The 54370-nt window shown below is 58.8% G+C and carries 63 protein-coding genes and 2 pseudogenes (1 of these 65 running past the window's edge); 47 read left to right on the top strand and 18 right to left on the bottom strand.

Annotated features, from left to right (window positions below; all coding sequences use genetic code 11):
• Nucleotides 1-400: pseudogene (locus BN1129_RS01005) on the top strand (IS4 family transposase); it begins 902 nt to the left of the window's first position.
• Between the two features lie 58 nt (nt 401-458).
• Here BN1129_RS01005 and add read toward each other — a convergent pair.
• The 5 genes from add to glnA form a co-directional block, all read right to left on the bottom strand.
• Nucleotides 459-1460 (bottom strand): adenosine deaminase, encoded by a 1002-nt coding sequence (gene add / locus BN1129_RS01000; protein WP_042033914.1) that lies wholly within the window; start codon nt 1458-1460, stop codon nt 459-461.
• A 141-nt stretch (nt 1461-1601) separates the two neighbouring features.
• On the bottom strand, nt 1602-3020 hold the full coding sequence (gene glnG / locus BN1129_RS00995) for a nitrogen regulation protein NR(I) (RefSeq protein WP_042033913.1): 1419 nt from the start codon (nt 3018-3020) through the stop codon (nt 1602-1604).
• A 9-nt stretch (nt 3021-3029) separates the two neighbouring features.
• Nucleotides 3030-4085: a nitrogen regulation protein NR(II) gene (gene glnL, locus BN1129_RS00990; protein ID WP_042033912.1), complete on the bottom strand. Its 1056-nt coding sequence runs from the start codon at nt 4083-4085 to the stop codon at nt 3030-3032.
• 80 nt (nt 4086-4165) lie between these two features.
• A complete protein-coding gene (locus tag BN1129_RS00985) occupies nt 4166-4747 on the bottom strand; it encodes a DUF4124 domain-containing protein (protein WP_042033911.1) in 582 nt (193 codons plus the stop codon).
• Between the two features lie 115 nt (nt 4748-4862).
• Nucleotides 4863-6272, bottom strand: a complete 1410-nt coding sequence (glnA, locus tag BN1129_RS00980; protein ID WP_042033910.1) for a glutamate--ammonia ligase — start codon at nt 6270-6272, stop codon at nt 4863-4865.
• Nucleotides 6273-6623: 351 nt separating this feature from the next.
• Between glnA and typA the strand changes: the two genes are divergently transcribed.
• The 3 genes from typA (at nt 6624) to dtd (ending at nt 10153) form a co-directional block, all read left to right on the top strand.
• Complete coding sequence (typA, locus tag BN1129_RS00975) at nt 6624-8435, top strand: translational GTPase TypA (protein WP_042033909.1); 1812 nt, start codon at nt 6624-6626, stop codon at nt 8433-8435.
• Nucleotides 8436-8608: 173 nt separating this feature from the next.
• Nucleotides 8609-9481, top strand: coding sequence for a virulence factor BrkB family protein (locus BN1129_RS00970; protein ID WP_042033908.1), 873 nt, complete (start codon nt 8609-8611; stop codon nt 9479-9481).
• Nucleotides 9482-9715: 234 nt separating this feature from the next.
• Nucleotides 9716-10153 (top strand): D-aminoacyl-tRNA deacylase, encoded by a 438-nt coding sequence (dtd, locus tag BN1129_RS00960; RefSeq protein WP_042033906.1) that lies wholly within the window; start codon nt 9716-9718, stop codon nt 10151-10153.
• 37 nt (nt 10154-10190) lie between these two features.
• Here the strand turns inward: dtd and BN1129_RS00955 are convergent, their stop codons facing one another.
• Complete coding sequence (locus tag BN1129_RS00955; protein ID WP_042033989.1) at nt 10191-10859, bottom strand: spermidine synthase; 669 nt, start codon at nt 10857-10859, stop codon at nt 10191-10193.
• Nucleotides 10860-11032: 173 nt separating this feature from the next.
• On the opposite strand from BN1129_RS00955, the pseudogene BN1129_RS22980 reads away from it, so the two are divergent.
• Nucleotides 11033-11137, top strand: a pseudogene (locus tag BN1129_RS22980) (GNAT family N-acetyltransferase); the annotation flags it as partial.
• A gap of 139 nt (nt 11138-11276) precedes the next feature.
• Nucleotides 11277-12191: a bifunctional GNAT family N-acetyltransferase/hotdog fold thioesterase gene (locus BN1129_RS00935; protein WP_042033902.1), complete on the top strand. Its 915-nt coding sequence runs from the start codon at nt 11277-11279 to the stop codon at nt 12189-12191.
• Nucleotides 12192-12245: 54 nt separating this feature from the next.
• Here BN1129_RS00935 and BN1129_RS00930 read toward each other — a convergent pair whose 3' ends face one another.
• The 4 genes from BN1129_RS00930 to gntU form a co-directional block, all read right to left on the bottom strand.
• A complete protein-coding gene (locus BN1129_RS00930; RefSeq protein WP_042033901.1) occupies nt 12246-14315 on the bottom strand; it encodes an AsmA family protein in 2070 nt (689 codons plus the stop codon).
• Between the two features lie 254 nt (nt 14316-14569).
• Nucleotides 14570-16639: an ATP-dependent DNA helicase RecG gene (gene recG / locus BN1129_RS00925; protein ID WP_042033900.1), complete on the bottom strand. Its 2070-nt coding sequence runs from the start codon at nt 16637-16639 to the stop codon at nt 14570-14572.
• Between the two features lie 190 nt (nt 16640-16829).
• Entirely contained in the window at nt 16830-18179 is a 1350-nt protein-coding gene (gene pssA / locus BN1129_RS00920; protein WP_042033899.1) for a CDP-diacylglycerol--serine O-phosphatidyltransferase, read from the bottom strand.
• A gap of 146 nt (nt 18180-18325) precedes the next feature.
• Nucleotides 18326-19666: a gluconate transporter gene (gene gntU / locus BN1129_RS00915; RefSeq protein ID WP_042033897.1), complete on the bottom strand. Its 1341-nt coding sequence runs from the start codon at nt 19664-19666 to the stop codon at nt 18326-18328.
• A 245-nt stretch (nt 19667-19911) separates the two neighbouring features.
• On the opposite strand from gntU, the gene BN1129_RS00910 reads away from it, so the two are divergent.
• From BN1129_RS00910 to BN1129_RS00900, 3 genes are read left to right on the top strand one after another with little or no spacing between them, the layout of a single operon-like run.
• Nucleotides 19912-20421, top strand: a complete 510-nt coding sequence (locus tag BN1129_RS00910) for a gluconokinase (RefSeq protein ID WP_042033894.1) — start codon at nt 19912-19914, stop codon at nt 20419-20421.
• Complete coding sequence (gene edd / locus BN1129_RS00905; protein ID WP_042033893.1) at nt 20418-22214, top strand: phosphogluconate dehydratase; 1797 nt, start codon at nt 20418-20420, stop codon at nt 22212-22214. Before BN1129_RS00910 ends, edd begins: the two co-directional genes overlap by 4 nt.
• 9 nt (nt 22215-22223) lie before the next feature.
• Nucleotides 22224-22865, top strand: coding sequence for a bifunctional 4-hydroxy-2-oxoglutarate aldolase/2-dehydro-3-deoxy-phosphogluconate aldolase (locus tag BN1129_RS00900; protein ID WP_042033891.1), 642 nt, complete (start codon nt 22224-22226; stop codon nt 22863-22865).
• Between the two features lie 141 nt (nt 22866-23006).
• Here BN1129_RS00900 and BN1129_RS00895 read toward each other — a convergent pair whose 3' ends face one another.
• Complete coding sequence (locus BN1129_RS00895) at nt 23007-24014, bottom strand: substrate-binding domain-containing protein (RefSeq protein WP_042033889.1); 1008 nt, start codon at nt 24012-24014, stop codon at nt 23007-23009.
• An 89-nt stretch (nt 24015-24103) separates the two neighbouring features.
• Here BN1129_RS00895 and BN1129_RS00890 point away from each other — a divergent pair, with 89 nt between their 5' ends.
• Nucleotides 24104-24754 carry a Qnr family pentapeptide repeat protein gene (locus tag BN1129_RS00890; protein ID WP_042033888.1) on the top strand — a complete coding sequence of 217 codons (651 nt, stop codon included), beginning with the start codon at nt 24104-24106 and terminating at the stop codon, nt 24752-24754.
• 114 nt (nt 24755-24868) lie between these two features.
• On the opposite strand, the gene BN1129_RS00885 is transcribed toward BN1129_RS00890, so the two are convergent.
• On the bottom strand, nt 24869-26269 hold the full coding sequence (locus BN1129_RS00885; RefSeq protein ID WP_042033887.1) for a peptidoglycan DD-metalloendopeptidase family protein: 1401 nt from the start codon (nt 26267-26269) through the stop codon (nt 24869-24871).
• Between the two features lie 9 nt (nt 26270-26278).
• On the bottom strand, nt 26279-27808 hold the full coding sequence (gene gpmM / locus BN1129_RS00880; protein ID WP_042033886.1) for a 2,3-bisphosphoglycerate-independent phosphoglycerate mutase: 1530 nt from the start codon (nt 27806-27808) through the stop codon (nt 26279-26281).
• Nucleotides 27809-28132: 324 nt separating this feature from the next.
• Here gpmM and BN1129_RS00875 point away from each other — a divergent pair, with 324 nt between their 5' ends.
• From BN1129_RS00875 to gpsA, 3 genes are read left to right on the top strand one after another with little or no spacing between them, the layout of a single operon-like run.
• The gene (locus BN1129_RS00875) at nt 28133-28564 is read left to right on the top strand and encodes a rhodanese-like domain-containing protein (protein WP_042033885.1); all 432 of its coding nucleotides are present in this window, start codon (nt 28133-28135) and stop codon (nt 28562-28564) included.
• Between the two features lie 46 nt (nt 28565-28610).
• On the top strand, nt 28611-29081 hold the full coding sequence (secB, locus tag BN1129_RS00870) for a protein-export chaperone SecB (protein WP_005319808.1): 471 nt from the start codon (nt 28611-28613) through the stop codon (nt 29079-29081).
• A gap of 2 nt (nt 29082-29083) precedes the next feature.
• Nucleotides 29084-30088 carry an NAD(P)H-dependent glycerol-3-phosphate dehydrogenase gene (gpsA, locus tag BN1129_RS00865; protein ID WP_042033883.1) on the top strand — a complete coding sequence of 335 codons (1005 nt, stop codon included), beginning with the start codon at nt 29084-29086 and terminating at the stop codon, nt 30086-30088.
• A gap of 107 nt (nt 30089-30195) precedes the next feature.
• On the opposite strand, the gene nfuA is transcribed toward gpsA, so the two are convergent.
• Both nfuA and BN1129_RS00855 read right to left on the bottom strand, forming a co-directional pair.
• Nucleotides 30196-30774 (bottom strand): Fe-S biogenesis protein NfuA, encoded by a 579-nt coding sequence (nfuA, locus tag BN1129_RS00860; RefSeq protein WP_042033882.1) that lies wholly within the window; start codon nt 30772-30774, stop codon nt 30196-30198.
• A gap of 149 nt (nt 30775-30923) precedes the next feature.
• Complete coding sequence (locus tag BN1129_RS00855) at nt 30924-31652, bottom strand: ComF family protein (RefSeq protein WP_042033881.1); 729 nt, start codon at nt 31650-31652, stop codon at nt 30924-30926.
• 38 nt (nt 31653-31690) lie between these two features.
• On the opposite strand from BN1129_RS00855, the gene bioH reads away from it, so the two are divergent.
• From bioH to BN1129_RS00835, 4 genes are all read left to right on the top strand, one after another.
• Nucleotides 31691-32455 carry a pimeloyl-ACP methyl ester esterase BioH gene (bioH, locus tag BN1129_RS00850; RefSeq protein ID WP_042033878.1) on the top strand — a complete coding sequence of 255 codons (765 nt, stop codon included), beginning with the start codon at nt 31691-31693 and terminating at the stop codon, nt 32453-32455.
• Nucleotides 32456-32526: 71 nt separating this feature from the next.
• Complete coding sequence (locus BN1129_RS00845) at nt 32527-32760, top strand: hypothetical protein (RefSeq protein ID WP_042033877.1); 234 nt, start codon at nt 32527-32529, stop codon at nt 32758-32760.
• A 1-nt stretch (nt 32761) separates the two neighbouring features.
• Nucleotides 32762-33562: a putative metalloprotease CJM1_0395 family protein gene (locus BN1129_RS00840; RefSeq protein ID WP_042033876.1), complete on the top strand. Its 801-nt coding sequence runs from the start codon at nt 32762-32764 to the stop codon at nt 33560-33562.
• A 95-nt stretch (nt 33563-33657) separates the two neighbouring features.
• Nucleotides 33658-33936, top strand: a complete 279-nt coding sequence (locus BN1129_RS00835) for a hypothetical protein (protein ID WP_042033875.1) — start codon at nt 33658-33660, stop codon at nt 33934-33936.
• A 56-nt stretch (nt 33937-33992) separates the two neighbouring features.
• Here BN1129_RS00835 and BN1129_RS00830 read toward each other — a convergent pair whose 3' ends face one another.
• Nucleotides 33993-36305, bottom strand: coding sequence for a Tex family protein (locus tag BN1129_RS00830; protein ID WP_042033873.1), 2313 nt, complete (start codon nt 36303-36305; stop codon nt 33993-33995).
• A gap of 331 nt (nt 36306-36636) precedes the next feature.
• The gene (gene greB, locus BN1129_RS00825; protein ID WP_042033872.1) at nt 36637-37110 is read right to left on the bottom strand and encodes a transcription elongation factor GreB; all 474 of its coding nucleotides are present in this window, start codon (nt 37108-37110) and stop codon (nt 36637-36639) included.
• Between the two features lie 237 nt (nt 37111-37347).
• Between greB and ompR the strand changes: the two genes are divergently transcribed.
• Both ompR and envZ read left to right on the top strand, forming a co-directional pair.
• A complete protein-coding gene (gene ompR, locus BN1129_RS00820; RefSeq protein ID WP_042033870.1) occupies nt 37348-38067 on the top strand; it encodes an osmolarity response regulator transcription factor OmpR in 720 nt (239 codons plus the stop codon).
• A complete protein-coding gene (envZ, locus tag BN1129_RS00815) occupies nt 38064-39374 on the top strand; it encodes a two-component system sensor histidine kinase EnvZ (protein WP_042033869.1) in 1311 nt (436 codons plus the stop codon). Before ompR ends, envZ begins: the two co-directional genes overlap by 4 nt.
• Before the next feature lie 37 nt (nt 39375-39411).
• On the opposite strand, the gene BN1129_RS00810 is transcribed toward envZ, so the two are convergent.
• Nucleotides 39412-40326, bottom strand: a complete 915-nt coding sequence (locus BN1129_RS00810; protein ID WP_042033867.1) for a DMT family transporter — start codon at nt 40324-40326, stop codon at nt 39412-39414.
• A 355-nt stretch (nt 40327-40681) separates the two neighbouring features.
• Here BN1129_RS00810 and rpsJ point away from each other — a divergent pair, with 355 nt between their 5' ends.
• The 28 genes from rpsJ to rplQ all read left to right on the top strand — a co-directional run bounded on the left by rpsJ (nt 40682) and on the right by rplQ (nt 54300).
• Nucleotides 40682-40993, top strand: a complete 312-nt coding sequence (rpsJ, locus tag BN1129_RS00805) for a 30S ribosomal protein S10 (RefSeq protein ID WP_005307944.1) — start codon at nt 40682-40684, stop codon at nt 40991-40993.
• A gap of 22 nt (nt 40994-41015) precedes the next feature.
• Nucleotides 41016-41648, top strand: a complete 633-nt coding sequence (rplC, locus tag BN1129_RS00800; RefSeq protein WP_042033865.1) for a 50S ribosomal protein L3 — start codon at nt 41016-41018, stop codon at nt 41646-41648.
• Between the two features lie 17 nt (nt 41649-41665).
• Complete coding sequence (gene rplD / locus BN1129_RS00795) at nt 41666-42271, top strand: 50S ribosomal protein L4 (RefSeq protein WP_005340616.1); 606 nt, start codon at nt 41666-41668, stop codon at nt 42269-42271.
• The gene (gene rplW, locus BN1129_RS00790; RefSeq protein WP_042019359.1) at nt 42268-42570 is read left to right on the top strand and encodes a 50S ribosomal protein L23; all 303 of its coding nucleotides are present in this window, start codon (nt 42268-42270) and stop codon (nt 42568-42570) included. Before rplD ends, rplW begins: the two co-directional genes overlap by 4 nt.
• 15 nt (nt 42571-42585) lie before the next feature.
• Nucleotides 42586-43407, top strand: coding sequence for a 50S ribosomal protein L2 (gene rplB, locus BN1129_RS00785; RefSeq protein ID WP_005340614.1), 822 nt, complete (start codon nt 42586-42588; stop codon nt 43405-43407).
• A gap of 22 nt (nt 43408-43429) precedes the next feature.
• The gene (rpsS, locus tag BN1129_RS00780; RefSeq protein WP_005307960.1) at nt 43430-43708 is read left to right on the top strand and encodes a 30S ribosomal protein S19; all 279 of its coding nucleotides are present in this window, start codon (nt 43430-43432) and stop codon (nt 43706-43708) included.
• A gap of 10 nt (nt 43709-43718) precedes the next feature.
• A complete protein-coding gene (gene rplV, locus BN1129_RS00775) occupies nt 43719-44063 on the top strand; it encodes a 50S ribosomal protein L22 (RefSeq protein WP_033130007.1) in 345 nt (114 codons plus the stop codon).
• A 3-nt stretch (nt 44064-44066) separates the two neighbouring features.
• Complete coding sequence (gene rpsC / locus BN1129_RS00770; protein WP_005890900.1) at nt 44067-44777, top strand: 30S ribosomal protein S3; 711 nt, start codon at nt 44067-44069, stop codon at nt 44775-44777.
• Between the two features lie 13 nt (nt 44778-44790).
• Nucleotides 44791-45204 (top strand): 50S ribosomal protein L16, encoded by a 414-nt coding sequence (gene rplP / locus BN1129_RS00765; RefSeq protein ID WP_005340612.1) that lies wholly within the window; start codon nt 44791-44793, stop codon nt 45202-45204.
• Nucleotides 45204-45395, top strand: coding sequence for a 50S ribosomal protein L29 (rpmC, locus tag BN1129_RS00760; RefSeq protein WP_005319733.1), 192 nt, complete (start codon nt 45204-45206; stop codon nt 45393-45395). The genes rplP and rpmC overlap by 1 nt, the downstream gene beginning before the upstream one ends.
• The gene (rpsQ, locus tag BN1129_RS00755) at nt 45395-45643 is read left to right on the top strand and encodes a 30S ribosomal protein S17 (protein ID WP_005319730.1); all 249 of its coding nucleotides are present in this window, start codon (nt 45395-45397) and stop codon (nt 45641-45643) included. Before rpmC ends, rpsQ begins: the two co-directional genes overlap by 1 nt.
• Nucleotides 45644-45790: 147 nt before the next feature.
• Nucleotides 45791-46159, top strand: a complete 369-nt coding sequence (rplN, locus tag BN1129_RS00750; RefSeq protein WP_005890908.1) for a 50S ribosomal protein L14 — start codon at nt 45791-45793, stop codon at nt 46157-46159.
• Between the two features lie 11 nt (nt 46160-46170).
• Nucleotides 46171-46488 carry a 50S ribosomal protein L24 gene (rplX, locus tag BN1129_RS00745; RefSeq protein ID WP_042033862.1) on the top strand — a complete coding sequence of 106 codons (318 nt, stop codon included), beginning with the start codon at nt 46171-46173 and terminating at the stop codon, nt 46486-46488.
• Nucleotides 46489-46501: 13 nt separating this feature from the next.
• Nucleotides 46502-47041, top strand: a complete 540-nt coding sequence (gene rplE, locus BN1129_RS00740; protein WP_005319725.1) for a 50S ribosomal protein L5 — start codon at nt 46502-46504, stop codon at nt 47039-47041.
• Nucleotides 47042-47051: 10 nt separating this feature from the next.
• A complete protein-coding gene (gene rpsN, locus BN1129_RS00735) occupies nt 47052-47357 on the top strand; it encodes a 30S ribosomal protein S14 (protein ID WP_042033860.1) in 306 nt (101 codons plus the stop codon).
• Between the two features lie 19 nt (nt 47358-47376).
• Entirely contained in the window at nt 47377-47769 is a 393-nt protein-coding gene (gene rpsH / locus BN1129_RS00730) for a 30S ribosomal protein S8 (protein WP_005307980.1), read from the top strand.
• Nucleotides 47770-47782: 13 nt separating this feature from the next.
• A complete protein-coding gene (rplF, locus tag BN1129_RS00725) occupies nt 47783-48316 on the top strand; it encodes a 50S ribosomal protein L6 (protein ID WP_005319720.1) in 534 nt (177 codons plus the stop codon).
• Nucleotides 48317-48325: 9 nt separating this feature from the next.
• Nucleotides 48326-48679 (top strand): 50S ribosomal protein L18, encoded by a 354-nt coding sequence (gene rplR / locus BN1129_RS00720; RefSeq protein ID WP_042033858.1) that lies wholly within the window; start codon nt 48326-48328, stop codon nt 48677-48679.
• Between the two features lie 14 nt (nt 48680-48693).
• On the top strand, nt 48694-49194 hold the full coding sequence (rpsE, locus tag BN1129_RS00715) for a 30S ribosomal protein S5 (protein WP_005319713.1): 501 nt from the start codon (nt 48694-48696) through the stop codon (nt 49192-49194).
• A gap of 6 nt (nt 49195-49200) precedes the next feature.
• A complete protein-coding gene (rpmD, locus tag BN1129_RS00710) occupies nt 49201-49380 on the top strand; it encodes a 50S ribosomal protein L30 (RefSeq protein WP_005307985.1) in 180 nt (59 codons plus the stop codon).
• 2 nt (nt 49381-49382) lie between these two features.
• Complete coding sequence (gene rplO / locus BN1129_RS00705; RefSeq protein ID WP_005319708.1) at nt 49383-49820, top strand: 50S ribosomal protein L15; 438 nt, start codon at nt 49383-49385, stop codon at nt 49818-49820.
• Nucleotides 49821-49828: 8 nt separating this feature from the next.
• Nucleotides 49829-51157 (top strand): preprotein translocase subunit SecY, encoded by a 1329-nt coding sequence (secY, locus tag BN1129_RS00700; protein WP_042033856.1) that lies wholly within the window; start codon nt 49829-49831, stop codon nt 51155-51157.
• A 27-nt stretch (nt 51158-51184) separates the two neighbouring features.
• Nucleotides 51185-51298 (top strand): 50S ribosomal protein L36, encoded by a 114-nt coding sequence (gene rpmJ, locus BN1129_RS21975; RefSeq protein ID WP_005319705.1) that lies wholly within the window; start codon nt 51185-51187, stop codon nt 51296-51298.
• 139 nt (nt 51299-51437) lie between these two features.
• Nucleotides 51438-51794: a 30S ribosomal protein S13 gene (gene rpsM, locus BN1129_RS00695; RefSeq protein WP_005307991.1), complete on the top strand. Its 357-nt coding sequence runs from the start codon at nt 51438-51440 to the stop codon at nt 51792-51794.
• A gap of 14 nt (nt 51795-51808) precedes the next feature.
• Nucleotides 51809-52198 carry a 30S ribosomal protein S11 gene (gene rpsK, locus BN1129_RS00690; RefSeq protein ID WP_005319702.1) on the top strand — a complete coding sequence of 130 codons (390 nt, stop codon included), beginning with the start codon at nt 51809-51811 and terminating at the stop codon, nt 52196-52198.
• Nucleotides 52199-52237: 39 nt separating this feature from the next.
• Nucleotides 52238-52858, top strand: coding sequence for a 30S ribosomal protein S4 (gene rpsD / locus BN1129_RS00685; protein WP_042033855.1), 621 nt, complete (start codon nt 52238-52240; stop codon nt 52856-52858).
• 25 nt (nt 52859-52883) lie between these two features.
• Complete coding sequence (locus BN1129_RS00680; RefSeq protein WP_005307997.1) at nt 52884-53873, top strand: DNA-directed RNA polymerase subunit alpha; 990 nt, start codon at nt 52884-52886, stop codon at nt 53871-53873.
• Nucleotides 53874-53916: 43 nt separating this feature from the next.
• Nucleotides 53917-54300: a 50S ribosomal protein L17 gene (rplQ, locus tag BN1129_RS00675; protein WP_005307999.1), complete on the top strand. Its 384-nt coding sequence runs from the start codon at nt 53917-53919 to the stop codon at nt 54298-54300.
• The last annotated feature ends 70 nt before the right edge of the window (nt 54301-54370 follow it).

Genomic DNA, 54370 nt, shown 5'->3' with positions numbered 1-54370 from the left:
AAATCGAGTTGGGCTATCGGGAGATGAAGCACAGCCTGCAACAGCACCGGCTGACCCTGCGCAGCAAGAAGGCGGCGGGGATACGGCAAGAGCTGTGGGGTGTGTTGCTGGCGTACAACCTGCTGCGCAGCCAGATGGTGAAGATGGCGGCGAGCCTGAAGGGATACACGGCGAGTCAGCTGAGTTTTCACATGGCATCGGTCTACCTCATCCATGAGCTGAGCTGCATGCCGTATGTGTCGCCGGGGAATATCCCGGGACGCGTTGCGGAGCTGGAGAAACAGGCGGGCCAGTTTGTGTTGCCGGCCCGAAGGGAGCGAAGTTATCCCCGCTGCGTGAAGCCAAGGCCACAGAAGTATGGAGTTAAAAAACCAATAAAAACAATGCCAGTCAGGCTTAACTGACTGGCATTACCGTTTCAGGCGGTTTTTTTATGGGGTAAGCAAACGGTTCAAGGTTTAGCGACTGGCGGCGCGGGCGCTCAGCTCGGCTTTCTCGCTATCACTCAGGAAGGCGAGGGTCAGGCCGTTTTGCTGGGCGGTGCGGATCTCGCTGGCCGTCATGCCAGCGGCCGGGGCAGCCATTTCATATTCGTGGGGCAGGTCTATGCCTTCGACCGCCGGATCGTCGGTGTTGAGGCAGGCCAGCACACCGGCTGCCAGGAACTGGCGGATCGGGTGTTCGGTCAGGCTGGCGACCGTGGTGGTCTGGATATTGGAGGTGAGGCAGGATTCGATGCCGATACGGTGCTCCGCCAGGTAGACCATCAGGGCCGGATCCGCAATCGCCTTGACGCCGTGACCGATACGCTCGGCGCCCAGCTCGCGAATGGCTTGCCACATGCTTTCGGGGCCCGCCGCTTCGCCTGCATGTACTGTGACGCGCATGCCCGCATCACGGACCTTGCGAAAATGCTCGATGAACAGCTCGCCCGGGAAGCCCAGTTCGTCGCCGGCCAGATCGACGGCGACCAGTTTGTCGCGATAGGCCAGGCAGGCGTCCAGCTCCTTGCGGCACTGTTCGGTACCGAAGGTGCGGCTCATGATGCCGATGAGGTTGGTCTTGATGCCGAAGTCGCGGCTGCCGGCAGCCACGCCGTCTATGATGGCTTCCACCACACCTTGTGGGTGCAGCTTGTGTGCCATCGCCATGTAGGCCGGGCTGAAGCGCAGCTCGGCATAGTCGATGCCGGCGCGCAGCAGATCTTCCACGTTCTCGTAGGCGACCCGGCGGCAGGCATCGTAATCGGCCAGCACGGCCACCCCCCAGTCCAGCTTCTTCAGGAAGGCGACCAGACTCGGCTCGTTCTCGACAATTTGCACGTGAGGACGCAGCGCCTCCAGTTCATAGGCGGGCAGCGGGAGGTTGTGCTGACGTCCCAGCTCGAGGATGGTCTGCGGACGAATGTTGCCGTCCAGATGACGGTGCAGGTCGGTCAGGGGGAGAGATCTGTCAATCATGGTGGCGCCTTCTTCGAGTCGGGTTTGAAAGCCTGTCATTCTAGGCAGGGCTCTCAAAAAAGATACCCCGTTTGAAATCAAACGGGGTCTTATTGGTCAGTGATGTGCCAAGGCGTGATGGGAATCGTTTTTCCAGAGGACTCAGGAGAGGTCGAGCTCCTTCAGCTTGCGGGTCAGGGTGTTGCGACCCCAGCCGAGCAGGCGGGCGGCTTCCTGTTTGTGGCCATGGGTGTGATCCAGCGCCGTCTCCAGCATGATCCGCTCGAACTGGGGCAGGGCGTCGGCCAGGATGTCGGTCTCCCCCAGTGCCAGTTTGCTGGCGACCCAATCCTGCAACTGCTGCTGCCAGCCGCCGGACAGGGCTGGCTGGCCCGGTTCGGCCGTGCTGGTGATGGGGGTCAGCAGTTCGGCGGGTAGATCCCCTACCAGCACCTCCTGACCCGAGGCCATCACGGTCAGCCAGCGGCAAACGTTCTCCAGCTGGCGTACGTTGCCCGGCCAGGCGAGACGGCTGATGTAGGCCTGGGTATCCGGGTGCAGGCTCTTGCTCTCCACGCTCAGCTCCTTGGCCGCCCGTAACAAAAAGTGCTGGGCCAGTTGGGGTATGTCCTCGCGGCGCTCCTTGAGGGCCGGAATGTGGATGCGAATGACGTTGAGGCGGTGGAACAGATCCTCCCGGAATTCGCCGTCGGCGACCCGTTTCTCCAGATTCTGGTGGGTGGCGGCGATGATCCGCACGTCCACCTGCACCGGTTGATGGCCACCGACCCGGTAGAATTGGCCATCGGCCAGCACCCGTAACAAGCGGGTCTGCACATCCAGCGGCATATCGCCTATCTCGTCGAGAAACAGGGTGCCGCCGTCAGCCTGCTCGAAGCGGCCGTGACGGATGTTGTTGGCGCCGGTGAAAGCCCCTTTCTCATGGCCAAACAGCTCGGATTCGATGAGATCTTTCGGGATAGCCGCCATATTGAGGGCGATGAAGTGCTTGTGGGCACGCGGGCTGTGCTTGTGCAGCGCGTGGGCGACCAGCTCCTTGCCGGTGCCGCTCTGGCCGTTGATCAGCACAGAGATGCTGGAGCGCGACAGCCGGCCTATGGCGCGGAACACCTCCTGCATCGCCGGTGCCTCGCCGATGATTTCAGGGGTGGTGGCCGTCTCCTGCGGACGCGTCTTGCGCTTGGTACGCTGCTCTTTCAGGTGATTCTCGGCGCGGCGCACCAGAGTCACCGCCTCGTCTATGTCGAACGGTTTGGGCAGGTACTCGAAGGCGCCGCGCTGGTAGGCGTTGACCGCGCTGTCCAGATCCGAGTGGGCGGTCATGATGATGATGGGCAGATCGGCCTGGCGGCGGTGGATCTGCTCCAGCAGGCTGAGGCCGTCTATGCCTGGCATGCGGATATCGGAGATGATCACATCCGGCGAGCGCATCTCGAGCGAGCTCAGCAGGGCCTCGCCGTCGGCGAAGCTCTCGCACTCGAAGCCTTCGCTGCCGAGGGTGCGTTCCAGCACCCAGCGGATAGAACTGTCGTCATCGACGATCCACACTTTTGCTGTCATGACGTTCCCTTATTTGCGAAGCGGTAGAAAGAGGGTGAATTCGGTGTGACCCGGCCAGCTGATGCAGTCGATTCGCCCCTTGTGCTGATCGATCAGGTTCTGGGCGATGGAGAGGCCGAGCCCGGTGCCCCCCTCCTTGCCGGTGATCATGGGGTAAAAGAGGGTATCGCGGATGGCATCGGGGATGCCGGGGCCGTTGTCGATGATCTTGATCTCCGCTGCCAGCCGGTAGCGCTGGCCGTGGATGGTGATCTGGAAGGCGGTGCGGGTTTTGATGCGGATAAGGCCGGTCTGATCGCCCAGCGCTTCGGCGGCGTTGCGCACTATGTTGAGAAAGGCCTGTTGAAGCTGATCCGGCTCCATCTCGAATTCCGGAATGCTGGGGTCGTAATCCCGCTCGATACGTACCGAGGGTGGCAGTTCGAGCTCCACCAGACGGCGCACCTGCTCCAGCACTGAATGGACATTGTGCATCTGGTGGCGGCCGGGACGCTGGGGGCCGAGCAGTCGGTCGACCAGCACCCGCAGCCGGTCGGCCTGTTCGATGATGATACCGGTGTATTCACGCAAGGCCGGATCCGGCAGCTCTTTTTGCAGCAGCTGAGCCGCGCCACGCAGGCCGCCCAGCGGGTTCTTGATCTCGTGAGCCAGACCGCGCACCAGCTCCTTGGCGGCCTGTTGCTGGGCATGTTGTTGCAGCTCCTGGCTGATCTTTTTCTGTTGATCTATCTTGCGCAGCTCCACCACCATCAGCCGTTGTTCATGGTCGGCGAGCGGGCTCACGCTCATCTCCACCAGTCTGGGTTCGCCTTCAACCACCAGGGTCACTTCGCTGTCGGTGAAGCCCTGCCCCGAGGTGAGGCATTGCTTGAGGCGCTGCAAATCGAGGGAAATGTGTTCCAGCAGATGGGGCAGCTCGATCCCGATCAGCCGGCGCTGGCTGAGGGAGAGCAGTTGTTCGGCCGCCGGGTTGACGAACTGGATGCAGAGTCGCTCATCCATCAGGATGACGGCGGTCAGCAAGTTATCGAGCAGTATCTTGGCTTGATCCGGGCGGGCTGGCACAGGTTTCTCCCTAAAACGGTGCTATACACCAGTAATGCACCAGTATGGTGCATTTAGTCTACCCGTATCGATGCACAGGATCACCCCCTGTTGGGGCGGGGGGTCACTTTTGGTGCCGGATTGAGGCTGGCTCGGTGCAGGTAGAAGGTGACTACCTTGGATTCAGCAAGGATCGTACCGTCTTTGGCCAACAACTCGAGTTGGGCCTGGTGGGCACCGCGATCCAGGTTCTCGACCCGCACGGCCAAGCCATTTTTGACTACGGGCGCCGCCTTGCCATTCAGGAGCAAGCGTACGTCATACTGGGCCGGTGCTTTCGGACTGATCTGCCCCTGGAACACCACATTGCCCGTGTTGTCGCGCAGCGTGCTGCCCTGTTCTGGTGAGAGCAGTTCGATCACCAGCTTGACAGCTTCCTTCTCCTTCTTGGTATCGACGCCGGTCAGGCTGTTGAAGTTCTCCACCTGCACCGAGCGCGGCGAGTTGCCAATGAGAGGGGCAACCCGCAGATCCACTTCTTTGGCCTTCTGGCCGGGGGGAGGGGCATCCGTGAAGTGGGTGACGCCATTGCCATCGACCCAGGAGTAGACTCTGGTCGCATCAACGCCGAACGAGGTTAGCAGCATGAGGGTGAGTATCCCTATGCCGTGCTTGTTGTTCATCCATCTCTCCTTGACGGTAATTTGCTTAATCCTATCAGAGAAAAAACCCGCCAGATGGCGGGTTTTGTCACGATTAAGCAAGCTGACCGGATTTAAACGGGCAATCTGTTCCGATTTAGACGGAGTAGTACAGTTCGAACTCCAGCGGGTGCGGTGTCATGCGCACGCGGTCAACATCCTGTTGTTTCAGTTCCAGGTAAGAGTTGATGAAGTCATCGCTGAACACGCCGCCGCGGGTCAGGAACTCGCGATCGCTGTCCAGTGCGGCCAGCGCTTCGTCCAGAGAGCCGGCCACGGTCGGCACTTCAGCGGCCTCTTCCGGCGGCAGGTCATACAAGTTCTTGTCCATGGCATCGCCCGGATGGATCTTGTTGATGATGCCGTCCAGACCTGCCATCAGCTGTGCTGCGAACGCCAGGTACGGGTTGGCTGCCGGATCCGGGAAACGCACTTCGATACGACGAGCTTTCGGGCTCGGCACTACCGGAATACGGATGGAGGCAGAGCGGTTGCGGGCTGAGTAAGCCAGCATGACAGGGGCTTCATAACCCGGAACCAGACGCTTGTAGGAGTTGGTGGTCGGGTTGGCGAAGGCGTTGATGGCCTTGGCGTGCTTGATGATACCGCCGATGTAGTGCAGTGCCATCTCGGACAGACCGCCGTACAGGTCGCCGGCGAACAGGTTGACGCCGTTCTTGGCCAGGGACTGGTGGCAGTGCATGCCGGAGCCGTTGTCACCGAACATGGGCTTCGGCATGAAGGTGACGGTCTTGTTGTAGGCGTGGGCCACGTTGTGGATCACGTACTTCAGAACCTGTACTTCATCTGCTTTCAGCGTGAGGGTGTTGAAACGGGTCGCGATCTCGTTCTGACCGGCGGTCGCCACTTCGTGGTGGTGAGCTTCAACGACCTGGCCCATCTCTTCCAGCACCAGACACATGGCGGCGCGGATGTCCTGGGAGGAGTCAACCGGTGCAACCGGGAAGTAACCGCCTTTCACGAACGGACGGTGGCCCTTGTTGCCGTGATCGTACTCGGTACCCGAGTTCCAGGCGGCTTCTTCAGATTCGATTTTCACGAAGCTGTGGCCCATGGTGTTCGAGAAAGTGATGTTGTCGAACATGAAGAATTCCGGCTCCGGCCCGAACAGCACGGTGTCAGCGATGCCGCTGGCTTTCAGGAAATCTTCGGCACGCTTGGAGATGGAGCGCGGATCGCGGTCATAACCTTGCATGGTGGCCGGTTCCAGCACATCGCAGACGATGTTCAGGGTGGTCTCTTCGGTGAACGGATCCAGCTTGGCGGAGGCCGCATCCGGCATCAGCACCATGTCAGACTCGTTGATGCCCTTCCAGCCGCCGATGGAGGAGCCATCGAACATCTTGCCGTCTTCGAAGAAGTCTTCGTTGACCTGGTGGGAAGGGATGGATACGTGCTGCTCTTTACCTTTGGTGTCGGTAAAGCGCAGGTCAACAAACTTGACTTCGTGTTCCTGGATCAGGGCCAAAACGTTCTGGGCTGACATGCTAAGTAACCTCCGGTGTTAAAACTCTTAGGGTGAATGCGTCATCGCATTCACATAAGCCAGTATCGTGCCAAGTTTGTGACAGCTTGATTTCAGGGCATTTGCGACTATAACCCTGCCCCAAGACCCGCCATCTCAGCGCGTTACGCCTCAAAATAGTGCAACAGTGGATCGTTTTGGTGCACTAAAATGGTGCGCAGTATACGGTCAGCCCCCATCTAAGCAGGCTTTGAGCGGAAGGTCTATGATCCCGAACCCCTGTTATACGAGATTGCACTGTAATTCTGCTAGGCAGATCACAAAGGCGAGAGTACAATTAGCGCCCAATTTTACCCGGTGATTGAGGCGAGAATGTTAGAGAATTTACGCAATATTGCGATTATTGCGCACGTAGACCACGGCAAAACTACCCTGGTTGATAAGCTGCTGCAGCAGTCTGGAACCCTGGACCGTACCACTGATGGTCAAGAGCGTCTGATGGATTCCAACGACCTGGAAAAGGAACGTGGTATTACCATTCTCGCCAAGAACACCGCGATCCGCTGGAAAGACTACCGTATCAACATCGTTGATACCCCGGGTCACGCTGACTTCGGTGGTGAAGTAGAGCGTGTCATGTCCATGGTCGACTCGGTGCTGCTGCTGGTTGATGCCGTTGACGGCCCGATGCCGCAGACTCGTTTCGTGACCCAGAAAGCCTTCGCCCAGGGTCTGAAGCCGATCGTGGTCATCAACAAGATTGACCGTCCGGGTGCTCGTCCTGACTGGGTAATGGATCAGGTATTCGACCTGTTTGACAACCTGGGTGCGACCGATGAGCAACTGGACTTCAAAGTTGTTTACGCTTCAGCACTGAACGGTTGGGCCACCATGGACCAAGGCGTTGAGTCCGACAACATGGAACCCCTGTTCCAGGCCATCGTCGACAACGTCGAGCAGCCGAAGGGTGATCCTGTCGGTGCTTTCCAGATGCAAATCTCCCAGCTGGACTACAACTCCTACGTCGGCGTTATCGGTATCGGTCGTATCAGCCGTGGTCGCGTCAAGACCAACCAGCAAGTTACCGTCGTCGGTGCCGATGGCAAAACCCGTACTGGCAAGGTCGGTCAGGTGCTTGGCTACCTGGGTCTGTCCCGTACCGAAGTTGTTGACGCGCAAGCGGGCGACATCATCGCCATCACAGGTCTGGGCGAGCTGAAAATCTCCGACACCATCTGTGATAACGGTGCTGTTGAAGCCCTGCCGCCGCTCTCCGTTGACGAGCCGACCGTGAACATGACCTTCCAGGTCAATACCTCACCGTTCGCTGGTAAAGAAGGCAAGTTCGTGACCTCCCGCAACATCATGGAGCGTCTGAACCAGGAGCTGGTCCACAACGTGGCCCTGCGTGTGGAAGAGACCGAAGATCCGGACAAGTTCCGCGTATCCGGTCGTGGTGAACTGCACCTCTCCATCCTGATCGAAAACATGCGTCGCGAAGGTTACGAGCTGGCAGTATCCCGTCCGGAAGTTATCCTGCGCACCGTGGATGGCGTTCTGCACGAACCGTTCGAAACCGTGACTGTCGACGTGGAAGAGATTCACCAGGGTTCCGTGATGGAGCAACTCGGCCTGCGTAAGGGCGAGATGACCAACATGACCCCGGATGGCAAGGGCCGTGTCCGTCTTGACTTCATGATCCCGAGTCGTGGCCTGATCGGCTTCCAGACCGAGTTCCTGACCATGACGTCCGGTACCGGTCTGCTGTACCACACCTTCGACCATTACGGTCCGCACAAGGGTGGCAGCATCGGTGAGCGTCAGAACGGCGTGCTGATCTCCAATGCTACCGGCAAGGCGCTGACCTTCGCCCTGTTCGGTCTGCAAGACCGTGGTCGTCTGTTCATCGGTCACGCGACCGAAGTGTACGAAGGCCAGGTGATCGGTATTCACTCCCGTTCCAACGACCTGACAGTGAACTGCCTGAAGGGCAAGCAGCTGACCAACATGCGTGCCTCCGGTACCGATGAGGCCCAGGTGCTGACTCCGCCGATCCGCATGACCCTGGAACAGGCTCTCGAGTTCATCGACAACGATGAGCTGGTAGAGATCACGCCCAAGGCCATTCGCGTGCGTAAGAAACTGCTGACCGAGATGGATCGCAAGCGCGCCGGTCGTGCTTGATATCTGTTCATCGACAGACAGAGAGAGGCCTTATGGCCTCTTTTTTTATGGTCGCCCGGCGGAGCATCGCTGGTCAGTATGTCCGAACAGATCGCATCTATCCGGCCCATGGGTGGCCAAATGACCATGCAATCTGACACAATGCCAGCATGATGAAGACATTGGGAATCACGATGCAGCAGAAATTCAGTGGCCGTCTCGGTCATGCCCTCTCCTTTTTACGCCACGATGGTGGTCACTTCGCCCAGTTTGTCTGGGGCCGTTTCCAGCAGGACAGGCTGACCGTGACTGCTGGCTATCTGGCCTATGTCACTCTGCTCTCCCTGGTGCCCATGATTGCCGTGGTGTTCGGCATGATGTCCGCTTTTCCCGTGTTCCAGACCCTGAAGCAGGCGATAGAGCAGTTCGTCTATCACAACTTCGTGCCCACTGCGGGTGAAATGCTCAAGGAGTACATAGATGGCTTCGTGGCGAATGCCACCAATACCACTGCCGTCGGCATAGGTGCCCTGATCGTGGTGGCGCTGATGCTGATCTTGGCCATCGACAAGAATCTCAACTACATCTGGCGTTCGACCCAGGGCCGACCGCTGGCACAGGCGTTTGCCATGTACTGGATGATACTGACGCTGGGCCCAGTGCTCATAGGTGCCAGCATCGCCATCTCCTCTTACATCTTCTCGCTGCGGCTGTTTGGGGCGGAGAGCCTGTTTGGTATCGGCTACCTGCTGCTGGGGTGGTTACCGTTCCTCTTCTCTGTGCTCACCTTCCTGCTGGTGTATACGGTGGTGCCCAACTGCAAGGTGCGGCTGATACACGCCTTCATCGGTGCCTTGGTGGCCGCGATCCTGTTCGAGTTGGCCAAGCGCGGATTTGCCATCTACATCACGAACTTCCCCTCCTATCAGGCTATCTATGGCGCTCTCGCGACCATTCCGATCCTGTTTGTCTGGGTCTATCTCAGCTGGCTGGTGGTCTTGCTTGGTGCGGAAACTACCGCCTGTCTCGGTGAATATGAGCGGCCGGCTTCAGAAGAGTTAGCTTGAGCCTTGTTGTTGGCATCGGCGACCATGCTGTTTGTCTGGGCCTATGTGTATTGCCTCAGCTGGCTGGTGGTCTTGCTTGGCGCGGAAACTACCGCCTGCCTCGGTGAATATGAGCGGCCGGCTTCAGAAGAGCTGGCTTGAGCCATCGCCTTGCCCGCTGCTTTATTGATAGCATCGACGACCGCCCCCGTTAGCAAGACGGGGGCGGTCGTTCTGTTTTGAGAGGAGAGGGATGTGATTGCATTGATCCAGCGGGTTTCCGAGGCCAGCGTGACAGTGGAGGGGGTCATCACCGGCGCCATAGCCAATGGTCTGCTGGTGCTGCTCGGGGTGGAGCAGGGGGATGATGAGGCCAGTGCCGACAAGCTGCTGCACAAGGTGAGCGGCTACCGGGTTTTCAGTGACGAGAATGGCAAGATGAACCTCAATGTGAGCCAGGCTGGCGGCAGCCTGCTGGTCGTCTCCCAGTTCACCCTGGCGGCGGATACCAAAAAAGGCATGAGACCCGGCTTCTCCGGCGGCGCCCATCCAGCCGAGGCCGAGCGGCTATATGACTACTTCGTGGCGCAGGCAAAAGCCAGCGGCATGCCGACCGAGACCGGTCGTTTTGCCGCCGACATGAAGGTGGCACTGCTCAACGATGGCCCTGTGACCTTCTGGTTACAGGTCTGAGAGGGGGCGTCAGCCGCCATCACCGGGAGCCTCGTGTCTAGGCGACGTGGCGCGGAACTGTGTGCAGGATCACGTTGATGTAGCCGGGCACGGGGTGTGCCTGGGTGGGGCCAATCCACTCCTCGACCAACATGAGTGCCTGCTCCAGTTCCTTGTGGGTGCGTGGCAGCAGGTTGATGATGAGGGGACCGCGCAGACGGGCGGCCAGGGTCTGATAGAGGTGAGGCTGGAACAGCAGCAGGGGGTTGCCATCCTGGCTGAACAGGTCGAGCAGCGCGAAGTCATAGGTGTCGTCGTGGGCCAGCAGAAAGGCGAGGGCATCGGCGTGGTGCAGGTGCAACGCTCGGTCAGCGGGTTCCGTCGGGTGGCGGAAGAATGCCTGAAACAGGGTCAGCACCTCTTCATCCAGATCCACGCAGTCGTGCCGTGCCTCCGGCCAGCGAGCACCCAGATGGCGGGTCAGATCGCCACCACCCAATCCCAGCTCCAGCACCCGGCTTGCGGTGGCGGGCAGCAGGTCTGCGATGCACTGCTGATGGGGCAGGCAGAGGGCGGCAGGTGCGGCGAGTGACATGGCCGATTGCACCACGCCGTCGATCTCCAGCCAGCGGTGATGGGCATTTTCCAGAATGGAGAGGCGCCGTTCCGGCTTGGCGCTCAGGTGCAATAAGTGGTCGGCTTGGTACGCTTGCAGATTGAAGTCCATGAATTTGCACGGCAAGATGGTTTTCGACCAGTGTAACTCAAGGATAGAACTATGTACCGGGTGGTCACTCCCCAGACGGCAGCCGAGCGGGACACTTACTACCAGCTGGGCTGGGAGGCATTGGTGCGCAAGCCCTTCAATCTGTCCGTCGGCGCTAACTCAAGGATCGCTTTATGTACCGGGTAGTCACTCCTCAAACGGCAGCCGAGCTGGACGCTTACTACCAGCTGCGCTGGGAGGCATTGGTGCGCAAGCCCTTCAATCTGTCCGTCGGCGCTAACTCAAGGATCGCTTTATGTACCGGGTAGTCACTCCTCAAACGGCAGCCGAGCTGGACGCATACTACCAGCTGCGCTGGGAGGCATTGGTGCGCAAGCCCTTCAATCTGTCCATCGGCGCTAACTCAAGGATCGTTTTATGTACCGGGTAGTTACTCCTCAAACGGCAGCCGAGCTAGACGCTTACTACCAGCTGCGCTGGGAACTGCTGCGTAAACCCTTCAATCTGCCCGTTGGTTCCGAACGGGATGAATACGATACTGTCGCCATCCACCGCCTGATGCTGGCGCCTGACGGCACACCGATCGCCGTCGGCCGGCTGTTTGTCGGTGGCGACGAGGCCCAGATCCGCTTTATGGCGCTGCGCCCCGAGTTTCGCGGTCAGGGGCTGGGGGCTCGCATGGTGGCAGATCTCGAACAGCTGGCCCGTAGCGAGAAGGTGAAGCGGCTGGTGATGAACGCCCGCCAGGAGGCGGTGGAGTTTTATTGCAAGTGCGGCTTCCTCGAGGTGGGGGAAGGGCCCGTCTCTTTCGGCCGCATTCCGCACCGTCAGATGATCAAGTCCCTCAGCCCCTTGCAGACCATCCAGTACCGCCCCGAGTGGTGTCAGGATCTCACGACCCGCTGGGCGCGGGGCATTCCCATCAGCGAGAAGATGGGGGTACACATCACCCACTACGATGGCCAGACGTTCCATCTCAAGGCCAATCTGGCGGCCAACCTCAATGTGCACGACACCATGTTTGCCGGCAGCAGCTACAGCCAGTGCGTGCTGGCGGGCTGGGGCCTCATCTGGTTGCAGCTCAAGGAGGCGGGGCTGGTGGGGGATACTGTGCTGGCGGAGGGCAACATCAAGTATTACCGCCCGGTCAACGAGGAGCCGGAAGCACGGGTGGCCCGTGAAGGAATGCCCGCTGTGCTGGCGCCGCTCAAGGCGGGAGAGTCGGCCAAATTCAGCCTCAAGATCAAGCTGTTCAGTGGTGACAAGCTGGCAGCCGAGTTCCTCGGCCACTACGTGGTGCAGCCCATCAAACGACCCGGTCAGCAGACCTGACGCTTTTTCTCTCGCAAGATTGCAACAAGGCCTCATGATGAGGCCTTGTTCATTTTACGGCTCGCTGGCCGACGTGGGCGCGTTGGCGGGCTGTGCTGGTCGCCAGAGCGGGCTGTTGCGTCCCTGGGCCGGATAGCGTACCCCTACCTCCCAGCCACAGGATGCCTGCTTGGCCGGGAACTCCCAGCTCAGCTCAGGAGCATCGAGCGGGCCGCGCCAGTGGCTCAGCAGCTCGGCGCAGCGCTGGCCATTCAGGGCGCCGAAATCCAGCTGCCACTGTTCATTGACCAGATCTATGCCTCCCTGCAGGGCGAGCAGGTGAGTGATGGTGGAGGCGCCGGCCTGCTCTATTTGCAACTTGCCCTGCGCCACCTTGCCCTGCAGTTTGATGTGGTAGAAGGGCGTGTCGCCCCCCTGCATGGCCTGCCACAGCTGAGCCGGGGTGAGGGTGGGCGGGGTGGTGCCCTTGAACCACTCCTCCAGCAGGGGATCTATCTGCACCTTGTCCCAGAAGGGGTCGCTGGCATCGAGGGCAAAGCTCCCCTGCAGGGTGCTGCGCCACTCACCTGGTGTGTTGCCGTGCCGGGCTTGCAGGTCGGCGCTCAGATCGGCCTTGCCGGCGAAGGAGATGGGGGAGTGCAGCAGTTTGCTCCACTGCACCAGATCCAGCTTCTCCCCCTTGAGCTGCAACCGGCTGGTCTGGCCCGGCTCCTTGCCCCACTGGCCACTCAGGCTGAGGGATCCTTCGTCGGGCAGCGAGCTGGTCAGCTTGTTGAGTCGCCAGGCGCTGGGGGTCAGTTCGCCATCCAGCGTGCCGTTGCGGGCACTGAGGCCATCCCACACCAGTTCGAACCACTGGCTCTCAATCCTGGCCCGGCCGAGCAGGGACACGGGCTGCTGGCCCCGCAGGCCGAGGTCGGTCAGATAGAACTGCCAGCCGGTCAGCGATAGCGGCAGGGCATCGTCGAACGAGAGCACCTTGAGCTTGTCGAATGCCAGCTTGCGGATGTCGATCTGCGGTGGCTGCCAACTTTGCCAATCCTGCCACCACCCCTGTGGCAGGCTGATGTCCATGCCGCTCAGGGCCATGTCTTTGAGGGTCAGCTTCTGCTGTTGGGTATCCAGTGCCAGCGCCAGATTGAATTCGCCTTCGTAGGCCTTGCCCTGCACCTCGGCGTCGATCTGCTGGGGCGAGAAGGAGACCCGTCCCTTGAGATCTTCCAGCTGGAACAGGCCGCGGCCGAGATCGCCGAGGGCGCCAGAGAAGTAGCCGGTCGGCGTGCTGCCGGCCTGCCAGCTGAAGGCGGCGAGCTGGCCGTTGAAGTTGTTGAGGGAGATCTCCTGTTCGATGGCGCTGATGCTCACATCACGCACCTGTCCCACGTCCAGGCTGATGTGGCGCAGCGGCAGCTCCTTGTGTCCCACTTTTCCCCACTCGATCCGCATGCCCTGCGCCTTCAGATTGCTCAGCCGCAGGCTGCGGGCGGGCCAGTCCAGGGTCATGCCGGTTTCCAGCAGGCCCTCGAACAGGTTGGCGGTCAGCTTGCCGGTGCTCAGCACCTGGCCTTCCAGCCTGCCCTTGAGATTGAGGCGGGAGAGGGCAAAGGTGGGGGTTGTCAGCTCATTGATGTTGAGGCTCAGGTTGGCCTGGGGTGGCCGCACCGGATTGAGTAACTGCCAGTCGTTGAGGGTGGCGTTGAGGCCGCTCAGGGTCAGTTCGTCACTTTGCAGGCTGAGCCGATCGATAGTGCTGTCGCGGATGGTGAGGGAGTGCAGCGGCAGGTTCGGCAGCTGGTTGGGCAGAGGCAGCCTGATGACGGGGCGGATCAGGTCGAGATGGGCGATGCGCACATCCCGGCTCAGCCAGTCGATGCTCTCTATCTCCAGATAGAGCTTGTCGAGGGTGACGGCGTCGCCATAGCTCACCTGCTCGGCCAGCAGGGTATAAGGGTGGAGCGGGTTGAACACCAGCCGTCCTATGGTGACGGGCACACCTGTCTGCTGGCTGATCCAGCTGGCAATGGGGTCCTTGGCCCGCTCTGCATCGAACAGGCCGAGGGCGACCCAGACAAACAGCAGCAGGAAGGCGAAGGGGTAGAGCAGGCCGCGTAACCAGGAATTCATGGGTCCTTTCCTCCTGTTTTAGGATGGTTGTCAGGCGTTGGAGTGGTGATCTCGCAGACCCAGCCAGCGGCGGATCAAGGGGTCTACGTGGGATCTGTGTCTGTCCATCAGGCAATGTGCCCATCTTCTGCATTTGCCTTGGTCAGGCATTGGAATAGTGATCCCGTAAACCGAGCCAGTGGCGGATCAAGGGGTCTACGTGGGATCCGTGTCTGTCCATCAGGCAATGTGCCCATCCTCTGCATTTGCCTTGGTCAGGCATTGGAATAGTGATCCCGTAAACCGAGCCAGCGGCGGATCAAGGGGTCCACGTGAGAGCCGTGTCTGTCCATCAGGAAGCGCGCCATCTTCTGCACTTGCGGGATGAGCGACTGGTCGCGCACCAGGTCGGCGATCTTGAGATCGGCCAACCCGGTCTGGCGGGTGCCGAGCAGTTCCCCCGGGCCGCGCAGCTCGAGATCGCGCTGGGCGATCAGGAAGCCGTCATTGGTCTCCCGCAATACCCCGAGCCGGCTCTGGGCCGTCTTCGACAAGGGTGCATGATAAAGCAGCACGCAGTGGGAGGCCACAGAGCCGCGCCCGACCCGGCCACGCAGCTGGTGCAGCTGGGCCAGCCCGAGCCGCTCAGGGTTTTCGATGATCATCAGGCTGGCGTTGGGCACGTCCACCCCCACCTCGATGACGGTGGTGGCGACCAGTAACTGCAGTATGCCCGCCTTGAACTCCTCCATTACCCGCTGCTTCTCGATAGGGCGCATCCGGCCGTGTACCAGCCCGATATGCAGGCCGGGCAGCTGGTTTTGCAGCTCGGCGGCAGTATCCTCGGCGGCCTGGCACTCCAGCACCTCGGACTCTTCGATCAGGGTACAGACCCAGTATGCCTGCTTGCCCTCTTCACAGGCCAGCTTGACCCGATCTATCACATCCTGGCGACGGCTGTCCGGCAGGGCGACCGTGGTGATGGGGGTGCGGCCAGGTGGCAGCTCGTCGATGATGGAGGTGTCGAGATCGGCATAGGCGGTCATTGCCAGGGTGCGGGGAATGGGGGTGGCAGTCATGATGAGCTGATGGGGATGGACGCCCTCCCGCTCCCCTTTCTCGCGCAGGGCGAGGCGCTGGTGCACCCCGAATCTGTGCTGTTCATCGATGATGACCAGGGCCAGGCGCTGGAACACCACCTGCTCCTGGAAGATGGCGTGGGTGCCCACCACCATCTTGACGCTGCCATCGGCAATGGCGGCGAGCTGAGCTTCTCGCGCCTTGCCCTTCTGCTTGCCTGCCAGCCAGCCGACCCCGATGCCGAGCGGTGCCAGCCAGTTGCCGAAGTTGATGGCGTGTTGCTCGGCCAGCAGCTCGGTCGGTGCCATCAGCCCCACCTGGCAGCCGTTGCCGATGGCTTGCAGCGCCGCCAATGCTGCGACCAGCGTCTTGCCTGAACCCACGTCGCCCTGTACCAGCCGCATCATGGGGTAGCTGCGTTGCAGGTCCTGGCCGATTTCCGCCACCACCCGGTTCTGGGCACCGGTGGGCGTGAATGGCAGGGCGCCGAGCAGTTGTTCGACCAGCGCTGGCGCCGGTTTGAGGACTCGAGCCAGCTGGGTTTGCGCCTGGGCGCGGACTTTCAGTACCGAGAGGTTGTGGGCCAGCAGCTCTTCCAGCACCAGTCGCTGCTGCGCCGGATGCTGGCCGCTTTCGAGCAGCGCCAGCGCCACCGAGGGGGGCGGGCGATGGAGCAGACGCAGGGCGGCGGCCAGTTCGATCTGCTGGGGATAGAGCCCGGCGGGCAGCAGCTCTTCCACGCCATAGAGGTCGAGTTGAGCCAGCGCCTGATCGGTGAGGTTGCGCAGGGTGAGCTGGCGCAGCCCTTCGGTAGTCGGGTAGACGGGGGTGAGCGCCTCTTCAGTCTGGCCCGCCTGCTCCTCGCCGAGCAGCTTGTACTCAGGGTGGGCCATCTCCAGCCCGTATTTGCCGGGGCGCACCTCGCCGAAGCAGCGGATCAAGCGGCCCTGGCCCAGGCTGTTTTTCTGGGCGGCGGTGAAGTTGAAGAAGCGCAGGGTGAGGGTGCCGGTGCCGTCGCTGATGCGGCAGACCAGCATGCGGCGACGCCCCATCACCAGCTGGGTATCCTGGATTTCGCCCTCGACGGCGCCGTGCAGCCCGGGTGGCAGATCGCCAATGGGCCACACCTGGGTACGGTCCTCGTAGCGCAGGGGGAGGTGGAACAGCAGATCCTGTACCGTCGCCAGCCCCAGTCGCTCGAGTTTCTCCTGCATCTTGCTGCCGACGCCCTTGAGGCTGTCGAGGGAGATTTTATCCAATTTCATCAATTAGATGCCCGAAAACACTGTAAATATGTCCAGATGATAGGGGGTGTTGATGGCTCGATGCAAGCCGCGTTGCAGTGAGCAGGGCGGTTGGGCGGCTGCAAAAAGGCAGTGGCCATATGTGACAAAGGCCTGCCGAAAAACGGGAGGCCTTTTTTGTCGCGGCTTGCGGGCGGGATGCGCCCCGGCGTCAGATGATGCGTTTGAGCAGGATATGAGCCTTGACCCTGTGGATCCGGGCCAGCAGCTTGCGCACCTGTTCCGGGTAGTCCTTGATCTGCTCAATCTGATCGAAGTGGCTGATCCGCTTGGTGTTGGAGAGTATGTTCTCCCGCTCCCCATTGAACTGGGCGCGGAGGTGATGGCGACGATCGTACACCAGCAGGCCGTTCTCCAGATCCAGCGCCCAGGCACGGGGGTTGAGGTTGCTGCCGGTGAGCAGCGCCCACTCGTCATCCACGAAGATCCCCTTGAGGTGGTAGGAGTTGCGCTCGCAGCACCACAACATCAGGTTGAGACGGCCTGCATCGATGTGATGCTGGTTGCGCTCGGCAAACTTGCGCAGATTGGTCTCGTACAGATAGGGCAGGCCGCCTATGGTGGTGAACCTCTCCTCCGGTGGGATGAAGAAGTCGTTGGCCGTCTTGTCGCCCACCACTATGCTCACCTTGCAACCGCGTTTGAGCAGGGCTTCGATGTCCTTGTTCAACTCCTTGGGCGGGTTGAAATAGGGGGTGCAGATGAAGATCTCCCGCTCGGTGGCACGCACCAGGGTTCGAATCATCTTGTTGAGCTGATTGCCCCGCTTGCCAAGCCCTGTCATCGGGGTGATGGCGATCTCCTGGCTGTTGACCGGCATGCTCTCGAAGCGGTACTGGCCCACTCGCAGGCTGTGTTTGAAGCGGCGGATCGGCCCCTTCAGCTGCTTGGCAGTGTGAATGTCGGTGCGATCGAGTCGCTGCACTGCTTCGCTCTTGAGGAAGAGATCGTCCACATAGTTGACCATGCAGCAGGTCAGCTCCGGGCTGGTGATCTGGTGATAACGGTCGAAACGGTAGCGATCCTGCTGATGCAGGTAGATGTCGTTGAGGCTGGCACCCGAGTAGAGCAGGGTGTCATCGAAGATAAAGCCCTTGAGGTGCAACACACCGAGCAGCTCGCGCCCCTTCACCGGCACGCCGTAGATGGCGATCTGGTGCTCGTGACGGGCAGCCATGTCCTGATACATCAGGTGGTTGCCCCCTTGCTCGCCCTTGCCGATCAGACCGCGCTGGGCACGGTGGAAGTCGACGAAGAGCTTGATGTCCAGAGCCGGATTGCGCTGCTTGGCGGCGTAGAGGGCGGACAGTATCTCCCGTCCCGCTTCGTCATCTTGCAGGTAGAGGGCCACCAGATAGATGCGGCGTGTCGCGCTGGCGATGAGCGAAAGGATCCGGCTCTTGAAGTCCCTGGCGCTATTGAGCACCTGAAACTGATCTGCGGCGACGGCGATCTGGGGCAGACGAGCCAACAGTTGTCGATAATGTGCCGATGAATGCATAGAGAAACCTGAAATCACTGCGTTAAGCGTTCCACTCGGAGCGATGGATAGGCGATTCTAGCAACCTCGACCTGTTAGCCAAAGAAAGAATCGTCATAAAGATGAAAAAGGCCTCACATCGGAGGCCTTTTTGACTGCGGTTATGTTCAAAGGAAGCTGTAGATGATCATCGCCATGACGCCGCCCGTGGTGCCTATGATGGTCTCCATCACTGTCCAGGTCTGCAGGGTCTGCTTCTCGGAGAGGCCAAGATAGCGGTTGGCCAGCCAGAAGCCGGAGTCGTTGACGTGGGAGAGGACGATGGCCCCGCCACCGATGGCGATGGTCACGGCAGCCAGCTGGGCACCGTTAAGCCCGAGCGGCTCCAGCATCGGCAGCACCAGACCGCAGGCGGTCAGCATGGCGACCGTAGCGGAACCCTGAATGACCCGCACCGCGGCCGCCAGGATAAAGGCCAGCGCGACGATGGGCAGGCCGGAATCTGCCAGCATGTTGCCGAGGGCGGCACCCACCCCGGAATCAACCAGAACCTGCTTGAACACGCCACCGGCGCCGGTCACCAGTATGATGACGCCGGCTGGTTGGATGGCGCTGTTGCAGACGCTCATCACCTCGTCACGGGACATGCCGCGACGCACCCCCAGCAGGTAGAAGGCGGCCAGACAGGCGACCATGATGGCAGTGAAGGGATGACCTATGAACTCCAGCCAGTTGTGCAGGGTGGATCCCGCCTCGACGAAGCGGCCGACGATGGTCTTGAGGCCTATCAGCAGCAGCGGCAGCCCGATCAGGCCCATGGCCAGCCCGAACGAGGGCAGGGTCTTGCAGTCGTCGTGGGCACTGTTCTGGGCATCGGCGGGCAGCGGCACATCCACCACCTTGCTGATCAGTTCCCCGAACAGCGGTCCCGCCAGGATCAGGGCTGGTACGGCGGCGATCAGACCGAACAGTATCATGTAGCCAAAATCGGCCCCCAGCTGAGAAGCCACCAGAATGGGGCCCGGCGCCGGAATAAGGAACGCCTGGCAGGTTGCGATGCCTGCCAGCAGCGCTATGCCTATCTTCACCACGCTGCCGCCGCCACGGCGGACGATGGCAAAGGCCACCCCGATCAGCAGCACCACGGCCACGTCGAAGAAGAGCGGAAGGGCGCAGATGAAGCCGGTCAGTGACATGGCCCAGTTGGCGCGCTTGACGCCAAAGGTACCGAGCAGGGTATGGGCCACCCGGTCGAGGGCGCCGGTGACTTCCATCACCTTGCCGAACATGGCGCCCAGCGCCACCACCACGGCCACGAAACCCAGGGTACCGCCCATCCCTTTCTGGATGGTGTTGGCGATCTCGGCCGGGTTCATGCCGGCGGCGAGGCCAGCCACCATGGAGACCAGAATGAGGGAGACGACCGCGTGCAGGCGGGCCTTCATCACCAGAAAGAGCAGCAGCACTATGGAGCCGGCGGCCGTCATGATCAGGGATAGGTCAGACATTGTTGTGCGTTCCTTGTTCCAGATTCAGTATCGACACCCTGCCGATCCGTTGGCAGACCATATCTTTATGATTTATTTAGATTTATGGTCAGGGCTCAAGCTCGCTTGCCCAGGTGACTGTGAGTTCGCTCAGTCTGTGGCAGACTTCACATTTCTTGTTGTTACCGGTAACATGTTACCGGTAACGTGATAAGTTAGAACCCATCAGCAGCACGATTTTTGAAAAATGGGATAGAGGTCAAACAATGGCGGGCAAGAGCATTATTGTGATGGGTGTGTGTGGTAGCGGCAAGTCCAGCGTTGGCCTCAAGGTGGCCCAGGCACTGGGGGCCAAGTTCATCGATGGTGATGATCTGCATCCCAAGGCCAACATCCAGAAGATGGCTGGCGGCAAGCCCCTCAACGACGAGGATCGAGCCCCCTGGCTGGAGCGGATCCGCGACGCGGCTTACAGCCTGGAGCAGAAGAACGAGGTGGGCGTCATCGTCTGCTCGGCCCTCAAGAAGCAGTACCGTGACCAGATCCGCGAGGGCAATGACTCAGTGCATTTCCTGTTTCTGGATGGTGATCAGCCGCTGATCCTCGAACGGATGCGGGCACGGAAGGGCCATTTCATGCGGGAAAGCATGGTACAAAGTCAGTTCGATACCCTGGAGCGCCCGGATGGCGAGGCCGGTGTATTCCACATCGACATAGACGGCACCTTCGAACAGGTGGTTGATCGGGCCGTCACAGCATTGGAGCAAGCCCAATGATCCATCAGGTAATTTCCGACGTCACCGCCCGCATTCGCGAGCGCAGTGCCGCCCGTCGCCAGGTTTTTCTGGCCCGTATCCAGCGTCAGGCCGAGCAGGGCAAGACCCGTGCCGCGCTGGCCTGTGGCAACCTGGCGCACGCCGTGGCCGCCTGCAGCAGTGACGAGAAGGGTCGCATCCTCGACATGACTCGCGCCAACGTCGGCATCGTCACTGCCTACAACGACATGCTGAGCGCCCATCAGCCCTATCAGGGTTACCCGGACATCATCAAGGCGGCACTGGCCGAACTGGGCCACAGCGCCCAGGTGGCGGGTGGCGTACCGGCCATGTGTGATGGTGTGACTCAGGGTCAGCCGGGGATGGACATGTCTTTGTTTTCCCGCGATCTCATCGCCCAGGCGACCGCGCTGTCGCTCTCTCACAACACCTTCGACGCCACCCTGCTGCTCGGCATCTGCGACAAGATAGCCCCGGGCCAGATCATGGGGGCGCTCTCCCACGCGCACCTGCCCACCGCCTTCGTACCGGCGGGCCCCATGGCCAGCGGCATCAGCAATGATGACAAGGTGAAGGTGCGTCAGCAGTACGCCGCCGGTCAACTGGGCCGCGACGCCCTGCTGGAGATGGAGTGCGGTGCCTACCATGCACCGGGCACCTGTACCTTCTATGGCACCGCCAACACCAACCAGCTGGTGTTCGAGGCCATGGGCCTGATGCTGCCGGGCTCCGCCTTCGTCCATCCTCACAGCGAGTTGCGCCACGCTCTCACCGAAGAGGCTGCCCGCCGCATCAGCGCCATGATCCCGGGCTCTCCCGCCTACCGCCCCTTGAGCGAGGTGCTGGACGAGCGCGCCCTGGTCAATGGTCTGGTGGCCCTGCTCGCCTCTGGCGGCAGCACCAACCACAGCATCCACATGGTAGCGTTGGCACGGGCCGCCGGGCTGCACCTGACCTGGGACGACATCAGCGATCTCTCGGATGTGGTGCCGCTGCTGGTGCGCATGTACCCGAACGGCCCGGCCGATGTGAACGCCTTCGAACAGGCGGGCGGTGTGCCCGGCCTGATGCGCCGTCTGGCGCAAGAGGGGCTGATCCACATGGATGCCACTCCGGTCTTTGGCGAGATGCAGGATTACCTCAGCCGTCCGGTGTTGGTCGATGGCAAGCTGGTGTGGCAGCCGGTGGGCGAAAGCAGCGATGCGAGCGTGCTCTCACCCTCTGGCAGCGTATTCCAGGCCACCGGCGGCACCAAGCTGCTGGCGGGCAATCTGGGTCGCGCCGTGGTCAAGGTCTCTGCCGTCGCCCCCGAGTATCGGGTGATTGAAGCCCCGGCCCGGGTTTTCTCCTCCCAGCATGCGGTGGAAGCTGCCTACAAGGCGGGTGATCTCAATCAGGACGCCGTTATCGTGGTGCGTCACAATGGCCCGGCAGCCAACGGCATGCCGGAGCTGCACAAGCTGATGCCGGTGCTCGGCAACCTGCAGAAGGCGGGTCACAAGGTAGCGCTGGTCACCGATGGCCGTCTCTCCGGCGCCTCCGGCAAGATCCCGGCCGCCATCCACGTCACCCCGGAAGCGCTGCACGGCGGGGCCATCGGCCTGCTAAAAGATGGCGATCTGTTACGGGTGGATGCGGTGACTGGCCGCCTCGACTGCCTGACCGATTTGAGTGGCCGCACCCAGGCCGAGATTGACCTCACTCTGGAACAAGAGGGGTGGGGCCGTGAACTGTTCAGCGTGATGCGTCGCGCGGTATCGAGCGCCGAGTGCGGCGCCACCATCTTTGATTAAGGAAGAGTTATGCAGAACTGGAAAGTGACCCCTGCCGAGGTGTTTGCCGCCTCTCCGCTGGTGCCCGTGATGGTCATAAGCGACTTGGAGCAGGCCCTGCCGATGGCCAAGGCGCTGCAGGGTGGCGGCATCTCGGTGTTCGAAATCACCCTGCGCACCCCGGTGGCGCTTGATGCCATCGCCCTCATCGCCAAGGCGATGCCGGACGCCATGGTCGGTGCCGGTACCGTGCTCAACTGCGCGCAGTTTGACGCAGCCGTCGCTGCCGGTGCCCGCTTCGTCATCTCCCCGGGCATGACTCCGGCGCTGCTGGCCCACGCGGCCAAGAGTAGCGCGCCGCTGATCCCGGGTGTTGCCACGCCTTCCGAGGTGATGCAGGCGCTGGAAGCGGGCTACGACCACCTGAAGTTCTTCCCGGCTGAAGCGAACGGCGGCACCAAGGCGCTCTCCGCCATTGCCGCTCCGCTGCCCCAGGTGAAGTTCTGCCCCACCGGCGGTATCGGCCCGAAAAACGTGGCCGACTATCTGGCGCTCAAGTGCGTGGCCACTGTTGGCGGCTCCTGGATGCTGCCGGCCGAGGCGGTCAAGAGCGGCAACTGGGAAGAGGTGACCCGCCTCTCCCGCGAAGCGGTTGAAATGGTTAAACGCTAAGCATCAGTTGTGCAGAAAAACCAGACAGGCCACCCTCGGGTGGCCTGTTCTGTTATCGGGATAAATGGGAAAAAGGCGCCTGCGGGCGGCCAGCAGTGTGTCCGGGTCGGATGATGCCGCTTGCCGCCGCTCGGGAAGAGGTTAACTCAGGCTTTCCCCCTCATAGAGGGAGAAACCTATATCCTTGCGGGTGTCGGGCAGGGGCTGGCCGCTGAGGCGAGCCAGCAGCATGGTCGCCGCTTCGCGGCCGATCGCTTCCCGCGGGGTGGCGATACTGGCCAGCTTGGGGGTCATGGCGTGGCCAATGTCGAGGGCATTGCACCCGGCAATGGCGATCTGCTGGGGCACAGGGATCCACTTGGCCTGACATTGCAGCAGGGCGCCCACCGCCAGGTCGTCATTGGTACAGAAGAGACCGTCGAGGTCGGGATAGCGCACCAGCGCCTGATCCAGCAGCTGGCCACCCAGGGTGAAGCTGGAAGATTGCTCGGTTAGCAGATGCTGGCCGGTGAGGCCGACGTCGGTCATCGCCTGATAGTAACCCTCCATCCGCAGCTGGGTGCGCACGTCGAGCCGCGCGCCGAGATAGACCACCTTGCGTCGGCCCCGGCGCAGCATCTCTGTTACCATGGCCCGGGCGGCGGCCCGATGATCCATGCCGACCACCATGTCGATGGGGGCTTGCGGCAGATCCATGGTTTCCACTACCGGAATGCCGGCGGTGGCGATCATCTTGCGGGTGCGCTCGGTGTGCTGGCTGTCGGAGAGGATAAGGCCATCCACGTGGTAGGAGAGCAGGGATGCGACCTGCTCCTCTTCCCGTTCCGGGCTGTAGCCGTAGTGAGCGAGCAGGGTCTGGTAGCCGGCAGGCCGGGTCACTGACTCAATGCCGTGCACCACGGCGGAAAAGACCTGGTTGGAGAGCGAGGGGATCAGGATGCCGATCGCCCTGCTGGTGGCGTTGGAAAGAATGTCCGGTGCCCGGTTGGGGATGTAGCCCTGTTCCTCCACCGCGGCGGCGATCCGCTCACGGGTGCCCTCGGCCACGGCCTGTGGATCGCGCAGGTAGCGGCTGACGGTCATCTTGGTGACCCCGGTCAGGTTGGCTATGTCCTGCAGGGTAGGGCGGCGCTTTCGGGTATCGTTCATCTCGGGATCCGGCAAAAATGTTACAGGTAACATTACCGTTTTTGTTTAACAAAGTCAGCATATGACGCCATCGGCAGGAGACTATTCGCATGATCAAGGGCAAGTGCTTCGAGGGGATGCGTTTCGAGCAGCAGGATGTGGCGGGAGAGTGTTTCACGGAGTGCCGCTTTATCGACTGCAACTTCTCCTGGTTGGATTTGAGCGAGAGCCGCTTCGTCGACTGCAGCTTCTACGAGCGGGAGCGCGAGCTGGGCTGCCAGCTGCAGGGCTGCGATCTGCGGGAGGCCAGTTTCCTTCGCTGTGATTTGACCCTGGCGGATCTTGGCCGCAGCCAGTGTCTGGGGCTGGAGATGCGTGACTGCCAGGCCATGGGCATCAACTTTGCCCGAGCCTGCTTCGCCAACCAGATCACCATCAAGAGCTACTTCTGCGAAGCGCATCTTACGGGCAATAACTTCAGCTACGCCAACTTCGATGGCTGTGTGCTGGAGCGCTGCGAGCTGACCGGCAATCGCTGGCAGGGAGCCAGCCTGCTGGGTGCTTCGCTGGCCGGCTCCGACCTGAGCGGCTCAGCGTTTGGCCAGATAGAGTGGACCAGTTTCAACCTGCAGGGCTGCGATTTGCGCCAGTGCGACCTGCCCGGGCTGGATCTGCGTCGGGTCAATCTGGACGGGGTGCAGATCAATGAAGAGCAGCAGCAGGGGTTGCTCGAACAACTCGGCCTCATCGTCTTCCCCTGATCCCAGCAGGCGAAAACGGGGTAAATTTCCGTCATTCGATGCCGCTGACAGGGCCGTCGGCGACGATCAAAAAAGCCTGCGTCATGCAGGCTTGTGGTCATCGAGTGTACGGGGTCAGCGTTTGGCTAGCCACTTGGTCGGGTTGATGGCTTCACCCTGATAGCGGATCTCGAAATAGAGGCCGGATCTGTCCTGGCCGCCACTGTCGCCGACCAGTGCCACGGGTTCGCCCTGTTCCACGCTCTGACCCACCTGACGCAGCAGCGACTGATTGTGACCGTAGAGGCTCATGTAGCCACGGCCGTGGTCGATCACCAGCAGCATGCCGAAGCCATCCAGCCAGTCGGCGTAAACCACCTGGCCCGGTGCGACCGCCTTGACCTGGGTCCCTTCGCTGGCCCCGATCAGGGTGCCTTTCCACTTGAGCTCTGCGGTGCGGGGTGAGCCGTAGGAGATGAGGATCGGCCCCTGCACCGGCCAGCGCAGGCTGCCGTTGGTGCTGAGACCGCCGTAGCCGCCACTGCTTGGCTTGCTGCTCCGCGCGGCGGCTTGCTGCTCCGCGACCCTGTTCTGTTGTTCGGTGACTTTCTGCTGTTGGGCTGCGAGCCGTTGCTGCTCGCCGACTTTCTGCTGCTGCGCCGCGATCCGCTGTTGTTCGGCAATCCGCTTCTGCTCGGCGGCCAGGCGCTGTGCCTCCAGACGGCGCTGGCGCTCCTGCTCGGCCTTCAGCTTGGCCAGCCGCTCCCGCTCGGCCCGTTCACGGCGCTCCTGCTCTTCCCGCTGGCGACGCAGCTCTTCCAACCGGGCCTTCAGGGCTTTCTCTGCCTTGACCAGCTTGGTCAGCTTTTGTTCGTCGTTTTGTACCGATTGCTGCAGCTGGTTGCGTACTTTGGCGCGGCTCTGTTGACTGGCAAGCAGGGCCTGATGGTGCTCCTGCTGTTCGCTTAGCAGGGCTTGCAGCTTGCTCTCGGTCTCTTTGGTGGCCTGCTGGTTTTTGGCCAGCTTGGTGTGGGTCACGCGCAGGGCGTCGATGGCCTCGATACGGGCCTTGTTGAGATAGTCGTAGTAATCGAGAGAGCGGCTCAGTTTGGCCGGATCCTGCTGATTGAGTAGCAGTTTGAGGTAATCATGGTTGCCCGCCTGGAAGGCGCTTTCCGCCTGCTTGGCCAGCAACTGCTTCTGATATTTTGCTTGTAGTTCCAGTGCCTGCTTGTCTTTTTGCAGGGTCGCCAGCTTCTGCTGGTTCTGTTTCAACTGCTGCTTGGTCTGGTTGAGTTTGGCGGCGGCCGCCGAGATGGCCTGCTCATCGGCCTTGAGCTGGGTGTTGAGTTTGGCCAGCTCCTGCTTGCTGAGCTTGATGCTCTTCTGTTGCTCTTTGATCTGGGACTGCATGGTGCCGAGCTGCTGATTGGCAGCCCAGGCGTTGCCCGCGATAAACCACAGGCAAAAAAACAGCGCGCCGGCCAACTGGCCGACGCGACTGGTTTTGTTTGAAATAACTTCGCATCCCCGCATGGGGAAGGATTATTTCAGAATCATCAGGGGCTTGCCAGTCATTTCCGGCGGGACAGGCAGACCCATAAGGGTCAGCATAGTCGGAGCCAGATCGGACAATTTGCCACCTTCAACCACCTCGGACTTGCGACCGAAATAGATGAGGGGAACCGGCAGATTGGTGTGGGCGGTGTGCGCCTGACCTGTCTCTTCGTCCAGCATCTTCTCGGCGTTGCCGTGGTCGGCGGTGATCAGGCATTCGCCACCTACTTCGGCCAGGGCCTCGGTGACCCGACCAATGCAGTGATCAACCGCTTCACAGGCCTTCACGGCCGCATCGAACACACCTGTGTGGCCGACCATGTCGCCGTTCGGGTAGTTGCAGATGATGGTGTCGTACTTGCCGCTCTTGATGGCGGCCACCAGCTTGTCGGTCAGCTCTTCGGAGCTCATTTCCGGCTGCAGGTCATAGGTGGCCACTTTCGGGCTGGCAACGATCTCGCGATCTTCACCGGTGAAGCAGGACTCTTCGCCACCGTTGAAGAAGAAGGTCACGTGAGCGTACTTCTCGGTTTCGGAGATGCGCAGCTGGGTCTTGCCTTGCTTGGCCAGCCACTCACCCAGGGTGTTCACCAGGGCGGTCGGCGGATAGGCACAGGCGGTTTTGATGTCGGCCGCGTATTCGGTCAGCATCACGAAGTTCAGCGCCGGGGTGGCGGCACGGGCGAAGCCGGTGAAGTCGCTGTCGACGAAGGCGCGGGTGATCTCACGGGCGCGGTCGGCACGGAAGTTCATGAAGATCAGCGCATCGCCATCCTGCATGGGGGCGGCGGCACCGATGCGGGTGGCCTTGACGAACTCGTCGTTCTCGTCGCGGGCATAGGCGGCGGCCAGGGCTTCGCTGGCGCTGTCGGCGGTGAACTCGCCCCTGCCTTGAGTCATCAGGTCATAGGCTTGTTGCACGCGATCCCAGCGGTTGTCACGGTCCATGGCGAAGTAGCGGCCGATCATAGAGGCGAAACGACCCTTGCCCAGACGGGCAAACAGGGCATCGAACTGTTCGATGGAAGACTGGGCAGAGCGCGGCGGTACGTCGCGGCCATCCAGGAAGGCGTGGAAGTAGATCTGCTCGGCGCCACGTTTGGCGGCCATCTCGATCATGCCCATGATGTGCTCTTCGTGGCTGTGTACGCCACCCGGGGACATCAGACCCATGATGTGAACGGCCTTGCCCTTGGTCACGGCAGCATCAACAGCCTTGGCCAGTTCGACGTTCTGGAAGAAGTCGCCGTCTTTGATCTCTTTGGAGATGCGGGTCAGCTCTTGATAGACGATACGACCGGCACCTATGTTGACGTGGCCCACTTCGGAGTTACCCATCTGGCCATCCGGCAGACCCACGTCCAGGCCGGAGCCGGAGATCAGGGTGCTGGTGTAGTCACGGGCGAGACGGTCGAGGTTGGGAGTCTTGGCGGCAGCGACGGCGTTGTGCTCTTGCTTGGTGCTGTAGCCCCAACCGTCCATGATGACGAGAACCAAAGGTTTCTTAGCTGTTGACATAAGGCTATGTCCTCTCGGATAGGAATGAATTGCGGGAAGTGAAACTAGCGTAATATTACTACATCTGCCGAAATAGTCACCTGATAGCCAAGCCTCGGCCACCGTCGCTCAGGGCTGTTGCCAGCCTGTTTCCCCTTTGTCGCCGGCTTGTCTCCCTGCTCGACGAATCCTCGCCCCAAAGCGTCGGACGCCATTTTTTATTCCGATCCTTTATCGCGCACCTGCCCGATGGGAGCCCGCTCCCGCTTTGCCGCCAAGATGGCTGATCTTGGTGGGGTCCCCATGTATACTCGGGTCCTTGTCTTGGTCCCTGGATAGTAGAAGATGCAAGAGTATTTGGATTTTGCGGCCCGTAACCCGCTGCTGACCGCAGCTTGGTTCGGCCTGGCAGGCACCCTGGTTTACACCACGGTGCGTGCTCGTTTTTCTCCGGTTAAAACGGTGAGCAACCACACGGCTACCCTGCTGATCAACCGCGAAAATGCCATTGTGGTGGACATTCGCAGTCAGGAAGAGTTTACCAAGGGCCATCTGGCCGGTGCCAAGCACTTGCCGCTCAGCCAGATCCAGAGCAATAACCTGGGTCCAGTTGAAAAGCATCAAGATGCCCCCATCATAGTGGTGTGCGAGTCGGGGATGACCGCTGGTGGCGCAGGTCGCCAACTGAGCAAGGCCGGTTTCAAGCAGGTGTATGTGCTCAGCGGTGGCATGGCCCAGTGGCGTGCAGATAATCTGCCGGTGACCAAAAAACGCTGATTGAAGGGCCTGCGCCCACATATTTTCTTAAAAGGAATCAAACGAAATGGCTGACGAAATCAACAACCAGGAAGTACAACCGGAATTCCACATCCAGCGTGTTTACACCAAGGATGTCTCTTTCGAAGCCCCTAATACCCCGCACATCTTCCAGAAAGAGTGGCAGCCGGACGTCAAGCTGGACATGGACACCAAGACCAATATCCTGGCGGATGGCGTGTATGAGGTTGTGCTGACCCTGACCGTGACCTGCAAGCTGGAAACCGAAACTGCCTTCCTGTGCGAAGTACAGCAGGCAGGTATCTTCACCATAGGCAACCTGCCGGAGCCGCAACTGGCCCACTGCCTGGCGGCCTTCTGCCCGAACATCCTGTTCCCGTACGCCCGCGAAGCCGTGGCCAACATGGTGAGCAAGGGTTCCTTCCCGCAGCTGAACCTGGCACCGGTCAACTTCGATGCCCTGTTTGCCCAGCACATGGCGCAAGCACAGGCCCAGCAGGCGACTGCGGAAGCCTGATAATGGCTGACCAGATCGCTATCTCGGTCTTGGGGGCGGGGTCTTATGGCTCCGCCCTTGCCATTTCTCTGGCGCGCAACGGTCATCCGACCCTGCTGTGGGGTCACGACCCAGCCCATGTCGCCGAGCTGGAACAAGAGCGCTGCAACAAGGCTTTTCTGCCGGATGTCCCTTTCCCTGCCGATCTGCAACTGACCGCCGATCTGCAGGCTGCGGTGCAAGCAGCTCCCGTGCTGCTGCTGGTGGTGCCGAGCCATGTGTTCGGCCAAGTGCTGGCTCAGGTCAAGCCCTTCCTGCGCCCCGATACCCGTATCGCCTGGGCCACCAAGGGGCTGGAACCAGACAGCGGCCGCCTGTTGCAAGACGTGGCACGTGAGGTGCTGGGTGAGGCGATCCCGCTGGCGGTGATCTCCGGCCCCACCTTTGCCAAGGAGTTGGCCGCCGGCCTGCCGACCGCCATCTCGGTGGCGTCGACTCACGATGACTTTGCCGATGATCTCTCGCTGTTGCTGCACTGCGGTCGCTCGTTCCGGGTCTATACCAATCCGGACTTCGTCGGTATGCAGCTCGGCGGCGCCGTCAAGAACGTCATCGCCATCGGTGCCGGTCTCTCCGACGGGCTGGGATTTGGCGCCAACGCCAGAACCGCGCTCATCACCCGGGGCTTGGTGGAGATGCAGCGTCTGGGAGCGGCCCTGGGTGCCGACGCCAAAACCTTCATGGGGATGGCTGGGCTCGGGGATCTGGTGCTCACCTGTACCGACAACCAGTCGCGCAACCGTCGCTTCGGTCTGGCCCTCGGGGCTGGCAAGAGCATGGATACCGCCATGGCCGAGATAGGTCAGGTGGTGGAAGGCTATCGCAACACCAAGGAGGTGCATCTGCTGGCGGCCCGTTGTGGCGTCGAGATGCCCATCTGCGAGCAGATTTTTCAGGTGCTCTATCAGGGCAAGAACCCGAAAGAGGCTGCCATCGCCCTGCTTAGCCGGGACAAGCGCGACGAATAAGCCATCCGCTGATGCTGGATAGCAAAAGGCCCCGCCAGATTGGCGGGGCCTTTTCATGTGTGGTCAGGGGGGATCAAGCTTGTCGGGTGATCGCCACTGGCATTCGATCAATAGTAGGAGTGATCGCCGCGCTGGTGCTCGGTGGCATCTTTGACGCCGTTGAGCTCGCCCGGGAATTTCTCCAGCAGCTGCTTCTCGATCCCCTCTTTCAGGGTGTAATCAACCATGGAGCAGCCGTTGCAACCGCCGCCAAACTGCAAAATGGCCAGCTTGTCTTCGGTCAGCTCAACCAGCGTGACCTTGCCACCGTGACCGGCCAGCATGGGATTCACCTCGGACATCAGCACGTATTCGATGCGATCGATCAGCGGTGCATCGTCGTCCACCTTGCGCATTTTGGCATTGGGGGCTTTCAGCGTGAGCTGGGAGCCCATCTGATCGGTAACAAAGTCGATGGTGGCATCGACCAGGAAAGGGGTGCTCAGCGGATCGACCAGGCAGTCGAAGCCGCTGAAGGGCAGGTGTTGATCTTCCGGATCGACCGCGTCGGGTGGGCAATATGATACGCCGCACTCGGCATTCTGGGTTCCCGGATTGACCACAAACACCCGGATATTGGTGCCATCAGGCTGTTTTTCCAGCAGTTTACGGAAATGGGCCTGGGCGGTGTCGGAAATGCTGATCATCACTATCCTCATAAACCTGAGTGTACGACTAGGGTATTCATGATAACTCGCTTGGCAGTGCTTGGGTAGCATGCAGATGGTGCCGCGCATATGTCAAATATCCCTATGGCAGCCTGATGTGCCTGCGCTTGCGGGACAGATATCGAGTGTCATTTTATGTGTTTGAGCGTACGGCACATGGCCCACACGTCCACTTTTTCGATGCCGCTCTCGTGAAGCATGCGGGTGAGCTGACCCGCCGTCGCCCCCGTGGTCACCACATCGTCGAGCAGGGCGACATGCCGATAGTGGTGAGGCTGGATGTGGAAGGCTCCGCGCAGATTCCGTCGCCGCTGAGCGGCACTGAGCCGGGTCTGCTGCGGAGTGGCTCGGGTTCTGCGCAGCAGCCGGGTGTCGCAAGGGATGCCGGTGATCTCGCTGAGGGTGATGGCGATCTCTTCTGCCTGATTAAAGCCGCGCCACCACTGCCGCCACCAGTGCAGGGGAACCGGAATGATGGCTTCGGGGGGATCGTCTCTCTCCAGATGATCTGCCAGCAGACGGGCGAGCAGCGGTGCCAGCAGGATCTGGCCAGAATACTTCAACTGGGGAATGAGCATGGAGTAGGGGGGCAGGTAGTCACCAATGACCTGCAACCGCTGCCAGGGCGGTGGCCTGCGCTGGCAGTGTCCGCAGACAGGTTCGGCTTCCCCGTCTGATTCCGGCAAGGGCGCCGCACACAAGCTGCATTTGTGATAGGGCTGGTGGAGGGCCTGTTGGCACCAGCTGCAGAGCAGCGGCTGTTCATCGCAAGGCTGTTGGCAGAGCAGACAGTGACCCTGCCAGTCGGCATGGTTGCCAAGGATCGGACTTGCTTTGGCGAGCAGTCGCTTTAACATGCTGACCCCAAGAGAATGAACAGGGATCTTGAGTCTAGATGAGCGTATCGGTAGAGCGATTTGGTCAGGGGCCCGACCTGGTGCTGTTGCACGGATGGGGCATGAATGGCGCAGTCTGGCAGGGGATTGCCCAGCAGTTGGCGGCCCAGTATCGGATACATCTGGTGGACTTGCCCGGGTTTGGCAACAGTTCGCTGCTTGATGGGAGTGATTATTCCTTGCCCTGGTTGGCGGAGCAGGTCGCCGCTGTCTTGCCGCAGAAGTGCCATTTGCTCGGTTGGTCCCTCGGTGGTCTGGTGGCGAGCCAGTTGGCGCTAACCCAGCCTGAGCGATGCCTTTCGCTTATCACGGTAGCCAGCTCCCCCTGTTTCATGGCCCGTGACGACTGGCCGGGGATCGCCCCCAAGGTGCTGACCGGTTTCAATCAGATGCTGGCGGGGGATTTCAAGCAGACCATAGAACGATTCCTCGCTATCCAGGCCATGGGCAGCGAACATGCCCGGGATGATATCCGCCAGCTGCGCCACTGGTTGGCAGAGCGCCCGGCTCCCCAGCTTGCGGCGCTGGAGGCCGGACTCGGTTTGCTGGCGGAGGTCGACTTGCGCGATGAACTGACCACGCTGAGCCTGCCCTGGTTGCGGGTCTATGGCCGGCTGGATTCGCTGGTGCCCAAAGCGGCCATACCGCTGCTGGACGAACGCTATCCGGCCAGTCACAGCCTGGTGCTGGAGAAGGCCTCGCACGCACCCTTTATTTCCCATCCGCAGCAGTTCGTTGAAATCATTCGACATTTTGTTGGTTGAAAAACAACCTATTTGCTTCATTAATCCTCTGGCGTGACGGATAATTAATCCAGCGTCAGAGGAGAGTCATCATGCGTATAGATTCTGCATTGAACAGCGGTGTACAAGGGTTTCAGCGAGCGGAACAGATTGCCGATCAGGCATCCAGCCAGATCGCTCGGCTCAACACCCCGAGCGGTGACCAGGTACAACTGCCTGATGAACTGGTCAACCTCAAGGTGGCCGAAATACAGGCCGGGGCGTCGGCCAAGGTGATCCAGACCGCCAGTGATGTTATGGGTACGCTGATCGATATCCGGGTGTGAGATGAACATCAACGTCAGTCTGCCGACCATGATTCCTAATCAGCTGCAACCGCAGACGGAATCCGCACGCACTGACAATCGCCGTGCAGCCCTCATCCCCCAGGCCCGCCAGAGCGAGGTATTTAATGCCGAGCCTGAAGTCGGCTCACAGAAAGACAAGTCCAAGGCTAGCCAGGCCAATCCCAACCAGAGTTCCCAGCAGACGCGGGAAGCTTCCCAGACCGGCAACCCGCAAACACCGGTTGATCACCGCGTCGTTGAGGCCACGGGGGAAGACGGGCAGCGCAACAAGCAACAGCAGGATCCCAGGCAGCAGGAGCAGCAACAGAAGCAGGAGCTGCAGGTCAAGGCGCTGGTAGACAGGGATCAGGAAGTGCGAGCCCACGAGCAGGCTCATCAGGCTACCGGTGGTCAGTATGCCGGTAGCCCGACCTATCAGTTCTCGATGGGACCGGATGGCAAGCGCTACGCCACCGGCGGGGGCGTCTCCATTGATATCGGGACCATTCCCGGCGATCCCAGGGCGACCATCGCCAAGATGCAACAGGTACGTGCCGCCGCCCTGGCCCCGGCGGATCCTTCCGCACAGGATCTGAGCGTGGCCAGAAGTGCCGCTGCCAAGGAGGCTCATGCCCGCAAGGCGCTGCTTTCATCCGATCCGGATACCGCCCTGGCGGCCGATGGCAGCGCCAAGAGAGGTGTATTGAGCGGCTACATGGAGCAGCGCAATCAGGTTATTGCCCAGCGTTATCAACAGGCGGTCAAGCCTGCTGCGCAACAGGGTGTCAGTCTGAACGTCTGAGTGCCGCGCCGCCTCTTCCCCCTGATTTTTCGGTCACGCCCCGGGTATTTGCAACTAATCTGGGGGTAATCCCATTCATCCTCACAGGAGTCGTCATGCACTTTGATGAAGTCAAACCGGAAGACTTTGCCATCTTCTCCCGCGTTCCCCCTCCTCACCTTCAGATGGAACAATTTTTGATGCAGCTTGGTGGTGGCGGAACTGAAGGCACTCATTTCAAGAAGAAGGTCTTGTTGGCGGCCGGTTGGAGTCATACCGGCGTGGTTTCCTATGGCAAGTACCCGCAGGAGGCCTGCAAGGCATTCAATCGACTGCGAGAGGTGCTGACCCGGCATCAGGACTCTGACACTATTCTGGCCGCCCTCACTCAATGAGCCTTGGCCTCTTGCAAAAAAAGCCCCTTTCGGGGCTTTTTTCATTTCTTGGCGGTTTATTTCTTTGCTTTGGAGAGGGCTGCCGCGAAGGCGTTGCCCATGGCGCCGCCCACTGGCGTACTTGGTTGCGGCGCCGGTCTCGGCTTGGCACTGCCAGCATTCACGTTGCGGGATTCCGCAGGTTTGCGAGCCGGCTGTCCGGCTTTTTCGTCCAGTCGCATGGTCAGGCTGATCCGCTTGCGCGGGGCATCCACCTCCAGCACCTTGACCCTCACGATATCACCCGCTTTGACCACCTCGCGGGGATCCTTGACGAAGCGATCGGTCAGGGAGGAGATATGCACCAGTCCATCCTGATGGACGCCGATATCGACGAAGGCGCCGAAGTTGGTGACGTTGGTGACCACGCCCTCCAATATCATCTCGGGCACCAGGTCGCTTATCTTCTCCACCCCCTCCTTGAAAGTGGCGGTCTTGAACTCGGGTCGCGGGTCGCGGCCCGGTTTATCCAGCTCACCTATGATGTCGGTGACAGTGGGTAGACCGAACTGCTCATCGGTGTAGTCGGCCGGCTTCAGGCTGCGCAGCAGACTGCCGTTGCCAAGCAGGCTGGTGACGGTCTGCTCCAGCTTGGCGAGGATCCGCTCTACCACCGGATAGGACTCCGGGTGCACCGCCGAGCTGTCGAGGGGGTTGCTGCCCCCGCGAATGCGCAGGAAGCCTGCGCACTGCTCGAATGCCTTGGGGCCGAGTCGGCTCACCTTGAGCAACTGCTGGCGGTTCTGAAAGGCGCCGTGCTCGTCCCGATAGATGACGATATTCTGGGCCAGCGTCTGGGATAGACCTGAAACCCGATTCAGCAGGGCGACCGAGGCGGTATTCACATCGACCCCGACCGCGTTCACGCAATCTTCTACCACCGCATCCAGTCGGCGGGCCAGCTGGCTCTGGCCGACGTCGTGCTGATATTGGCCCACACCGATACTCTTGGGATCTATCTTGACCAGTTCGGCCAGGGGATCCTGCAGGCGGCGGGCGATGGAGACGGCGCCACGGATCGAGACGTCGAGATCCGGGAATTCCAGGGAGGCAAGCTCGGAGGCGGAATAGACAGATGCCCCCGCTTCGCTCACTACTATCTTCTGTGCTTTGGCTGCGGGGTAGCGCTCGAACAGATCGCTGACCAGCCGGTCGGTCTCTCGCGAGGCGGTGCCGTTGCCGATACTGATGAGCTCGACCTTGTGCTTCTGGCACAGCTCGCTCAGGGTCTTGAGGCTTTGATCAATCTGGCGTTTCGGTTCGAACGGATAGATGGTGGCGTGATCGACCAGCTTGCCGGTGGCGTCGACCACGGCCACCTTGACCCCGGTGCGGATGCCCGGATCCAGCCCCATGGTGCAGCGCATGCCTGCCGGCGCTGCCATCAGCAGATCCTGGAGGTTCATGGCGAACACCTTGATGGCCTCGTCTTCTGCTGATTCGCGGATACGGCCGATCAGCTCGGTTTCCATCTGCAAGGAGAGCTTGATCTTCCAGGTCCAGCTCACCACCCCCTGCAGCCACTTGTCGGCCGGGCGGTTTTGCAGATTCAGCTTGAGGTGGTGGGCTATGATCCCTTCGCAGGGGCTGGCGCTTGTCTCCTCGCCCGTCACCAGCGCCAGATTGAGGATGCCCTCGTTGCGACCGCGCAGCATGGCCAGCACACGGTGGGAAGGGGCCTTGTGCAGCGGCTCGTCGTGCTCGAAGTAGTCCTTGAACTTGGCTCCTTCCTGCTCCTTGCCAGCCACCATGCGGGCGCGAAGGGTGGCGTTGTGCCACAGGTAGTCACGTAGCTTCTCCAGCAGGTCGGCCTGCTCGGCGAAGCGCTCCATCAGTATGTAGCGGGCGCCGTCGAGGGCGGTCTTGCTGTCGGTAATCCCCAGCTGGGGATTCAGGAAGGCGGTCGCCGCTTGTTCGGGATCCTGCATCGGGTCGGTGAGTAGCAGGTTGGCCAGCGGTTCGAGCCCCGCTTCAATAGCCATCTGCCCCTTGGTACGACGCTTGGGTTTGTAGGGGAGATAGAGATCTTCCAGCCGGGTCTTGCTGTCGGCACCCTTCAGCTCACGCGCCAATTCCGGGGTGAGTTTGCCCTGCTCCTCGATGGAGCGCAGGATCACCAGGCGGCGATCCTCCAGTTCACGCAGATAGCCGAGGCGGCTCTCCAGAGTGCGGAGCTGGCTGTCGTCCAGGCCACCGGTTACCTCTTTGCGATAACGGGCGATAAAGGGAACGGTCGAGCCTTCATCCAGCAGGCGCACGGCCGCCTGCACCTGTTCCGGACGGGCATTGAGCTCACCGGCAATCTGTCTCTCTATGATATGGCTGTGCATCTGGGATCTCTGTGGTCGCTTCTATCCAACTAGCCTGGGGGGGCTCGACTTGCTGCGGCCGGGTTGCCGCTTGTCAGCTTGTCGCTTCTCTACATCATTAGGGGGCCGCATGGTGTGGATTGAGCGTCGCCGAGACAGGCCCGCACCCAAGGCGCTAAATGTGAGCACTATATGAGGTCGGGCGGCGCTATGCCACCCCGGTGACATGCATGGCCGTCGGGCCGAATGGCAGGAGAGGAGGCGGGCGGACCGGATCCCCGTCATGGAGGCTCGTTACGTGGACGGGAAGGGTATCAGCTGTTATCCATGGTGGGGAAGCGAGGGCTTCCCGTCACTTCGGATAACTGATCTCGGTGACATACCAGCAGGCGTCACCGATTGGCGTAGGCACTATGGCCTCATCCCCTACCTCCTTCTTGAGCAAGGCGCGGGCCATGGGGGCGTCGATGGAGATGTAATCCTTGCGGCCAAAGATCTCGTCATAACCGACGATGCGAAAGCGCTTGGTCTCGCCCTCGTCGTTCTCCACCTCGACCCAGGCGCCGAAGAACACCTTGCCTTCCTGGGCGGGGGCATAATCGACGATCCCCAGCTCCTCGAGGCATTTGCGCAGGTAGCGCACCCGCCTGTCGATCTCCCGCAGCCGCTTCTTGTTGTACTGGTAGTCGGCATTCTCGCTGCGATCGCCCAGGCTGGCGGCCCAGGCCACCTTGCGGGTTGTCTCGGGGCGCTCTTCGCGCCATAGGAAATCGAGCTCTTCTTTCAGCTTGTTGTAGCCTTCGCGGGTGATCAGCTTGGTCTTCATGGATATCAAGTACCTGCGTCAATGTGGGCTGATGGGCCTCTTGTGGCTCGGCCGATCTTATCCGCTGTTGCTTCGCTGTCGAGCAAAACCTGTGTCGTCATGGGGGAGCGGAGCCTGCAGGCGTAGCATGAGGGCCACAAGGCGGCTGCCATGGGCAATAACCAGTAACATATTTATGCTTTGCCGTTGGGGGCCCGAGCCCTAGTATTGGCAACATATCGAGAGGAGAGGCAAGCAATGAGTCAGCAATACAAGGTTCTGGTCGTCGACGATGATTTGAAATTACGTTCCCTGTTGGAGCGTTATCTGACCGAACAGGGATTCGTGGTTCGTGGCGTTGCCAATGGTGAACAGGCCGATCGCCTGCTGACTCGTGAAAATTTCAGCCTGATGGTACTGGACTTGATGCTGCCGGGGGAGGATGGCCTCTCCATCTGTCGTCGCCTGCGCGAGGCTGGCAACCAGATCCCGGTGCTGATGCTCACCGCCAAGGGCGATGAGGTGGATCGCATCGTCGGGCTCGAGATGGGGGCCGACGACTATCTGCCCAAGCCGTTCAACCCGCGTGAATTGCTGGCGCGGATCCGCGCCGTGCTGCGCCGTCATACAATCGAACTGCCCGGGGCTCCCTCGACCGCCGAGAAGATGGTGACCTTCGGCAACTATCAGCTCAAATTGGCGACGCGTGAACTCAGTCGTGATGGCGAGCCGGTGGCCCTGACCAGTGGCGAATTTGCCGTGCTCAAGGTGCTGGTCAGTCATCCCCGTGAGCCCCTCTCCCGCGACAAGCTGATGAACCTGGCCAGGGGCCGTGAATATACGGCGACCGAGCGCAGCATAGACGTGCAGGTTTCCCGTTTGCGCCGCCTGCTGGAGCAGGACCCGGCCCAACCCCGTTACTTGCAGACCGTCTGGGGCTTGGGTTACGTCTTCGTGCCGGACGGTGATGGCGCATGAAGAAAGTGAGCAGCATGTTTTCCCGCATGCTCTGGTTTCTGGCCGCTGTCCTGGTGGTCTATCAGTTTGTCTCCTATGCCACTTTCTACAACTATCTGCTGGCGCCGACCGTCAAGCAGATCAGCCACCTGTTGGCCAATCAGGTCAAACTCATCTTTCCGGTCGAAAGCAACCAGCTGGCGCTGAGCGAAGATGCCGAGGCGCTGGTCTATGTGGCGACCGGTAGCGACATCTATACCCAGACAGAGGCGGAGCAGCACGGGCTCAATGACTCCAAGCCCTACGCCTATCTGGAAGAGAGCATCAGCCGCGAGCTGGGGGGCAAGACCAAGGTGCGGGTCGAGATCCAGGATCACTACATCATCTGGATCCAGCCGCCCCAGGCCAATCGGGTGTGGGTTCGCATCCCGCTGACCGAGATCGAGGATGACGACATAGAGCCGCTGCTCCTCTACATGAGTGTGTTGCTGGTGGTGACCCTGTTCGCGGCCTGGCGCTTTGCCCGCCAGCTGGTGCGTCCGCTGGAGGATCTGGAGGCCGGTGCCGTGGCCGTGGCCCGTGGCAACTTCCCCGATGCACTGGGAGAGCTGGGCTCGCGGGAGGTTCGCCGATTGACCCGCACCTTCAACCACATGTCGAGCTCGATCAAGGGGTTGATCGAGGAACGCAATCTGATGATGGCCGGGGTCTCCCACGATCTGCGCACCCCGTTGACCCGCATCCGGCTGGCGACCGAAATGATGTCTTCCGGGGATGAGTATCTCAAGGAGAGCATCAATGCGGACATTGACGAGTCCAACGGCATCATAGATCAGTTCATCGACTACATTCGGCCGGACGAGGGGCTGGATACCCAGCAAATCGACCTGACCCAGCTGATCCACGACGTGCTGTTGGTGCAGACCGATCAGGGGCTGGAGGTGGATCTCGAATTGCCGGAAGAGGCGGTGCGTGTGGCCTGCAATCCCATCAGCATCCGGCGCATCCTCAACAACTTGTCTGGTAACTCGTTGCGCTATGGTGCGAGCTGTTTGCAGGCCGAGCTAAAGGATGATGGCCACTGGGTGCGGCTACGGCTGTCAGACAATGGCCCCGGCATTCCGGAGCAGGACTACAACCGGGTGCTCAAGCCGTTTACCCAGGGCAACGAGGCCCGCACCGGCAGTGGCAGCGGCCTGGGGTTGGCCATAGTTGCCAAGATTGTCTCCCAGCACCATGGCACCATACGGCTGGGGCGCTCAGAACTGGGGGGCTTGCTGGTGGAGATCAGGCTACCCAAGAACCAGCCACTGGAGTGGATGGATTGAGAGAAGGGCGTATCCATGGATACGCCCTTTTGCATTGTCAGGCTTGCGGCTCGGTGCTCTTGCGGTAGCGCTTGCCGTATTTGAGCTGCTGGATCAGCAGGGCGGCCACGATCAGCCCAAGCCCTATTGGGGTGGCCGGGTGTATGGTTTCACCAATGAGCAGGTTGAGCAGCACCAGGGAGGCAAATGGCGAGATGAAGATGAGGTTGCTGATGGGGGCTGTGTTGGTGGCGTGGCGCAGGGCCATCAGCCAGAGCACGAAGCCGAAGCCCATCTCGAACAGGCCCACATAGATGGCGCCGGCCCAGCCCTGCCAGGCGGTCATGGCAAAATCGGAGAGCAGCCAGGTCGCCGCGATGATGAAAGGAAGACTGATGATGAAGCCGATCAGCAGACTGACGATGGGGTCTCCCTGATTGCGGGTGTTGAGGATCCAGTAACTGGCCCAGATAAGGGTCGATACCAGCGCCAGCGTCACCCCGAGCGGGCTGTCGAATTGCAGGCCGAGCACATCTCCCCGGGTAGCGATCACCAGGGCGCCGAAGTAGCCCAGTACTATTGCGACCCCGTCGCGGCGGCGCAGCTTCTGGCCGAGAAAGGGAACGGCTAGCAGACTGAGGGTGATGGCCCAGGTGTAGTTGAGGGTCTGCGCCTGCTGCGCGGGCAGCAGGTCATAGGCCTTGAACAGCAACAGGTAATAGAGGAAGGGATTCAATACCCCCAGCGCCAGATAGTAGAAGGGGCGAGCCTTGAGGTAACTCAGCAGCAGCGCCAGCTTGCCCTGTTTGGCTACGATAGCGCCGAGAGTCAGGGTCGAGGTGAAGGCGGCGACAAGCAGCAATTGCACAGGTTCGAAGTAGGCGAGGGAAATCTTGAAGGCGGTGGCAACCGTCGACCAGAGGGCAACGGCGCAGAGTCCATACTGATAGGCTTTCTTTTGATCTTTGAGCATTGGATGTCGTTCCACTGACGGAGGCAGGCGCAGAGTCTACCAGCCTGTTTGTAAGATTGTCGTTACCCCCGATTGGCAGGAAATGGTGTCACCGCCGGCGAGATCCATCTGCCACATAAAACTGCGCACAATCTGTTCGTTCTCCCTTGCGAAAATTTGAAAAATCCGTATAATCCCCTCCGCTTACCCATGAGGTAAGCCAGACGATATGTCTGCTGCTGAGTTCCTCGTTTACGAGAGCCAGCCATACAGTCCTCCCGATATGGGGGGAAACGTGAAAAATCACACCTCTGGCGGGATTACTCCCGGTCGGGCGGTGTTGGTTTATGTTCTTTTATCTATTGGAGCTCTGTCAATGCAGAACCAAAGAATCCGTATCCGCCTGAAGGCTTTTGATCATCGCCTGATTGATCAATCCACTGCGGAAATCGTTGAAACTGCAAAGCGCACCGGCGCGCAGGTTCGCGGTCCTATTCCGCTGCCGACTCGCAAAGAGCGCTTCACCGTCCTGATCTCCCCGCACGTCAACAAAGATGCGCGTGATCAGTACGAGATCCGCACTCACAAGCGTCTGGTAGACATCGTTGAGCCGACTGACAAGACCGTGGACGCTCTGATGCGTCTGGATCTGGCAGCCGGTGTAGACGTCCAGATCAGCCTGGGTTAATTACGGAAAGAGGTTGATAACAATGACAATCGGTCTTGTAGGTCGCAAAGTGGGTATGACTCGCATCTTCACTGAAGATGGCGTTTCTATCCCGGTGACTGTTATCGAAGTTGAAGCTAACCGTGTAACTCAGGTCAAATCTGTAGAAACCGACGGCTACAACGCTATTCAGGTTACCACTGGCGCCAAGAAAGCCAGCCGTGTGACCAAGCCGGAAGCTGGCCACTTCGCCAAAGCTGGTGTAGAAGCCGGTCGCGGTCTGTGGGAATTCCGCCTGAACAACGGTGAAGCTTTCACTGTTGGTAGCGAGCTGAAAGTAGATCTTCTCGCTGACGTTAAGCTGGTAGACGTTACTGGCACATCCAAGGGTAAAGGTTTTGCTGGTACTGTTAAGCGCCACAACTTCCGCACCCAGGATATGACCCACGGTAACTCCTTGTCTCACCGCGCTCCGGGTTCTATCGGTCAGAACCAGACTCCGGGTCGTGTATTCAAGGGCAAAAAGATGGCTGGTCACATGGGTGCTGAGCGTGTAACGACTCAGAACCTGGAACTGGTTCGTGTTGACGCTGAACGTAACCTGCTGCTCATCAAAGGTGCAGTCCCAGGTGCAACCAACGGCAACGTGATCGTCAAACCTGCCGTCAAAGCGTAACGTCTGAGGAGATAGTAATGGAATTGGTAATGAAAGACGCCAAGAGCGCTCTTGAAGTTTCCGAGACTACCTTCGGGCGCGAATTCAACGAAGCTCTGGTTCACCAGGTCGTCGTTGCATATGCCGCAGGTGCCCGTCAGGGTACTCGCGCGCAGCTGACTCGCTCTGAAGTGTCTGGTGGCGGCAAAAAGCCGTGGCGTCAGAAGGGTACTGGTCGTGCCCGTGCTGGCTCCATCCGTTCGCCCATTTGGCGTTCCGGTGGTGTGACTTTTGCTGCTAAGCCGCAAGATCACAGCCAAAAAGTAAACAAGAAGATGTACCGCGGCGCTATCCGTAGCATCCTGTCCGAACTGGTACGTCAAGAGCGCCTGATCGTTGTCGAGAAATTCGGCATCGAAGCGCCGAAGACCAAAGAACTGATCGCCAAGCTGAAAGAGATGGAACTGACTGACGTTCTGATTGTGACAGCTGAAGTCGATGAGAACCTGTTCCTGGCTGCTCGCAACCTGTACAAAGTTGACGTGCGTGATGTTGCCGGTATCGACCCGGTCAGCCTGATCGCTTTCGACAAGGTTCTGATGACTGCTGATGCAGTTAAGCAAATCGAGGAGATGCTGGCATGATCCGCGAAGAGCGTCTGTTGAAAGTTCTGAAGGCTCCGCATATCTCTGAAAAGAGCACCATGGTCGCCGAGAAGCAGAACACTATCGTGTTCAAAATTGCTGTCGACGCCACCAAGGCGGAAGTCAAAGCTGCAGTTGCGAAACTGTTCGAGGTCGAAGTTGAGACCGTCCGTACCCTGAACATGAAGGGTAAAACCAAGCGCGCAGGTGCACGCGTAGGCCGTCGTTCCGATTGGAAAAAGGCTTATGTGACCCTGAAAGCTGGTCAGGACATCGACTTCATGGGCGCAGCCGAGTAAGAGGAGTTCTGAAAAATGGCAATCGTTAAGTGCAAGCCTACTTCTCCGGGCCGCCGCCACGTCGTTAAGATCGTCAATCAAGAGCTGTACAAGGGTAAGCCCTTTGCCGCTCTGCTGGACAGCAAGAGCAAGTCCGGTGGTCGTAACAACAACGGTCGTATCACTACCCGTCATATCGGTGGTGGTCACAAGCAGCATTACCGTATCGTCGACTTCAAGCGCGACAAAGACGGTATCCCGGCCAAAGTAGAGCGCCTGGAATACGATCCTAACCGTACCGCTAACATCGCTCTGGTGTTGTATGCAGACGGTGAGCGTCGTTACATCCTGGCTCCGAAAGGTCTGAAAGCTGGTGACGCTATCGCTTCTGGTGCTGATGCCGCAATCAAGGTAGGTAACGCCCTGCCGATGCGCAACATCCCGGTCGGTTCGACTGTTCACGCCGTTGAGATGAAACCTGGTAAAGGTGCCCAGCTGGCTCGTTCCGCTGGTACTTTCATCCAGATCCTGGCTCGTGAAGGTAACTATGTAACTCTGCGTCTGCGTTCCGGCGAAGTACGTAAAGTTCTGGCCGAGTGCCGCGCCACCATCGGTGAAGTCGGTAACTCCGAGCACATGTTGCGTCAACTGGGTAAAGCCGGTGCCAACCGCTGGCGTGGTATTCGTCCGACCGTTCGCGGTATGGCGATGAACCCGGTCGACCACCCGCACGGTGGTGGTGAGGGTCGTAACAAGGGCATGCAGCCTGTGTCCCCATGGGGCCAGAAGGCTAAAGGCTTCAAGACCCGTAAGAACAAGCGTACCGACAAGTACATCGTACGTCGTCGTAACAAGTAATTGTTAACATAGAGGAATCACCATGCCACGTTCTCTCAAGAAGGGTCCATTTATTGACCTGCACTTGCTGAAGAAGGTAGAGAAAGCGGTGGAAAGCGGGGATAAAAAGCCGGTTAAGACCTGGTCCCGTCGTTCAATGATCATCCCGAACATGATCGGTTTGACCATCGCTGTCCATAATGGTCGTCAGCACGTTCCGGTTTTCGTTACCGAAGAAATGATCGGTCACAAACTGGGTGAATTCGCACCGACTCGTACTTATCGCGGCCATGCTGCTGATAAGAAGGCTAAGAAGCGCTAAGGGATAAATGATGGAAGCTATCGCTAAACACCGTTATGCCCGTACTTCTGCCCAGAAAGCTCGTCTGGTAGCCGATCAAGTACGTGGTCTGTCCGTAGACAAGGCTCTGAATCTCTTGACCTTCAGCCCGAAAAAGGCTGCTGTGCTGGTTAAGAAAGTGCTGGAATCTGCCATTGCAAACGCTGAGCACAACGAAGGCGCCGACATCGACGCCCTGCGTGTTGCTACTATCATGGTCGACGAAGGTCCCTCCATGAAGCGCATCCGTCCGCGTGCCAAAGGTCGTGCGGATCGTATCCTCAAGCGTACCGCTCACATCACTGTAGTGGTATCCGACGCTAAGGCTGGGAGATAAGCAATGGGTCAGAAAGTACATCCTAATGGCATTCGCCTGGGTATTACCAAGCCTTGGAATTCTACCTGGTTCGCGAACACCAAAGACTTCGCTGACAACCTGTACAGCGATTTTCAAGTACGCCAGTTCCTGACCAAGGAACTGAAAAATGCGTCCTTGTCCAAGATCACCATCGAGCGTCCGGCCAAGAGCATCCGTGTGACCATTCACACCGCTCGTCCGGGTGTTGTGATCGGTAAGAAAGGCGAAGACGTTGAGAAACTGCGCAAAGCTGTAGCCGCGATTGCCGGCGTGCCTGCTCAGATCAACATTTCCGAAGTCCGTAAGCCGGAGCTGGATGGCAAGCTTGTTGCCGACAGCATCACTTCCCAGCTGGAACGTCGCGTTATGTTCCGTCGTGCTATGAAGCGCGCCGTACAAAACGCAATGCGCCTGGGTGCCAAGGGCATCAAAGTGGAAGTGTCTGGTCGTCTGGGCGGTGCTGAAATCGCGCGTACCGAATGGTACCGTGAAGGTCGTGTGCCTTTGCACACCCTGCGTGCCGACATCGACTACGCAACTTCTGAAGCCCACACCACTTACGGTGTGATCGGCGTTAAAGTTTGGATCTTCAAGGGCGAAGTTCTGGGTGGTCTGGCTGCAGTTAATGCTGCCGCTGCTCAAGAGCAAGCTCCTGCAAAGCCCAAGCGCGATAACAAACGCCGCGGTAAGTAAGGAGATTCGGTAAATGTTGCAACCTAAGCGTACTAAATTCCGCAAGACCCACAAGGGTCGTAACCGCGGTCTGGCCACCTCTGGTAACGAAGTATCCTTCGGTACCTTTGGCTTGAAGGCGACATCTCGTGGCCAACTGACTGCTCGTCAAATCGAAGCAGCCCGTCGTGCCATGACCCGTCACGTTAAGCGTCAAGGTAAGATCTGGATCCGCGTATTCCCGGACAAGCCCATCACCGAAAAGCCCCTCGAAGTTCGTATGGGTAAAGGTAAGGGTAACGTGGAATATTGGGTTTGCCCGATCCAGCCTGGCAAGGTTCTGTACGAGATGGACGGTGTACCTGAGGCTCTGGCGCGTGAAGCGTTTGCCCTGGCCGCAGCTAAGCTGTCTGTTCAGACCACTTTCGTAATTAAGACGGTGATGTGATGAAAGCCCAAGATCTGCGTCAAAAGAGCGTCGATGAACTGAACCAGGAGCTGCTGGGCCTGCTGCGTGAGCAATTCAACATGCGCATGCAAGCGTCCACCGGCCAGCTGGCTCAGACTCACACTCTGAAACAAGTGCGTCGTGACGTCGCACGTATCAAGACTGTACTGACTGAGAAGGCAGGTGCGTAATGACTGACAAGATCCGTACTCTGCAAGGTCGTGTAATCAGCGACAAGATGGAGAAATCCATCACTGTTGCTATCGAGCGCAAGGTAAAGCACCCGATCTACGGTAAGATCATCAAGCGCACTACCAAGCTGCACGTACATGATGAGAACAACGAGTGTAAAGCTGGCGATCTCGTGGAAATCCGCGAGTGCCGCCCGCTGTCCAAGACCAAGTCCTGGACCCTGGTTGCAATCTTAGAAAAGGCCTAATCGGTACTTTTTAGCCCAAACGGCCCCTTAGCGGGGCCGTTTGTTTTTTAGGCTACCTTTTCTAAAAATCCTGTGTTATAGTTTCGCGCCTTTTGAAGGCAGCCAGATCCCGAGAGGGATAAGAAGTAAACAAAGCGGAGCACTAAAATGATCCAGATGCAAAGTATGCTGGGCGTAGCCGACAACTCCGGCGCTCGCAGTGTAATGTGTATTAAGGTTCTGGGTGGCTCGCACCGCCGTTACGCCGGCATCGGCGACATCATCAAAGTTTCCATCAAGGAAGCCATTCCTCGCGGTAAAGTGAAGAAAGGTGATGTATATAATGCGGTGGTCGTACGCACCCGTAAAGGCGTTCGTCGTCCGGACGGCTCAGTCATCCGTTTCGACAACAATGCGGCTGTTTTGCTTAACGGCAACCAACAGCCAATCGGTACTCGTATTTTTGGCCCGGTGACCCGTGAACTGCGTAATGAGAAGTTCATGAAGATTGTGTCCCTGGCACCCGAAGTACTGTAAGGAGTCGAACGATGGCAGCTAAAATCCGTCGCGAAGACGAAGTGATTGTTCTTACCGGCAAAGACAAGGGCAAGCGTGGCAAAGTCACTCAAGTCCTGGTAAGCGAAGGTAAGGTATACGTTGAAGGCATCAACTTGGTGAAGAAACACCAAAAGCCGGTACCCGCACTGGGTCAGGCTGGCGGTATCATCAGCAAAGAAGCCCCAATGGACGTTTCTAACGTAGCGCTGTTCAACTCTGCCGCTGGCAAGGCTGATCGCGTTGGTTTCCGGATTGAAGACGGCAAAAAAGTTCGTTTCTTCAAATCCACCGGCGAACTTGTGAAGTAATTGGAGTTTAACGATGGCGAAACTGCATGATTACTACAAATCCGATGTAGTAAATGAACTGGCCAAACAGTTCGGTTACAAGACTATCATGCAAGTCCCTCGGATCGAGAAAATCACCCTGAACATGGGTGTTGGTGAAGCTATCTCTGACAAAAAGCTGTTGGAAAATGCCGCTGCCGATATGGCTGCCATTTCCGGTCAGAAGCCGCTGATCACCAAAGCTCGCAAATCTGTTGCGGGCTTCAAGATTCGTGAAGGCTACCCGATAGGTTGTAAAGTAACCCTGCGTGGCGAGCGTATGTGGGAGTTCCTGGAACGGCTGATTTGCATCTCCGTACCGCGTATCCGTGACTTCCGTGGCCTGAATGCTAAAGCGTTCGACGGTCGTGGTAACTACTCCATGGGCGTGCGTGAGCAAATCATCTTCCCGGAAATCGACTATGACAAAGTCGATCGCGTTCGTGGTCTGGATATCACCATCACCACTTCCGCGAATACCGATGAAGAAGGCCGTGCTCTGCTGGCTGCCTTTAACTTCCCATTCCGCAAGTAAGGTTAGGGTTATGGCTAAAACATCCATGAAAGCACGTGAAGCAAAGCGTGCGAAGCTGGTAGCCAAGTTCGCCACTAAGCGAACCGAGCTGAAAGCTATCATCGTTGATATGAACGCTTCTGAAGAAGCGCGTTGGGATGCTGTCTTGCAACTGCAACAGCTGCCCCGTGATTCCAGTCCGTCCCGCCAGCGTAACCGTTGCAATATTACTGGTCGTCCGCACGGTTTCCTGCGCAAGTTTGGCCTGTCTCGCATCAAGGTGCGTGAGCATGCCATGAAGGGCGAAATTCCAGGCCTCACAAAGGCCTCTTGGTAAGAATCTCGGGAGTTAGACTATGAGCATGCAAGATCCGATCGCGGACATGCTGACCCGCATCCGTAACGGTCAGGCGGCGAGCAAAGTTGCGGTTTCCATGCCTTCTTCCAAGCTGAAAGTGGCAATCGCCAAAGTGCTGAAAGAAGAAGGTTACATCGCTGGCTACTCTGTAGCGGGTGATGTGAAGCCGGAACTGGAAATTGAATTGAAATATTTCCAGGGCAAGCCGGTTGTAGAACTGATCCAACGCGTGAGCCGTCCCGGCCTGCGTATTTACAAGCGCACTACTGATCTGCCGAAAGTTATGGGCGGTCTCGGTGTTGCTATCGTGTCCACGTCTAAAGGTGTGATGACCGACCGTGCTGCCCGCAAGGCAAGCATGGGCGGTGAGATCATCTGCTACGTCGCTTAATAGGAGGTCGGAAATGTCTCGCGTTGCTAAGGCACCCGTCACTATTCCTGCTGGCGTAGAGGTGACTCTGAACGGTCAGGAACTGTCCATCAAAGGTGGTAAAGGTTCTCTGGTTCGTTCCATCCACGCCGGTGTAGAAGTGACCAAAGAAGACAATGTACTGAAGTTCGCCCCGCGCGACGGCATCGCTGGTGCTGACGCTCAGGCCGGTACTGCACGTGCATTGGCTAACAACATGGTAATCGGTGTTACCCAAGGCTTCGAGCGTAAGCTGCAGCTGGTTGGTGTAGGTTACAAAGCCTCCATCAAGGGCAATGCTGTCGCGCTGGCCCTGGGCTTCTCTCACCCGGTAGAGCATGCGCTGCCGGCTGGTGTCACCGCTGAATGCCCGACCGCTACAGAGATCGTTCTGCGTGGTGTGGACAAGCAGCTGGTTGGCCAAGTCGCCGCCGATATCCGTTCTTACCGCGCTCCGGAGCCCTACAAGGGCAAGGGTGTACGCTATGCCAACGAGCAAGTGCGTACTAAAGAAGCTAAGAAGAAGTAAGGTAACACTATGGACAAGAAAGCAGCTCGTCTCCGTCGTGCTACTCGTGCTCGGAAGAAGATGCAGGAACTGGGAGCTACCCGTCTGGTTGTTCACCGTACCCCGCGTCATATCTACGCGCAGGTTATCGCAGCCAACGGTTCCGAAGTTCTGGCCTCTGCTTCTACAGTAGAGAAAGCCATCAGTGAAGGGCTCAAACACTCCGGTAATGCTGATGCAGCTACCGCAGTGGGTAAAGCAATCGCTGAGCGTGCTATTGCCAAAGGCGTTCAGAACGTATCTTTCGATCGTTCCGGTTTCAAGTATCACGGTCGTGTAGCCGCTCTGGCTACCGCTGCTCGTGACGCTGGTCTTCAGTTCTAAGCTAGGAGTCGAAGATGGCTAAAGTCGAATCTCAAGCCGGCGAACTGCAAGAAAAGCTGATTGCAGTAAACCGTGTTTCGAAAACTGTTAAAGGTGGTCGTATCATGTCCTTCACCGCGTTGACCGTGGTGGGTGATGGTAACGGCCGTGTAGGTTACGGTTACGGTAAGGCCCGTGAAGTTCCGGCCGCTATTCAAAAAGCGATGGAACAGGCTAAACGTAACCTGAGCAAGGTAGAACTGAACAATGGCACCCTGCACCACCCGGTGCGTGGCGTTCACTCCGGTTCCTCCGTGTTCATGAAGCCGGCCTCACAAGGTACTGGTATCATTGCAGGCGGCGCCATGCGTGCTGTTCTGGAAGTTGCTGGTATCCACAACGTGCTGGCCAAGACCTACGGTTCCACCAACCCAATCAACGTTGTTCGCGCAACTGTAGACGCTCTGGTACAGGGTCAATCCCCGGCCCAGATCGCTGCCAAGCGTGGTCTGCGCGTTGAAGAAATTCTGGGGTAATGCGACATGGCTAACACTGTAAAAGTAACTCAAACTCGCAGCTCTATCGGCCGTCTGCCAAAGCACAAGGCGACTCTGCGTGGTCTGGGTCTGCGTCGCATTGGTCACACCGTTGAGCTGGAAGATACTCCCTGCGTACGCGGTATGATCAACCAGGTTTATTACATGGTTAAGGTGGAGGGCTAAGCATGCGTCTGAATACTCTGTCTCCGGCCGCTGGTTCCAAGCCTGAAAAACAACGTCGTGGCCGTGGTATCGGCTCCGGCTTGGGCAAGACTGGTGGTCGTGGTGTGAAAGGTCAAACCTCTCGTTCCGGTGGCGGTAAAGTCCGCGCTGGTTTCGAAGGCGGCCAGATGCCTTTGAAAATCCGTCTGCCGAAGTTCGGTTTCTTCTCTCGCAAATCTTTGGTGTCTGCCGAAGTGCGTCTGAACGAAATCGCCATGGTAGAAGGTGATGTGGTCGATCTGAGCACTCTGAAGCAAGCCGGTGTTGTTACTAAGAACATCGTTTTCGCTAAAGTTGTTCTGTCTGGCAACATTGACCGTGCTGTGACCGTTCGTGGTGTGTCCGTCACCAAAGGTGCACGTGCAGCCATCGAGGCCGCTGGCGGTAAAATCGAGGAATAATCAGTACAATGGCTAAGAAACCAGGATTGGATGTTAAAGCACAGGGTGGTCTGAGTGAACTGAAGAGCCGTCTGCTCTTCGTTCTCGGGGCGATTATCGTTTTCCGTGCAGGCTCTTATGTGCCGATTCCTGGTATTGACGCCGCCGTACTGGCCGAGTTGTTCCAACAACAGAAGGGCACCATCATTGAGATGTTTAACATGTTCAGTGGTGGTGCACTCTCGCGTGCTTCTATTCTTGCGCTGGGGATCATGCCGTACATTTCGGCATCGATCATTATCCAGCTACTGACTGTGGTTCACCCCGCTCTTGCTGAACTCAAGAAAGAAGGTGAATCCGGCCGTCGCAAGATTAGCCAATATACCCGTTGGGGCACGCTGGTTTTGGGAACTTTCCAGGCCATTGGTATTGCAACCGGTCTGCCGAATATGATGCAGGGACTCGTGACTCATCCGGGTTTGGGCTTCTATTTCACGGCCGTTGTGAGTCTGGTCACCGGTACCATGTTTTTGATGTGGTTGGGTGAACAGATTACCGAGCGTGGGATCGGTAATGGTATCTCGTTGATTATTTTCACGGGTATCGTTGCTGGTTTGCCGCATGCCATTGGTGCTACGGCCGAACAGGCACGTCAAGGGGAATTGCACATCCTGCTGTTGTTGTTGCTGGGCTTGATTGTTTTCGCAGTGACTTACTTTGTGGTGTTCGTGGAACGTGGTCAGCGTCGTATCGTCGTTAACTACGCCAAGCGTCAACAAGGCCGCCAGGTATTTGCCGCGCAAAGCACACACCTGCCGTTGAAAGTGAATATGGCCGGTGTGATTCCTGCGATTTTCGCATCCAGCATCATCCTTTTCCCAGGGACCATTACCTCTTGGTTTGGTCAGGGCGACGGCAAGATCGCTGATATCCTGCAACAGGTCTCTATGGTCCTGCAGCCGGGTCAGCCCTTGTATGAGATGTTGTATGCAGCAGCCATTATCTTCTTCTGTTTCTTCTATACCGCGCTGGTGTTCAACCCCCGCGAGACAGCAGACAACCTGAAGAAGAGTGGAGCCTTTATCCCGGGGATCCGCCCGGGCGAGCAGACAGCACGTTACATCGATAAGGTTATGACTCGCCTGACATTGGCAGGTGCGCTCTATATAACCTTTATCTGTCTGGTACCCCAGTTCTTGATGACTGCTTGGAACGTACAGTTCTACTTCGGTGGCACTTCGCTGCTGATTATCGTGGTAGTTATCATGGACTTCATGGCTCAGGTACAAACCCATATGATGTCTCATCAATATGGCGACGTCCTGAGGAAGGCCAACCTGAAGGGCTACGGCCGCTAAAGGTCGGCGTAGTTACGGAGTTAAGCAATGAAAGTTCGTGCTTCCGTTAAGGCAATCTGCCGTAACTGCAAAATCATCAAGCGTCACGGTGTGGTGCGTGTGATTTGCAGCGAGCCAAAGCATAAACAGCGCCAAGGCTAATTTTTTACGGTTAGTACTTGCAACAAATAGTTGTGCTGGCTAATATAGCCAGCCAACTTTTGTTGTGTATTGGTTGACCGCCACGTATCCGCTCACGGGCTTTGTGGTGGTCGTAATCTACTATATGTAGGAGTGAATAGTGGCCCGTATCGCTGGCATTAACATTCCTGACCATAAGCATGCAGTCATTGCGTTGACTGCGATTTATGGCGTCGGTCGTACCCGCTCCAAGGCCATCTGTGCCGCAGCCGGTATCGCTGAGAATGTGAAAATTAAAGACCTGGACGAAGCTCAGATTGAGAGTCTGCGTGAACAAGTAGGTAAATTCACCGTTGAAGGTGACCTGCGTCGTCAGATTTCCATGAACATCAAGCGATTGATGGATCTGGGTTGCTACCGTGGTTTGCGTCACCGTCGTAGCCTGCCTGTTCGTGGTCAACGTACCAAGACCAACGCTCGTACCCGTAAGGGTCCGCGCAAGGCTATCAAGAAGTAACGGGAAGGTAGAAAATGGCTAAAACTCCGACTCGTGCTCGCAAGCGCGTTAAAAAGCAAGTGAGCGACGGTATTGCGCACGTTCATGCATCTTTCAACAACACAATCGTGACCATTACTGACCGTCAGGGCAATGCTCTGTCATGGGCTACCTCCGGTGGTTCAGGTTTCCGTGGTTCCCGTAAGTCCACTCCGTTTGCTGCCCAGGTAGCTGCTGAGCGTGCTGGTGAGATCGCCAAAGAATACGGCGTGAAGAACCTGGAAGTCATGGTCAAAGGTCCGGGTCCCGGTCGTGAGTCTTCCATCCGCGCTCTGAACGCGGCTGGTTTCCGCATCACTAATATTACTGATGTGACTCCGATCCCGCACAACGGTTGTCGTCCTCCCAAGAAGCGCCGCGTATAACGCTGTAGCTACTTGGTCTAGGATTGTTGGAGAAAGAAGATGGCAAGATATATCGGTCCTAAGCTTAAGCTTAGCCGTCGTGAGGGCACCGACCTCTTCCTGAAGTCTGGTGTTCGTGCGATTGATTCTAAGTGCAAGATTGACACCGCCCCTGGTCAGCACGGTGCGCGTAAAGCGCGTCTGTCCGACTACGGTGTTCAGCTGCGCGAGAAACAAAAAGTTCGTCGTATCTACGGCGTATTGGAAAAACAGTTCCGCAACTACTACCGCGACGCTGCCCGTCAAAAGGGTAACACCGGTGAAAACCTGTTGCAGCTGCTGGAAGGTCGTTTGGACAACGTTGTTTACCGTATGGGCTTCGGCGCCACCCGTGCTGAATCTCGTCAGCTGGTGAGCCACAAAGCCATCATGGTAAACGGTCGCGTTGTGAACATTCCTTCTTTCCAGGTTTCCCCTGAGGACGTGATCTGCATTCGTGAGAAGGCTAAGAAGCAAGCGCGTATCAAAGCTTCCCTGGAAGTTGCTGGTCAGCGTGAGAAGCCGACTTGGGTAGAGGTTGATGCCGCTAAAATGGAAGGTGCTTTCAAGCGTCTGCCAGAGCGTTCCGACCTGTCTGCCGACATTAACGAACAGCTGATCGTCGAGCTTTACTCCAAGTAAAGCTAGCTTCTAAAGAGAGGACACAATGCTGGGTTCTGTAACAGATTTTCTTAAACCGCGGCTAGTTGACATCGAGCAAGTTAGCCCGACTCATGCGAAAGTGACTCTTGAGCCACTTGAGCGTGGCTTTGGTCACACGCTGGGCAATGCTCTGCGTCGTATTTTGCTGTCATCTATGCCCGGTTGTGCAGTTACTGAAGTCGAAATTGACGGGGTACTGCATGAGTACAGCAGCAAAGAAGGTGTACAGGAAGACATTCTTGAAATCCTGCTCAACCTGAAAGGTATCGCTGTAAAGCTGGAAGGCAAGGACGAGGTAACTCTGTCCCTGACCAAGTCTGGAACAGGCCCCGTTACCGCTGGTGATATCACTCACGGTGATGAAGTCGAGATCGTAAACCCGGAGCACGTAATCTGCCACCTGACTGGTGCCAATGCTGAAATCAGCATGCGCCTGAAAGTTCAGCGCGGTCGTGGTTATGTGCCTGCTTCTGCTCGTGTTCACAACGATGATGAAGAGCGTCCGATTGGTCGCTTGCTGCTGGACTCCGCGTTCAGCCCCATCGTTCGTATTGCCTACAATGTTGAGGCAGCACGTGTGGAACAGCGTACCGACTTGGACAAGCTGGTCATCGACATGGAGACCAATGGTACTCTGGATCCTGAAGAAGCCATCCGTCGTTCAGCCACTATTCTGGCCGAACAACTGGAAGCTTTCGTGGATCTGCGCGATGTCAGCGTGCCCGAGAAGAAAGAAGAGAAACCCGAGTTTGATCCGATTCTGCTGCGTCCTGTCGATGATTTGGAGCTGACAGTTCGTTCTGCGAACTGTCTGAAGGCAGAAGCTATCCACTATATTGGTGATCTGGTACAGCGTACCGAAGTTGAGTTGCTTAAGACTCCTAACCTCGGTAAGAAGTCCCTGACTGAGATCAAGGACGTGTTGGCCTCCCGTGGTCTGTCTCTTGGCATGCGCCTCGAGAATTGGCCGCCCGCCAGCATCGCTGACGAGTAATCCAGATTACGGGTTTCACAGATTTAGTTAGAAGGATAAGGTCATGCGCCATCGTTTGAGTGGTCGTCAACTGAACCGGAACAGCAGCCATCGTCAGGCTATGTTCCGCAACATGGCCAGCTCCCTGGTTCGTCATGAGATCATCAAGACGACTCTGCCTAAGGCAAAAGAGCTGCGTCGTGTAGTTGAACCGCTGATCACCCTTGCCAAGACTGATAGCGTTGCTAATCGTCGCCTGGCATTTGCCCGTACTCGCGATAACGCGATCGTGGCTAAGCTGTTCAATGAACTGGGCCCGCGCTACCTGGAGCGCGCCGGCGGTTATACTCGCATTCTGAAATGCGGTTTCCGTGCAGGCGACAACGCCCCTATGGCTTACATTGAGCTGGTAGACCGCCCGGCCGCTGCTGAAGCAGCTGCTGAGTGATAAAGAAAAAGCCGGGCTTGTCCCGGCTTTTCTTTTAATGAATTCTGATACTGCCTCAACTGCCTCAACT

It is taken from the genome of Aeromonas popoffii (assembly GCF_000820025.1).
GTDB classification, from domain to species: domain Bacteria; phylum Pseudomonadota; class Gammaproteobacteria; order Enterobacterales; family Aeromonadaceae; genus Aeromonas; species Aeromonas popoffii.
This window is presented reverse-complemented; position numbering and strand designations above follow the sequence as displayed.

Coding starts and splice junctions, on each gene's coding strand:
- rpsS (WP_005307960.1), top strand. CDS start 43,430: ATGCCACGTTCTCTCAAGAAGGGTCCATTTATTGACCTGCACTTGCTG.
- BN1129_RS00885 (WP_042033887.1), bottom strand. CDS start 26,269: ATGCGGGGATGCGAAGTTATTTCAAACAAAACCAGTCGCGTCGGCCAG.
- rpsK (WP_005319702.1), top strand. CDS start 51,809: ATGGCTAAAACTCCGACTCGTGCTCGCAAGCGCGTTAAAAAGCAAGTG.
- rpsD (WP_042033855.1), top strand. CDS start 52,238: ATGGCAAGATATATCGGTCCTAAGCTTAAGCTTAGCCGTCGTGAGGGC.
- glnA (WP_042033910.1), bottom strand. CDS start 6,272: ATGTCAGCCCAGAACGTTTTGGCCCTGATCCAGGAACACGAAGTCAAG.
- gpsA (WP_042033883.1), top strand. CDS start 29,084: ATGGCTGACCAGATCGCTATCTCGGTCTTGGGGGCGGGGTCTTATGGC.
- BN1129_RS00955 (WP_042033989.1), bottom strand. CDS start 10,859: ATGGACTTCAATCTGCAAGCGTACCAAGCCGACCACTTATTGCACCTG.
- recG (WP_042033900.1), bottom strand. CDS start 16,639: ATGAAATTGGATAAAATCTCCCTCGACAGCCTCAAGGGCGTCGGCAGC.
- BN1129_RS00835 (WP_042033875.1), top strand. CDS start 33,658: ATGCACTTTGATGAAGTCAAACCGGAAGACTTTGCCATCTTCTCCCGC.
- rpsH (WP_005307980.1), top strand. CDS start 47,377: ATGAGCATGCAAGATCCGATCGCGGACATGCTGACCCGCATCCGTAAC.
- BN1129_RS00830 (WP_042033873.1), bottom strand. CDS start 36,305: ATGCACAGCCATATCATAGAGAGACAGATTGCCGGTGAGCTCAATGCC.
- bioH (WP_042033878.1), top strand. CDS start 31,691: ATGAGCGTATCGGTAGAGCGATTTGGTCAGGGGCCCGACCTGGTGCTG.
- rplD (WP_005340616.1), top strand. CDS start 41,666: ATGGAATTGGTAATGAAAGACGCCAAGAGCGCTCTTGAAGTTTCCGAG.
- secY (WP_042033856.1), top strand. CDS start 49,829: ATGGCTAAGAAACCAGGATTGGATGTTAAAGCACAGGGTGGTCTGAGT.
- rplR (WP_042033858.1), top strand. CDS start 48,326: ATGGACAAGAAAGCAGCTCGTCTCCGTCGTGCTACTCGTGCTCGGAAG.
- edd (WP_042033893.1), top strand. CDS start 20,418: ATGATCCATCAGGTAATTTCCGACGTCACCGCCCGCATTCGCGAGCGC.
- rpsQ (WP_005319730.1), top strand. CDS start 45,395: ATGACTGACAAGATCCGTACTCTGCAAGGTCGTGTAATCAGCGACAAG.
- rpsC (WP_005890900.1), top strand. CDS start 44,067: ATGGGTCAGAAAGTACATCCTAATGGCATTCGCCTGGGTATTACCAAG.
- BN1129_RS00890 (WP_042033888.1), top strand. CDS start 24,104: ATGATCAAGGGCAAGTGCTTCGAGGGGATGCGTTTCGAGCAGCAGGAT.
- rpsJ (WP_005307944.1), top strand. CDS start 40,682: ATGCAGAACCAAAGAATCCGTATCCGCCTGAAGGCTTTTGATCATCGC.
- BN1129_RS00680 (WP_005307997.1), top strand. CDS start 52,884: ATGCTGGGTTCTGTAACAGATTTTCTTAAACCGCGGCTAGTTGACATC.
- add (WP_042033914.1), bottom strand. CDS start 1,460: ATGATTGACAGATCTCTCCCCCTGACCGACCTGCACCGTCATCTGGAC.
- envZ (WP_042033869.1), top strand. CDS start 38,064: ATGAAGAAAGTGAGCAGCATGTTTTCCCGCATGCTCTGGTTTCTGGCC.
- BN1129_RS00910 (WP_042033894.1), top strand. CDS start 19,912: ATGGCGGGCAAGAGCATTATTGTGATGGGTGTGTGTGGTAGCGGCAAG.
- rplX (WP_042033862.1), top strand. CDS start 46,171: ATGGCAGCTAAAATCCGTCGCGAAGACGAAGTGATTGTTCTTACCGGC.
- BN1129_RS00855 (WP_042033881.1), bottom strand. CDS start 31,652: ATGTTAAAGCGACTGCTCGCCAAAGCAAGTCCGATCCTTGGCAACCAT.
- secB (WP_005319808.1), top strand. CDS start 28,611: ATGGCTGACGAAATCAACAACCAGGAAGTACAACCGGAATTCCACATC.
- rplO (WP_005319708.1), top strand. CDS start 49,383: ATGCGTCTGAATACTCTGTCTCCGGCCGCTGGTTCCAAGCCTGAAAAA.
- BN1129_RS00985 (WP_042033911.1), bottom strand. CDS start 4,747: ATGAACAACAAGCACGGCATAGGGATACTCACCCTCATGCTGCTAACC.
- rplQ (WP_005307999.1), top strand. CDS start 53,917: ATGCGCCATCGTTTGAGTGGTCGTCAACTGAACCGGAACAGCAGCCAT.
- gntU (WP_042033897.1), bottom strand. CDS start 19,666: ATGTCTGACCTATCCCTGATCATGACGGCCGCCGGCTCCATAGTGCTG.
- greB (WP_042033872.1), bottom strand. CDS start 37,110: ATGAAGACCAAGCTGATCACCCGCGAAGGCTACAACAAGCTGAAAGAA.
- rplF (WP_005319720.1), top strand. CDS start 47,783: ATGTCTCGCGTTGCTAAGGCACCCGTCACTATTCCTGCTGGCGTAGAG.
- ompR (WP_042033870.1), top strand. CDS start 37,348: ATGAGTCAGCAATACAAGGTTCTGGTCGTCGACGATGATTTGAAATTA.
- rpsE (WP_005319713.1), top strand. CDS start 48,694: ATGGCTAAAGTCGAATCTCAAGCCGGCGAACTGCAAGAAAAGCTGATT.
- typA (WP_042033909.1), top strand. CDS start 6,624: ATGTTAGAGAATTTACGCAATATTGCGATTATTGCGCACGTAGACCAC.
- BN1129_RS00935 (WP_042033902.1), top strand. CDS start 11,277: ATGTACCGGGTAGTTACTCCTCAAACGGCAGCCGAGCTAGACGCTTAC.
- rplB (WP_005340614.1), top strand. CDS start 42,586: ATGGCAATCGTTAAGTGCAAGCCTACTTCTCCGGGCCGCCGCCACGTC.
- BN1129_RS00895 (WP_042033889.1), bottom strand. CDS start 24,014: ATGAACGATACCCGAAAGCGCCGCCCTACCCTGCAGGACATAGCCAAC.
- rplC (WP_042033865.1), top strand. CDS start 41,016: ATGACAATCGGTCTTGTAGGTCGCAAAGTGGGTATGACTCGCATCTTC.
- rpsN (WP_042033860.1), top strand. CDS start 47,052: ATGGCTAAAACATCCATGAAAGCACGTGAAGCAAAGCGTGCGAAGCTG.
- BN1129_RS00840 (WP_042033876.1), top strand. CDS start 32,762: ATGAACATCAACGTCAGTCTGCCGACCATGATTCCTAATCAGCTGCAA.
- rplV (WP_033130007.1), top strand. CDS start 43,719: ATGGAAGCTATCGCTAAACACCGTTATGCCCGTACTTCTGCCCAGAAA.
- BN1129_RS00900 (WP_042033891.1), top strand. CDS start 22,224: ATGCAGAACTGGAAAGTGACCCCTGCCGAGGTGTTTGCCGCCTCTCCG.
- rplW (WP_042019359.1), top strand. CDS start 42,268: ATGATCCGCGAAGAGCGTCTGTTGAAAGTTCTGAAGGCTCCGCATATC.
- rplN (WP_005890908.1), top strand. CDS start 45,791: ATGATCCAGATGCAAAGTATGCTGGGCGTAGCCGACAACTCCGGCGCT.
- rpmJ (WP_005319705.1), top strand. CDS start 51,185: ATGAAAGTTCGTGCTTCCGTTAAGGCAATCTGCCGTAACTGCAAAATC.
- rpmC (WP_005319733.1), top strand. CDS start 45,204: ATGAAAGCCCAAGATCTGCGTCAAAAGAGCGTCGATGAACTGAACCAG.
- pssA (WP_042033899.1), bottom strand. CDS start 18,179: ATGCATTCATCGGCACATTATCGACAACTGTTGGCTCGTCTGCCCCAG.
- BN1129_RS00810 (WP_042033867.1), bottom strand. CDS start 40,326: ATGCTCAAAGATCAAAAGAAAGCCTATCAGTATGGACTCTGCGCCGTT.
- BN1129_RS00845 (WP_042033877.1), top strand. CDS start 32,527: ATGCGTATAGATTCTGCATTGAACAGCGGTGTACAAGGGTTTCAGCGA.
- nfuA (WP_042033882.1), bottom strand. CDS start 30,774: ATGATCAGCATTTCCGACACCGCCCAGGCCCATTTCCGTAAACTGCTG.
- BN1129_RS00930 (WP_042033901.1), bottom strand. CDS start 14,315: ATGAATTCCTGGTTACGCGGCCTGCTCTACCCCTTCGCCTTCCTGCTG.
- gpmM (WP_042033886.1), bottom strand. CDS start 27,808: ATGTCAACAGCTAAGAAACCTTTGGTTCTCGTCATCATGGACGGTTGG.
- BN1129_RS00970 (WP_042033908.1), top strand. CDS start 8,609: ATGCAGCAGAAATTCAGTGGCCGTCTCGGTCATGCCCTCTCCTTTTTA.
- rpmD (WP_005307985.1), top strand. CDS start 49,201: ATGGCTAACACTGTAAAAGTAACTCAAACTCGCAGCTCTATCGGCCGT.
- BN1129_RS00875 (WP_042033885.1), top strand. CDS start 28,133: ATGCAAGAGTATTTGGATTTTGCGGCCCGTAACCCGCTGCTGACCGCA.
- rplP (WP_005340612.1), top strand. CDS start 44,791: ATGTTGCAACCTAAGCGTACTAAATTCCGCAAGACCCACAAGGGTCGT.
- rplE (WP_005319725.1), top strand. CDS start 46,502: ATGGCGAAACTGCATGATTACTACAAATCCGATGTAGTAAATGAACTG.
- glnG (WP_042033913.1), bottom strand. CDS start 3,020: ATGACAGCAAAAGTGTGGATCGTCGATGACGACAGTTCTATCCGCTGG.